At 45.8% G+C, this 57671-nt stretch carries 39 protein-coding genes (1 of these 39 running past the window's edge); 17 read left to right on the top strand and 22 right to left on the bottom strand.

The genetic code is table 11. The features are described 5' to 3' along the window. The 4 genes from fahA to cpdA all read right to left on the bottom strand — a co-directional run. Positions 1 to 1216 carry the 5' portion of a fumarylacetoacetase gene (gene fahA, locus Q1B11_RS14020; protein WP_299733751.1) on the bottom strand. 113 nt of this gene lie to the left of the window's left edge, so only the first 1216 of its 1329 coding nucleotides appear in the window; it begins with the start codon at positions 1214 to 1216; the stop codon falls past the left edge of the window. Positions 1217 to 1236: 20 nt separating this feature from the next. Next, entirely contained in the window at positions 1237 to 2562 is a 1326-nt protein-coding gene (gene hmgA / locus Q1B11_RS14015; protein ID WP_299733749.1) for a homogentisate 1,2-dioxygenase, read from the bottom strand. Between the two features lie 300 nt (positions 2563 to 2862). Continuing rightward, a complete protein-coding gene (locus Q1B11_RS14010) occupies positions 2863 to 3093 on the bottom strand; it encodes a hypothetical protein (protein WP_299733747.1) in 231 nt (76 codons plus the stop codon). A gap of 195 nt (positions 3094 to 3288) precedes the next feature. After that, positions 3289 to 4077 (bottom strand): 3',5'-cyclic-AMP phosphodiesterase, encoded by a 789-nt coding sequence (cpdA, locus tag Q1B11_RS14005; protein WP_299733745.1) that lies wholly within the window; start codon positions 4075 to 4077, stop codon positions 3289 to 3291. 367 nt (positions 4078 to 4444) lie between these two features. Here cpdA and ribF point away from each other — a divergent pair, with 367 nt between their 5' ends. From ribF to ispH, 5 genes are all read left to right on the top strand, one after another. Next, a complete protein-coding gene (gene ribF, locus Q1B11_RS14000) occupies positions 4445 to 5377 on the top strand; it encodes a bifunctional riboflavin kinase/FAD synthetase (RefSeq protein WP_299733743.1) in 933 nt (310 codons plus the stop codon). A 24-nt stretch (positions 5378 to 5401) separates the two neighbouring features. Beyond that, on the top strand, positions 5402 to 8224 hold the full coding sequence (ileS, locus tag Q1B11_RS13995; protein WP_299733741.1) for an isoleucine--tRNA ligase: 2823 nt from the start codon (positions 5402 to 5404) through the stop codon (positions 8222 to 8224). A gap of 229 nt (positions 8225 to 8453) precedes the next feature. Beyond that, complete coding sequence (lspA, locus tag Q1B11_RS13990) at positions 8454 to 8957, top strand: signal peptidase II (RefSeq protein ID WP_299733739.1); 504 nt, start codon at positions 8454 to 8456, stop codon at positions 8955 to 8957. Between the two features lie 14 nt (positions 8958 to 8971). Then, positions 8972 to 9409 (top strand): peptidylprolyl isomerase, encoded by a 438-nt coding sequence (locus Q1B11_RS13985; RefSeq protein ID WP_366139472.1) that lies wholly within the window; start codon positions 8972 to 8974, stop codon positions 9407 to 9409. Positions 9410 to 9440: 31 nt separating this feature from the next. Next, on the top strand, positions 9441 to 10391 hold the full coding sequence (gene ispH / locus Q1B11_RS13980; protein ID WP_067514428.1) for a 4-hydroxy-3-methylbut-2-enyl diphosphate reductase: 951 nt from the start codon (positions 9441 to 9443) through the stop codon (positions 10389 to 10391). Between the two features lie 78 nt (positions 10392 to 10469). Here the strand turns inward: ispH and Q1B11_RS13975 are convergent, their stop codons facing one another. The 8 genes from Q1B11_RS13975 to Q1B11_RS13940 form a co-directional block, all read right to left on the bottom strand. After that, positions 10470 to 12230: an AarF/UbiB family protein gene (locus Q1B11_RS13975; RefSeq protein ID WP_299733734.1), complete on the bottom strand. Its 1761-nt coding sequence runs from the start codon at positions 12228 to 12230 to the stop codon at positions 10470 to 10472. A 214-nt stretch (positions 12231 to 12444) separates the two neighbouring features. After that, positions 12445 to 13728: a PQQ-binding-like beta-propeller repeat protein gene (locus tag Q1B11_RS13970; protein ID WP_299733732.1), complete on the bottom strand. Its 1284-nt coding sequence runs from the start codon at positions 13726 to 13728 to the stop codon at positions 12445 to 12447. A gap of 258 nt (positions 13729 to 13986) precedes the next feature. Next, complete coding sequence (locus tag Q1B11_RS13965) at positions 13987 to 14484, bottom strand: type IV pilin protein (RefSeq protein WP_299733730.1); 498 nt, start codon at positions 14482 to 14484, stop codon at positions 13987 to 13989. A 52-nt stretch (positions 14485 to 14536) separates the two neighbouring features. Continuing rightward, positions 14537 to 19372, bottom strand: a complete 4836-nt coding sequence (locus Q1B11_RS13960; protein ID WP_299733728.1) for a PilC/PilY family type IV pilus protein — start codon at positions 19370 to 19372, stop codon at positions 14537 to 14539. A gap of 12 nt (positions 19373 to 19384) precedes the next feature. Beyond that, positions 19385 to 19864: a PilX N-terminal domain-containing pilus assembly protein gene (locus Q1B11_RS13955; protein WP_299733727.1), complete on the bottom strand. Its 480-nt coding sequence runs from the start codon at positions 19862 to 19864 to the stop codon at positions 19385 to 19387. Positions 19865 to 19869: 5 nt separating this feature from the next. Continuing rightward, positions 19870 to 20955, bottom strand: coding sequence for a PilW family protein (locus Q1B11_RS13950; protein WP_299733725.1), 1086 nt, complete (start codon positions 20953 to 20955; stop codon positions 19870 to 19872). A 14-nt stretch (positions 20956 to 20969) separates the two neighbouring features. Next, a complete protein-coding gene (pilV, locus tag Q1B11_RS13945) occupies positions 20970 to 21410 on the bottom strand; it encodes a type IV pilus modification protein PilV (protein WP_299733723.1) in 441 nt (146 codons plus the stop codon). Beyond that, the gene (locus Q1B11_RS13940; protein ID WP_299733721.1) at positions 21398 to 21880 is read right to left on the bottom strand and encodes a GspH/FimT family pseudopilin; all 483 of its coding nucleotides are present in this window, start codon (positions 21878 to 21880) and stop codon (positions 21398 to 21400) included. The genes pilV (Q1B11_RS13945) and Q1B11_RS13940 overlap by 13 nt, the downstream gene beginning before the upstream one ends. Before the next feature lie 351 nt (positions 21881 to 22231). On the opposite strand from Q1B11_RS13940, the gene Q1B11_RS13935 reads away from it, so the two are divergent. From Q1B11_RS13935 to Q1B11_RS13900, 8 genes are all read left to right on the top strand, one after another. Then, positions 22232 to 22768: a GspH/FimT family pseudopilin gene (locus Q1B11_RS13935; protein WP_299733719.1), complete on the top strand. Its 537-nt coding sequence runs from the start codon at positions 22232 to 22234 to the stop codon at positions 22766 to 22768. Next, positions 22759 to 23271: a type IV pilus modification protein PilV gene (gene pilV / locus Q1B11_RS13930; protein WP_299733717.1), complete on the top strand. Its 513-nt coding sequence runs from the start codon at positions 22759 to 22761 to the stop codon at positions 23269 to 23271. The genes Q1B11_RS13935 and pilV (Q1B11_RS13930) overlap by 10 nt, the downstream gene beginning before the upstream one ends. Beyond that, positions 23268 to 24338 carry a PilW family protein gene (locus tag Q1B11_RS13925; RefSeq protein WP_299733715.1) on the top strand — a complete coding sequence of 357 codons (1071 nt, stop codon included), beginning with the start codon at positions 23268 to 23270 and terminating at the stop codon, positions 24336 to 24338. Before pilV (Q1B11_RS13930) ends, Q1B11_RS13925 begins: the two co-directional genes overlap by 4 nt. Beyond that, positions 24335 to 24895, top strand: coding sequence for a PilX N-terminal domain-containing pilus assembly protein (locus Q1B11_RS13920; protein WP_299733713.1), 561 nt, complete (start codon positions 24335 to 24337; stop codon positions 24893 to 24895). Before Q1B11_RS13925 ends, Q1B11_RS13920 begins: the two co-directional genes overlap by 4 nt. A 31-nt stretch (positions 24896 to 24926) precedes the next feature. Next, positions 24927 to 29735 (top strand): PilC/PilY family type IV pilus protein, encoded by a 4809-nt coding sequence (locus tag Q1B11_RS13915; protein WP_299733711.1) that lies wholly within the window; start codon positions 24927 to 24929, stop codon positions 29733 to 29735. After that, positions 29735 to 30142 (top strand): type IV pilin protein, encoded by a 408-nt coding sequence (locus tag Q1B11_RS13910; protein ID WP_299733709.1) that lies wholly within the window; start codon positions 29735 to 29737, stop codon positions 30140 to 30142. Before Q1B11_RS13915 ends, Q1B11_RS13910 begins: the two co-directional genes overlap by 1 nt. A 117-nt stretch (positions 30143 to 30259) precedes the next feature. Next, positions 30260 to 32347 (top strand): EAL domain-containing protein, encoded by a 2088-nt coding sequence (locus Q1B11_RS13905; protein WP_299733707.1) that lies wholly within the window; start codon positions 30260 to 30262, stop codon positions 32345 to 32347. Positions 32348 to 32512: 165 nt separating this feature from the next. After that, entirely contained in the window at positions 32513 to 34135 is a 1623-nt protein-coding gene (locus Q1B11_RS13900; protein ID WP_299733705.1) for an NAD+ synthase, read from the top strand. 18 nt (positions 34136 to 34153) lie between these two features. Here the strand turns inward: Q1B11_RS13900 and coaE are convergent, their stop codons facing one another. After that, a complete protein-coding gene (gene coaE, locus Q1B11_RS13895) occupies positions 34154 to 34765 on the bottom strand; it encodes a dephospho-CoA kinase (protein ID WP_299733703.1) in 612 nt (203 codons plus the stop codon). Further along, on the bottom strand, positions 34762 to 35643 hold the full coding sequence (locus Q1B11_RS13890; RefSeq protein WP_299733701.1) for an A24 family peptidase: 882 nt from the start codon (positions 35641 to 35643) through the stop codon (positions 34762 to 34764). Before Q1B11_RS13890 ends, coaE begins: the two co-directional genes overlap by 4 nt. A gap of 466 nt (positions 35644 to 36109) precedes the next feature. Here Q1B11_RS13890 and ushA point away from each other — a divergent pair, with 466 nt between their 5' ends. Further along, positions 36110 to 37777, top strand: a complete 1668-nt coding sequence (gene ushA, locus Q1B11_RS13885; RefSeq protein ID WP_366139471.1) for a bifunctional UDP-sugar hydrolase/5'-nucleotidase UshA — start codon at positions 36110 to 36112, stop codon at positions 37775 to 37777. Between the two features lie 56 nt (positions 37778 to 37833). Here the strand turns inward: ushA and Q1B11_RS13880 are convergent, their stop codons facing one another. The 4 genes from Q1B11_RS13880 to cysZ all read right to left on the bottom strand — a co-directional run bounded on the left by Q1B11_RS13880 (position 37834) and on the right by cysZ (position 39712). After that, positions 37834 to 38046, bottom strand: coding sequence for a hypothetical protein (locus Q1B11_RS13880; RefSeq protein ID WP_299733699.1), 213 nt, complete (start codon positions 38044 to 38046; stop codon positions 37834 to 37836). Further along, positions 38043 to 38507 carry a type III secretion system chaperone gene (locus Q1B11_RS13875; RefSeq protein WP_299733697.1) on the bottom strand — a complete coding sequence of 155 codons (465 nt, stop codon included), beginning with the start codon at positions 38505 to 38507 and terminating at the stop codon, positions 38043 to 38045. The genes Q1B11_RS13880 and Q1B11_RS13875 overlap by 4 nt, the downstream gene beginning before the upstream one ends. Positions 38508 to 38595: 88 nt before the next feature. After that, complete coding sequence (locus tag Q1B11_RS13870) at positions 38596 to 38937, bottom strand: histidine triad nucleotide-binding protein (RefSeq protein WP_299733695.1); 342 nt, start codon at positions 38935 to 38937, stop codon at positions 38596 to 38598. A gap of 28 nt (positions 38938 to 38965) precedes the next feature. Next, on the bottom strand, positions 38966 to 39712 hold the full coding sequence (cysZ, locus tag Q1B11_RS13865) for a sulfate transporter CysZ (protein ID WP_299733693.1): 747 nt from the start codon (positions 39710 to 39712) through the stop codon (positions 38966 to 38968). A 151-nt stretch (positions 39713 to 39863) separates the two neighbouring features. On the opposite strand from cysZ, the gene trxB reads away from it, so the two are divergent. Continuing rightward, positions 39864 to 40820: a thioredoxin-disulfide reductase gene (trxB, locus tag Q1B11_RS13860; RefSeq protein ID WP_299733691.1), complete on the top strand. Its 957-nt coding sequence runs from the start codon at positions 39864 to 39866 to the stop codon at positions 40818 to 40820. Between the two features lie 51 nt (positions 40821 to 40871). Here the strand turns inward: trxB and Q1B11_RS13855 are convergent, their stop codons facing one another. Together Q1B11_RS13855 and Q1B11_RS13850 are read right to left on the bottom strand one after the other, a co-directional pair. Beyond that, positions 40872 to 43673: a hypothetical protein gene (locus Q1B11_RS13855; protein WP_299733689.1), complete on the bottom strand. Its 2802-nt coding sequence runs from the start codon at positions 43671 to 43673 to the stop codon at positions 40872 to 40874. Between the two features lie 153 nt (positions 43674 to 43826). Continuing rightward, positions 43827 to 44330, bottom strand: a complete 504-nt coding sequence (locus Q1B11_RS13850) for a DUF1043 family protein (protein ID WP_299733687.1) — start codon at positions 44328 to 44330, stop codon at positions 43827 to 43829. 288 nt (positions 44331 to 44618) lie between these two features. On the opposite strand from Q1B11_RS13850, the gene zapE reads away from it, so the two are divergent. Further along, positions 44619 to 45713 (top strand): cell division protein ZapE, encoded by a 1095-nt coding sequence (gene zapE, locus Q1B11_RS13845; protein WP_299733685.1) that lies wholly within the window; start codon positions 44619 to 44621, stop codon positions 45711 to 45713. Between the two features lie 57 nt (positions 45714 to 45770). Beyond that, positions 45771 to 46556, top strand: coding sequence for an SDR family oxidoreductase (locus Q1B11_RS13840; protein ID WP_299733684.1), 786 nt, complete (start codon positions 45771 to 45773; stop codon positions 46554 to 46556). 431 nt (positions 46557 to 46987) lie between these two features. On the opposite strand, the gene Q1B11_RS13835 is transcribed toward Q1B11_RS13840, so the two are convergent. Then, the gene (locus tag Q1B11_RS13835; protein ID WP_299733683.1) at positions 46988 to 55585 is read right to left on the bottom strand and encodes a hemagglutinin repeat-containing protein; all 8598 of its coding nucleotides are present in this window, start codon (positions 55583 to 55585) and stop codon (positions 46988 to 46990) included. Positions 55586 to 55680: 95 nt separating this feature from the next. Next, the gene (locus Q1B11_RS13830; RefSeq protein WP_299733682.1) at positions 55681 to 57378 is read right to left on the bottom strand and encodes a ShlB/FhaC/HecB family hemolysin secretion/activation protein; all 1698 of its coding nucleotides are present in this window, start codon (positions 57376 to 57378) and stop codon (positions 55681 to 55683) included. Between the last annotated feature and the right edge of the window lie 293 nt (positions 57379 to 57671).

Raw genomic sequence — 57671 nt, 5'->3', positions numbered from 1 at the left:
AGGTTCTCTGCTCGGAGTTGGGAAGCGTAATGGGGTGTTTACCGGCTTTGGACAATTCCAATAATGATCCGGCTTCTTCTGATTTCGGGCCTGATTGTGTGCCACTCCCAAAAAGGTCTCCGGGTTTGAGGTTGCAGCCATTGATGGTGTGGTGCGCCACCATTTGTGATACCGTCCAGTAGGAATGTTTGAAGTTGGATTGGGAAAGTTGTGCGGGTGACTTGCTTCCAGCTTTCATCTGTTGAGTTTGAAGATGGACAGAAAGTTGAATATCAATGGCGCCGTGACTCTGATTTGCATTTGACTGAAGATAAGGCAGAGGTTGAGGGTCGTCTGAGGGGCGGTTGAACTCGGCAAAAAAAGGAATCAATGCTTCCAGAGTAACAATCCATGGAGAAACGGTTGAGGCAAAACTTTTGGATAAAAACGGACCTAAAGGCTGATACTCCCAGGCTTGAATATCTCGAGCAGACCAATCGTTGAAAAGGCAGAGTCCGAACACATGTTGGTTGGCTTGATCAATAGGAATCGGTTCTCCCTGTATATTGCCAGAGCCCATAAATATGCCTAATTCAAGTTCGTAATCCAGTCGTTTGCATGGGCCAAGTGTTGGCGTCTCTGCATCCGGTGCTTTGGTTTGTCCTATTGGGCGATGAAAGTCATGCCCGGAAACAGAAATAGAAGACGATCGCCCATGATAGCCAATGGGCACCCACTTATAGTTGGGTAGTAATGGGTTATCTGGTCGAAACAACGACCCAACACTGGTCGCATGATGGATAGAAGAATAAAAGTCGGTGTAATCACCAATGGTGCATGGCAGGTCATATTCAACATCGGCCATGGGGATAAGGCATTGGGCTAATGCTGCTTTTTGAGCTGAACCTGAACGCAAGCTAAGTGACATAATATTGCGCAGTGCTGACCAGTATTGAAACCCAAGACTCATAAAACGATTCAGGGAATCATCGCAGCAGGTATACAATGCAGAGTTGACTTCAAAAGACGTCTCACCAAAAGCATTGGAGTGAAGTGCGGCTTGCAGATCAAGCACTTGATCCCCAATAGCGACGCCTGCCCTGAAATTATCCTGTTTTTCTTTGTGCCTGAAGATAGCAAAGGGAAGGTTTTGAATGGGGAAGTCATGCCCTTTTCGGTTGGCGGACTCTACCCAGCTGGTGAGGTTAGGGTTGTGGGTTTCATTTAAAGTCAGCATTAATTTGGCTCCTTTAATGGTTAAGCGTCTTTGAATTGTTTTTTCAGACCCTGCCAGCAATGAATGTAGTCGTTTTGTCGTGTGTTGCTTTCAAAGGCAAATCTGGTTGGCGAGTAAATAAAACGAGATTCAAACATAAACGCCAATGTATCTTTATAGCGTTCTGGTTTCAGGTTGGCTTTGCTGGCTTTCTCATAAACAGAGGCCTCTGGTCCGTGAGGGCTCATGCAGTTATGCAGGCTGAATCCGCCAGGCACAAAACCTTCTTCTTTGGCATCGTAGGTACCGTGAATAAGCCCCATAAATTCACTCATGATATTCCTGTGGAAGTAAGGTGGGCGGAAGGTGTTTTCCGCGACCACCCAACGTGGAGGAAAAATCACAAAATCAATATTGGCGACACCTGTTGTTTCACTTCGAGAGGTTAATACGGTGAAGATGGAAGGATCCGGGTGATCAAAGCTGACAGAGTTGATGGCGTTAAAGGTAGAGAGATCGTATTTGTACGGAGCAGAGTTTCCTACCCACGCGACAACATCCAGCGGGGAGTGATTCAAAGCACAGCTGAACAGGTTGCCATTGAACTTAGTAATTAGTTCAAACTCGTCATCAATATCTTCAAAATGTGCAACGGGGTATTGAAAGTCACGATCATTGGCAAAGCCGTTGGCGCCAACAGGACCTCGTTCTGGTAATTCGAAAGGCGAGCCATAGTTTTCACAGATATATCCCCGCGCTTTTCCTGCGGGTAGCTGTATCTGAAATTTAATGCCTCTTGGAATAATGAGAATTTCGCCGGGATGAATATGAAGCAGGCCAAGTTCAGTTCTGGCCAGTAATGCGCCTTCTTGTGGAACAATTAAAATTTCTCCGTCGGCATTACAAAAAAAACGGTTTTCCATGCTGATGCTGGCGGTATAAATATGAATGGCAGAACCTGTTTGTGTGTGAACACTGCCATTGGCGGCGATGGTGGTCAGGCTGTTGATAAAGTCTAAAGGTTTGTCGGAAAAAGACAGTGAATTCCAGCGCAACAGATCCGGTGGGGTAATTATTTCTGTAATGGGTGCAGAGCGAATCTTTTCAGCGACCAACGCCTTATAGTTGCTTTGAACCACAGAAGGACGAATCCGGTACATCCAGGTTCTGCGATTTTGATGTCGTGGCGCTGTGAAAGCGGTGGTTGAAAATTGTTCGGCATACAAACCCATTGGCGCTTTTTGAGGATTGAACTGACCTCTGGGTAATGCACCGTTTAACGCTTCAGTCTCATGTTCATTGCCAAAACCGTTTTGATAGTTCAGCTGATAGTTCAACTGATAGCTCAACTGACTGTTATCTGACATTGAATCTTACCGAATTCATTTACGTATTTATTTTGTAACGGGTATAGAGAAGGATGTCCAATAATGGTGGCGTGGTTCGTAAGTACCCGGCCATATGGAATCGAATATTTCTGGCTTGTTGATCAGGTTCTCTGCAAGGCGCAACGGCGGGAGCATAGCGAGCTATGTGACCAGAGTTGCAACGCAGTCAGAGGGCCTGATCAATGAGTCAGAAAATATGATTTCATATGGTTGGGTACTTAAGGCAGATACAAAAACACCACACTTCAATAGCGTGGTGTTTTGTTGTTTTTCGAAAAGCTATTCAATATCGTCGAATGGTTCGTCGGGGTTTATCCAGTCTTGAACATCGTCCGATATATTGCGCTTGAGTTTACTTTTTTCGAAGTAATCATTGATGCCCTGACGGATCGTGGACTTTTTTACACCTTTATTGCGGTGCTGTGCGGCTTTGGCTTTGCGGTATTCGTGATGACTGCTCCAGAGTTGGTCATCCCATTCATCGTGATGAACGGTTCTTATGCGGGTCATAACTACATCCTTATGTTAATTCACCTGAACTTTGATTGAGGTAAGGTATTACCTATTTTCAGTCGGAAATACGTGTTCCTCTCTAATCAATATTCTAGACAATTTATAAGAGAAGGTATGGGCAGGAAGTAGAAGAGGTGATGTATTTATCTTGTTGTTTTTGATGGATATTTTATTTATTTTTTATGCGGATGATTAGTAACCTTTTGATCTTAGGTCGATTTCCATTGGTTGGTCACAAATACGAATTACCTGAGTTTCAATGGTACCATCGGGCATTAAATCAATAACACGAAAGCCAGGCTGTTGAGTATCTGCTTGAAAATGATTGGATTCTGGAGCGAATTGTACACAGGTAGAAGGTGTTGCCATGACCGGAATACCACAGAAGGTATAATCTATCGCCTGATGGATGTGACCATGAATAATCCCCTTGATATTCTTATGGTTATTTAACACTGCAGCAAACTCATCAGGGTTCTTCAGCATAATGTTATCCATCCACTGGCTCTTTATGGGCGCTGGGTGGTGGTGGAGTGCAATTAACGTGGGTTTGTCTGGATTTTGTGCCAGCTCCTGACTCAATAATGCCAGTTCAGACTCTTCAAGGTGACCGTAAACTTGATTGGGTACCTGAGAGTTCAATAAAAGAATTTGCCAGTTGCCCAGCTCGACTTTCTTTTTCATGGCAGTCGGGTTGATGGCATTCATCAACGCTTCTTTATCATGGTTACCGCATAACCAGTAATTGGGGATGGCCAAATCAGAAAGGGCATCTTTTATATAGTGATAGGACTCTGCGCTGTCATCCTGAGTCAGGTCGCCAGTCACTAAAACGCATTGAGCCTGATTAAAATCGCTCTTGACCACCTTTAATACAGCTTCAAAGGTGGCTGCAGTATCCACTCCCATTAATGCAGAATGTGGACTGGCAAAAAGATGCGTATCTGTAATCTGGAGTACTTGGATTTTTTTGGTACTCATCCTGAACCTTGAGCGGTATTTGTATTTGTACTTTCTGACGTATGTTACATAACAGTTTAATCAGTATGAAACATAATAACTGGCAAACGCTAAAATGAGAATGCAGAGCGCACTGTAAAGGTTCATTTTTTGAAACCCTCCGCATAATTATACCAATGACACCTTCTAAATATGGTGGCGAGTAAGCTGTGTTGGGCCGCTGCGCAGGTCATGTTTAGAGGGTGAAATTGGTATAGCTGTACTCAGTGACCACAAGGTGCAGCTAAGGTATACTTCTCCGCTTATTCATACTGCAGCCTTTATATGCATAAAGTCTGCGATGAAGCCAAGACTAAACACAGGACGTCAAGGGAGTCTGAGCCTCTCAATGCAGTTGATCCGCGGGTTGTACAATATCAGGCCAGAACATCAGCAGTGCGTTGCCACCATCGGTAATTTTGATGGCGTACACGCAGGGCACCGCACGATTCTCGAAGCCCTGAAACAACAGGCCTTTGAGTTGAATGCCAAAGTCTGTGTCATTACGTTTGAGCCACAGCCCAGAGAGTATTTTATGGGTGACAGTGCGCCGCCGAGACTATCCAGTCTCCGGGAAAAGCTGGCGCTACTGGAAGATAACCAAGTGGACCAAGTGCTGTGCTTGCCATTCAATGACCGGCTGCGCAGCCTGGGTGCGGATGACTTCGTAGTCAACACACTGGTCAGCGGCCTGAACATACGGTATCTCATCGTTGGTGACGACTTTCATTATGGCTGTGACCGCAAAGGCGATTTTTCTCATTTGGAAATGATGGGGGATCGTCATGGCTTTGAAGTGTGTGACACGCAAACCGTATTAATGGAACAGAGCCGGGTGAGCAGCACTCGCATCCGGGAAGCCCTTACTCAGGGTGAATTGGCAGAGGCTGAAAACATGTTGGGCAGGCCATTCACCATGATGGGGCGTGTGGTGAAAGGGCAACAGCTAGGCAGAACTCTGGGCTTTCCTACGGCGAATATCCGAGCTTGTCGCCGACATTTGCCTTTGCAGGGGGTGTTTGCCGTGCGTACACTGGTGAATGGTCATCGTTATGATGCTGTCGCCAACCTTGGCGTCCGCCCCTCGGTTGATGGTAAAAAACCAGTGCTTGAAGTGCATGTGCTGGACTTTCAGGGAGATCTTTACGATCAGACCCTGAGGGTAGAGTTTATTGAGAAAGTCAGGGATGAACAAAAGTTTGAATCGCTTGAAGCCTTGCGGGCAGCGATTGCTGATGATATTGAAACCGCCCGCAAGCTGTTCTCTAAAGAACAGAGATGATCGCAGAGATTTCGGTAAGCACCTATGTCCGACTATAAGCATACTTTGAATTTGCCGCAGACAGATTTCCCCATGCGCGGCAATTTGTCCCAGCGTGAGCCAGAGATGCTCAAACGCTGGTATGACATGGATCTCTACGAAGAAATTCGCAAGATCAGTCAGGGCCGTGACAAATTTATTCTTCATGATGGCCCTCCTTACGCCAACGGTGATATTCACATCGGTCATGCGGTCAATAAGATCCTCAAGGACATCATCATCAAGTCCAAAACCCTCAGTGGTTTTGATGCCCCTTATGTGCCGGGCTGGGACTGTCATGGTCTGCCGATTGAACACAAAGTAGAAGGCATGCTGGGCAAAGCTGGCGACAAGGTGGATTTCAAAACATTCCGTAAGAAGTGTCGCGAATACGCTACCAAGCAGGTTGATGGTCAGCGTGAAGATTTCAAGCGCATGGGCATCTTTGGTGAGTGGGATAACCCATATCTGACCATGGACTTCCAGACCGAAGCGGACATCATTCGCTCTCTCGGTAAAATTGCCGCTAACGGCCACTTGGTAAAAGGTTATAAGCCGGTTTACTGGAGTGTGGTAGGTGGTTCTGCACTGGCAGAAGCGGAAGTTGAATATCAAGATAAAACGTCTACGCAAATTGACGTACGTTATGCAGCTATCGACGACGCTGATCTTCTGAGTGCATTTGACTTCGATGGCTCGCAAGGCGAGGGAGAAGTTGCCGTTGTTATCTGGACAACCACTCCATGGACACTGCCATCATCTCAGGCAGTCAGCATGGGGGGGGATCTGGATTACGCACTGGTTCAGTGCCAGTTCAATGGTCAGCCAGCTCGTTTGGTGCTTGCTGAAGCACTGGTTGAAAGTGCCATGCAGCGTTACGGCATTGAAGACTACGAAATCATTGGTCGGGCCAAGGGTTCAGCTTTTGAAAACAAAAAAGTATCTCACCCGTTTTACGATCGTGAATTGCCATTGATTCTGGGTAACCATGTCACCATTGATGCGGGTACCGGTAACGTACATACGGCACCTGACCACGGTGTGGATGACTTTAACGTAGGACGCCACTACGGCATCGGCACGCTGAATTACTTGGACGACAATGGTTATTACCGTCCAAACGTTGAGTTGTTTGCCGGTGAACACGTTTACAAAGTAGATCCAAAGGTTGTTGACGTTCTACTGGAAAAAGATCGCCTGCTGGCTCAGGAAAAACTGACTCACAGCTACCCGCACTGCTGGCGTACCAAAACCCCATTGATCTTCCGTGCGACACCACAGTGGTTTGTCAGCATGACCAAAGAGAAGTTGCTGGATACCGCAATGGGTTCTTTGAAGGCCGTTGAATTTACGCCGGACTGGGGTCGCAACCGCATGGAAGCCATGCTGGGGCAGAGTCCTGACTGGTGTGTTTCCCGTCAGCGTACCTGGGGTGTGCCGATTGCGCTGTTTATCCACAAAGAAACCGAAGAACTGCATCCGGACACTCAAAGCCTGATTGAAAAAGTGGCTCTGAAAGTTGAGCAGGAAGGCATGGATGCGTGGTTTGATCTGGAACCATCGGAAATCCTCTCTGCAGCAGATGCTGAGCAGTATGTAAAAGTCACTGACACGTTGGATGTTTGGTTTGATTCCGGTGTGACCCATTACTCCGTACTTCAACGTCGTGAAGGGCTGCAATTCCCGGCGGATTTGTACCTGGAAGGTTCTGACCAGCATCGCGGCTGGTTCCAGTCTTCTCTGAAAACCAGTATCGCCATGAACGGTGTGCCGCCTTATAAAGGTTTGCTGACCCACGGCTTTACGGTAGACGCCAATGGTCGCAAGATGTCCAAATCTCTGGGCAACGTCATTGCACCACAAAAAGTCTTCAAATCTCTGGGTGCTGATATTCTGCGTTTGTGGGTGTCAACTACAGATTACACCTCAGAGATGACCGTGTCCGATGACATTCTGAAACGCGCAGCAGACAGCTATCGTCGTATTCGTAATACTGCACGATTCCTGTTGTCTAACCTGACCGGCTTTAATCCTGAGACTGATCTGGTTAAATGGGATGACATGTTGTCTCTGGATAAGTGGGTGGTGGATCGCACGCTGCAATTGCAGAACGAAGTGGTTGAAGCCTATAACAGCTATAACTTCCTGACGGTATACCAGAAGGTTCATAACTTCTGTTCGCTGGATCTGGGTGGTTTCTATCTGGATATCATCAAAGACCGCCAGTACACCACGCAGGAAAACAGTCTCGCCCGTCGCAGCTGTCAGACGGCGATGTATCACATCATCGAAGCGTTTGCCCGCTGGATGGCACCGATCACCAGCTTTACCTCTGAAGAAATATGGGGCGCGATTCCGGGCGCCCGTGGCAAGTCAGTCTTTCTGGAAACCTGGTATGAAGGGCTGAATAGTCTGGAAGGTGATGAGCTGGGGCGTGATTACTGGAATTCCATTCTGGAAGTGAAAACCGCCGTTAACAAAGCGCTGGAAGATGCCCGTACTGCCGGCACAATTGGCGGCTCTCTGGAAGCGGAAGTGACCTTGTTTGCTAGCGAAGACTTAAGTGCCAAACTGGCAAAACTGGCTAATGAATTGCGCTTCGTTCTGATTACCTCCGCCGCTGAAGTGAAGCCACTGGCGGATGCTACGGATGCGACAGCTACAGAACTTGAAGGTTTGAAAGTGCTGGTGAAGAAGTCTGAACATCCGAAGTGTGACCGCTGCTGGCACCGTCGTGAAGATGTCGGGTCAGTTGAGGCGCATGCCGATTTATGCGGTCGGTGTGTTGATAACGTTGACGGTGAAGGCGAACAACGACAGTTTGCCTGACACGAGTTGAAATATGAAAATGCCCGGTAAGCACCGGGTATTTTTTTGTAAAGAAAAACGGTCTTGTCCTGATATTTATAGCGCCCGTATCATGTGAGCGTTGATGTTGGTAAAAATAAAGCCGGAGAAACCTTGAATGTTTTCGGTAAGTCGCACTACCAGTAAAACATTCGTACCACGTAGTATTTGCAAGCTGAAAATCATGGATTAATGACAACAGGAACCGGTAATGCAAAGTAAAATGTCTGGAAAGCTTAACTGGCTCTGGTTGAGTGTATTGATCTTCGGTATCGACCAATTGGTGAAATGGTGGGTGATCAGTGAGTTTTCCCTTTACGAACAGCTGCATGTGCTGCCATTTTTCTCATTAACTCTGGCCTATAATCCTGGCGCCGCGTTTAGCTTCCTTGGGGATGCCTCTGGCTGGCAGCGCTGGTTTCTTAGCGGTGTAGCAACGGTAGTGTCTATTTTGCTGGTGGGCTGGTTAAAACAACTTCGTTCAGATGAAAACTGGCAGGCTTGCGCATTAGCGTTAATACTGGGCGGTGCGGTTGGAAATCTGTTGGATCGGGTTTTGAATGGGCACGTCACAGACTTTCTGTTGTTTTATTACGAAAACTGGTATTTTCCAGCGTTCAATCTGGCCGATTCGGCCATTACCGTTGGCGCGGCCATGTTGATTCTGGATATGTTTCGGAGCCAGCCGCAAACGGTCAATAACAAAGAAAATTGATGCAGGAGCGAACTGTGGCAGCAGTCATAGAGAAAGGCAGTAAGGTAACACTGCACTTTTCCCTGAAGTTGGAAGATGGTGTGCTGGTGGACAGCACTCTTGAAGGCAAGCCTGCTTCGCTGGTGATTGGGGATGGTAACTTGCCTGAGGGGTTTGAGGAGTCTCTCATTGGTATGTCGGTTGGTGAAGATCGTGTCGCAACGATTCCTACTGAGAAAGCCTTTGGTATGCCGAATCCTAATAATGTTCAACGGATTCCCCGCGGCAGTTTTACTATCGAGACAGAATTAGAAGAAGGTCTGGTGGTGTTTTTTGCGGATGCCGCCAACAACGAATTGCCGGGAGTGGTTCGTAGTTTTGATGACGAGGTGGTGGAAGTGGACTTTAACCACCCACTGGCTGGACACAGTTTGTTGTTTGAGGTCCAGATTATTGACGTCCAGTCGTCATAAAGAATAGTTACTAAAGGTTGGTGATGAGGTCATGAAAATCAAACTGGCAAACCCACGAGGCTTTTGTGCGGGGGTAGACCGCGCCATTGAAATCGTTAACCGGGCGCTGGATGTATTTGGTCCACCAATCTATGTCCGCCACGAAGTCGTTCATAACAAGTTTGTGGTGGAAAACCTGAAAGAGCGCGGCGCTGTGTTTGTCGATGAGCTGGATCAGGTGCCGGATGATGTCATTGTCATCTTCAGTGCCCACGGTGTTTCCAAGGCTGTAGAGGAAGAGGCGGAACGCCGCAGCCTGAAAGTTTTTGATGCGTCCTGTCCATTGGTCAAGAAAGTGCATATGGAAGTGGTGCGCTACTCCAGAGATGGTATGGAGTGCGTGCTGATTGGCCACCACGGTCATCCGGAAGTGGAAGGTACCATGGGTCAGTATGATGGCCGTAACGGAGGTGAGATGTACCTTGTGGAAGATGAGGCAGACGTAAGCCGGTTGGAAGTGAAAGACCCTTCCAGATTGGCTTATGTCACTCAAACAACGCTATCTATGGATGATACGGCCAAGGTAATTACCGCGCTGCGTGAAAAGTTTCCTCAGATTGAAGGGCCGCGCAAAGATGACATCTGCTACGCCACTCAAAACCGTCAAGATGCGGTGAAAGTACTTGCGGATCAATGTGAGCTGGTGTTTGTGGTCGGCTCTGTCAACAGTTCCAACTCTAACCGTTTAAGAGAGCTGGCAGAACGAACCGGAGCTGAGGCCTACCTTGTAGATAATGCCGATGACATCAAGCCTGAGTGGTTAAATGGAAAAACGTCCATTGGCATTACTGCCGGTGCGTCTGCTCCGGATGTGCTGGTTCAGGGTGTAATCAAGCGTTTGAATGAACTCGGCGCGGATATGCCAGAAGAGCTTGATGGTAAAGCAGAGAATATCGTATTTACCATGCCAAAAGAGCTGCGTCTTAAAGTGGTTGGTGATTAATTTTTCTAGCGTTCAAAAAAGGGCATGAATAACATGCCCTTTTTTACATACTCTTTTTTACATAAACCCTGTGTTGATTTAACCGTAGACTCTTTGGAGTGTTGGCCTGGCTGATGTGCTCAATGGTCCGGTGGACGTATTGGCATCAGATTTATGTTGTGCCGGGGGGCTGTGATTCTGTTGTAACGTTTTAAGTAAAGAGAAAAAAGCATTCTTTAGAGCATCTTCATTCAATGATCTGTATTGAGAGTCAATTAATGTCTGGGCTCTGAAGAGGCCGGTAATTTCCTTGGGTATTTTAATGCCGCATGGATAAGCCAAGTCAAAGATATCAGTAACACTTTTTTCTATAGATGCATAGCGTCCACCGTCTTTCATGTGAGCTTTGATAACTTCTTTTAGCTTTGCCCAGTTTGCTTTGTTGGTATAATTACCCATGCTCTTAAGGTTTTCGATGACAACATTTGCAAACCGATCTTCCAAGCTAGAATTTTTTTCCGCTTCACGAAGCTTTTCCAAAGCTCCAAGTATTGTGTAGGTGGCTTTAACCGTTTCTCTGGAGACTCTTTGAGCGTTACCCAGGTCAATAAAGTAAATACACAGCTTTCCATTTTCGACAGCAACCATGACATTGCCATCATGCATATCAGCATTAAAGAAGCCTGTCTGTGAGTAACAGTATGCCCATTGCTGAAATACAGTCTGTTTTAAAAGATATCGGAATGCTTTTAATTGTTCATCTGTAAATATGTCTGAATTGACATTCAATAGTTTGGCTGCAATGTTACGAAGGTGACCTTGATCGTTTTCACTTAAGGTGACGCCATGGATTTTATCCATCGATAATGTGTGGTGAGTTGTGTACTGCCCAGAAACTTTTGGAACTTTAAATTCAACAGGAATATTGACCAAGTGTTGACCTGTTTCTGGATGGTGGATTTCTATGCCATTGGTGGGTACTGGATTGGGCAAGCCTTTGGCGCAATCAGAGAGTTCATTATTGGTTATGTGATAGAGGTGGTTCGATTTGATAGCACTGAAAGCCTGTGCTTGTTTTTGAGTTCTCTGAGCTTCATTTACCAAGTTTAATTCTTCTTTGATACTATCAAAGAATTCAAAAAAAGCATTTTTAGTGCCTTCTTTAACAATATCGGGTTTAAAGAAAGAGAGTAAACTCATCACAAATCGCAGTACCTTCAGGTCTGAATGTACACGTATTTCGCTGGAGGGGCTTACAAATTTAACGACCTGCTTCCCTCCATTTTTTAATATAATCTCGTTGGCTTCCCCTATTGAACCAGTGCCGAGGTTAACCCGTTTATCCAGTTTAGCTGTGTCATAAGGAATATTTGCTTCTTTAAGGCAATGTTCAAGTTCCTTAAGTGACATAGGCTCGTTGCTGGTGGTGACATGGGATAAAGCATCCATAAATTTCTGGCAATCATTACCAAAAATACTTCGGGCTATTTCTTGTGAGCTGCACGCAAACTGTATGGCTTTTACAATAATGCCGCCCTGGGAATCAGCGGCTGCTTTTTTGATGCTATCAATACTCGCATTATTCCACCAGATACTGATAAAAATACCCATAATCTTTATTTCTCGAATAAAGGTATAAAACCCATTTTTAATCGCATTCCCAAGCCATTCAATGGACGATAATGTGCGGGGTTGTCTACCCTTAATTAGTTTGTTGGCAGGTACTTCAGTAGGATCAAAGTTCGGTTCTAAATGTTTTGCAATCGGTTTTAATTTAACCGTTGCAGAGTCCTTGGTTTCAGGTTGATTATTTGGTGCCTGTATATGTGTAGTCGTGCTTTTTGGAGCATGAGATATCATATTGTGCATTTAACCTTTTGAAAAGCTGGGTTTGATTATCAAATCAATAGATAAGAGTTAAACAAACAATAAGACTTAGAATTTCAGAGATGGTTCAATTGGGGGGGCAGTGCAGAGTATATATAATGATGGGTAAATAAGTTTGTCATTGCTATGTAACGGCTTCATCCACAGTATTATTCCGATAGGATGAAGCGCTATCTATTTGATGTTATTAATTAATAATGCTCAGTTGTCCTGTACGAATACGCTGTGGATGATCGCCTACCGGAAAGCTTGCTACTTCACGAGCTTCATCAAATGAAATAACAGACACTCGATCTTGCTGGCTTACAGAAACATAGCAATACTTTCCATCATGACTTTCTGTTGCCCAGTATGGCTTCGCACCTAATGGTTCTTCTGAAAGTTGGATAGTTTCATATTCGAAAGTTTCCCGGTCAACAATGGCGGCGTATCCAGACATGGTGCCCGCAACGCAGAGTTTGTCTCCTTGTTGATTTAAAGCAAGGCCATGGTGCGCAGAATTCAACTGATATTGTAGAGTGCTTAACTCCTGAATGGATTGTGGAACCGGGAGCTCAATACGACGAGTTACTTTTTGCTGCTCGACATCGTACTCAAAAAAGCCATGATAAAAAGATACCTGCAGATAAACAAATTTTCCATCGGGAGCAACGGCCATAGGGCGGACTGCGCTGTCGACCCAGGGGAAGCCAAACTCTTCCAATTTTTCTCCCATATCTACCCGTTGCAGAACCTCATAGGTTTCAGCATCGACCACTTGAAACCAGCGATCTCCTTTCAGCCAGTCCAGCCAACTGCTGATAAAAGGAACATAAACCTTGCCAATGCTAGCGTGATAAATGAGCTTGCCATCTTTTGAATAGGTGTTTTCGTGAGGCTGGTCTCCAGAAGAGAATTCACCGATGATCTCGCCGGTTGCTGTGTCAATGGCTTGTACTTTTCTGGCGGTTGAGGCGGATACCAGAAAAGTTTTTCCGTCAGGAGAAATGGCTGAATGGTCTGAACGATAGCCTTCAACCTGTGTTCTCCATGTGATCTTTCCGGTATTCACATCAAGTGCAATCACATCAGCAAAGCTCGGGCGGGAAATAAACAAGTGCTTTCCATCGTTGGAAGGAAACATGTCGTCTACCAGCTGGAAATGACCTTCACCAATGACTTCTTTGATCAGCGTAGTCATCACCGTTCGTTTGAAACCATCATAAATATCTTCAAGACGATCTGCTTTGTCCGGGACGGCATCGAGAGTCTTGATACGCTTATGAGTATGAGGGTCATAAATATCAACGGTACCATCCCAATTATTACCAACCACAATGACGTCTCTAAGGGGTGTCTCCATCGTGGTCTCAAGACTGGCAACTGGCTGGGTAAGAGCTATTGATAATGGATCATTCAAAGTCTCTGATGCAAAGGCGCTTTGAAATGATATTGCCGTGATAAAACTGAGAAAAGGTACTGAAAACTTCACCTGATCTGATCCTTTTTCTTGTTATGGTGGGTGAGAGTCTATATTTTTTGGTTCTATAGTTCCATTTAGTTATTTATACGCTTCCGTGACTGTTTATATGTAAAAATCCTTATGGATATGAATAGGAGCTATCACAAAATAACTTCCACAATTAGCCAGAACCGTTATCCGTAAAAGCATTGCTGCATGTGCTTTTACGGTAAACGGGAAGCGCTTCTCTGAGCAGTGCATTTATTCAGAGACAGTTCCATAGGGGATTTAGCCTGCGTCTTCTTCCTCTGGAGGCGGAGGGAATTGGCACAGATCCATATCCCCGACCTTCGTTGTTTCGCAGGTTTCATTGCCGTCAGCATCCAGCACGCTGTTCCACCTTCCTGTAGAGTCGGTCACAAGTGTTGGTGCATTGCCACTGCCATCCCAAATGAGTGTGTCGGATACCGCAATAGCGCTGACCGAAAAGTTAGTTGCAGTGGCATTGGTCACTCGCAAATTAAAGTTTGGGTTGCCGGATTCGGGGCTCTGGGTGAAATAAACCTGCGGCACCCCATTAGCGTTTGCAGCACCGATGTAGGTGCCATTTTGGGCTCTGTATCGCTCCATAGCGGCACTCAAGCCTGTCAGGCTGATTCTTGCATCATTGAGTGCAGCATTCAGGACGTAGCTCTGATAGCTGGGTAATGCAATCATCGTCAGAATACCGAGAATGACTACTGCGATCATCATCTCAATCAAACTGAATCCATTCATCTTTTTCATAATACCAACTCAATAAGCAAGGGCTTTCAAGCGCTGAAAGCCCGGGACATATTTAACGAACCTGACGCCAGTAGGTGGTCTGTTTATCAGCACCGATTTCCAGCGGATCGCATTCAGCACCGACACAGACCAGGGCATCTTTACTGCCTTCCGGGAAGAGTATGCTGGTGTTGGGTGGCAACCCACTGTTGGCAAGATTGCTGTATCGGTCGCTGGTCGTCAGACTTCCATCGTCGTTTTCATCTTTTACTGGCGTGCCGGTTTGTAAATCAACTGCATAAGCTCGGGCTTTACCAGCTACAGCATTGCACGTGTTCAACAGTTTGCTTGATGGGAGGTAAGTATTAAAGTACATGGTTTCTTCGAACGTTACGGTTTCAGTCATTACTTTTTCGCCAGCTTCCAATGTGATAAACCAGCCTTTCTTGCTATCTGCTGTGGTTGCACCAAAGGTATCCTCAGGACTAACCGCAAGGGTATTAGTGATATCAAGTAGCTGAGTGTTCCCATGTTTTAATAGGGTGTGATTAGGCACTCTCTTCTGAGCGGCATTGTCTGCTGTTACCTTTGGATTTTCAAATGATGGTGTTGCCAGAGAGTAAGCGCGATCAATGATGTGTTCATTAACCCTTCCCAAAGGATCGGGTCGGTTTCCGGAGCCAATAGCCAGCGCCAAGTGAGTCGCTCCGTTTAAACGGAACAGAGAGGCATCAGGCTCAACGTAAAAACGACGTGAGTTTTGCTTCTGTATAATAGCTCCATCCATTTGTGTATTGGTGTTAGGCCCAAGATAGGCAAAAACGCCTTCGTCTTTTGCCCAGTGACCATCACCATCGCTGTCAGAAGGCCAGACAAGTTGATTCATGGCGCTGTTATTTGAAACGACACATTCAGACGTATCAGACGATGTGCAGTTATTGATAAAGAGCCTCCAGATTTGTCCACCCACATCGGCAAACAAAAGCTGATCAGCCAGACCATCTCCTTCCAGATCAATCACTCTAACGCCACCAGGAATACTGTAATTCATCTTGGTGAGCTCGAGTTTGGCCGTGCTGTCGTTACTGGCAGACCAGATCAGCGCACCAGTTTTTGCATCGACAATGTAAATGGCATTGCCAATAGCGTCGGTTTGATAAAGTGAAAGTTTGTCCTGTTCCGGATCATAACCACCGCTGAAAATCAGTACGTCTCTGGTGGTACTGCCGGTTTTGATTTTGGTTTTGACAGGCTTTGACCAGGTTTGCCCAAGGCGTTCAAAGCCTGTGTCACCGCCGGCTATTTTCCAGAGTAGTTTTGGTGAATTTGGCGTGGTGACATCCAGCGCATAATAGCTTTTCCCCCCGCGACGCATTCCTACGTAGGCGTATACAAATTCTCCTGCATTAGGTTTATCCGGATCCAGGAATGTTTTGCTGGTGTCATCATTCAGGGTATCGTACCCCCCATAAATAACACCGTTATTGTTGATATCATTAACCCATAGAGTCGGAGACCCATCAATACCGTAAGGTCGCCCATTGCCAAGGGTTCGGTCCGTAGTTTCATTTTGCTTTAACTTGGGCAAATTCTTCAGTAACTCTGCAGGCATAAACGCGAATTCTTCCTTGCCGGAGATGGAGTTGACTCCGTGAAAAAAACCATCATTTGTACCAAAGAAAATCATCAATTCTTGAATTTCAACCCTCTTGACTTTGTCAGAGTCAGCCTCTTTGACAGACGTATATTCGGGGCAAGGGTACACGTCCACTTTGCACCGGTAGGTAGCCAATGCTGGGGTTGAGTGAAGTGGATCGCCAAGCCAAATAGCCGGATCTCTTATCCATTCCAGGGTTTGGTCGCGTGTGGTTGTGTCTGATAGAGGTAGATCAAGCAGTGTTGTTGTAATGGACGCGTTATTTTTGTGAAGCTTGTGGGTATTCTGATCCAGAAGTACTGCTTGACCGCCGGGGTTTGAACCCATGAATGTAAACAGGTTTCGGTCGTTAGCTGCGGGAATTTGGCTTCCTGCACCACCTTTGTCGACGGATCGCCCATCACTCACATCGCTCCAGAAGCTATAGGCATTTTTATTGAAAAAACCGGTTGCCTTATCGACGGCGAGCTTGGGCTCTTTGTCATAGATATCCAGCGTTAATCCGTTTTTTTCGTCTTCAATCAACTGATATTTTTTCAGATTTCCCTGCCAACGATCGGACTTCGATGGTTTAAATACAGAATAATAGACTTGTGATAAATGTCGTGAATTATTGAACTGATTGGCCGTTACGCCCGGGCTGACAAAGCTGGATTCATCTTGAATAATGCTCCCTTTGATATTACTGAATGCTTTGGCTAGCGCTGCTGCATTCGTTGCAACATAAGAATTTCCACCACCATTTTGGGCTAGTTCTTTCATAAATGTTTCAACATCGTCATTGTTTTGTTTGCCAAAGGCGATGGTATGAGTGATGACATTTTGAATATTGCCCATAGCGGGAAAGAGGTCAGTTTCATTTAGCCAGCTAGCCAGAGTTCTGGAGCAACGTTCACCATCTCGTGGGGTGTCATGATAGCAACTGTCATTGCCCGTCAGATCGGCGATGTTGTTAATTGCCGACCATGAATTGTTATTAGCTTCACCATCGGTCAGTATAACGGCATAGTTACGCTGGCACACATTGGTTATCGGGCTGGGGTTAGCGCCTGAGCCTTCCTTAAAATATTTTGCGGCTTCATAATAGGTAGGCGTGAGAGGCGTTCCACCACTTGGGTACATTTTATTAACTAGAGATATCAGGTGGTCTTTTACTTTGTAGGTTCGGTCGGCGTTTAAACCACCAGAGGCAACTTTTACTACCAGTCTTGGAGCCCTACCGGGGTTCTTGTCAAAACTGACTATGCTCCGGTATCCATAACTTGCAGATAATAAAAGTGTGAGATTATTACCGGCGCTCCAATTGTCTCTATCAACTATTTCCTGAATCACTGAACTGATATCAGGCGATATGTAAACTTCATCTTTATACCATCTGGACAAAGGCCAGTTTGTTACCGAGTGAGTTTTTTGCCGCTCGGAAATGTTGCCGCTCTCAGGGACAATGGCTGGCGAGGTGTCTACATCATGAGCATGAATGCGCATGTTGCTTGATTCGTCTCTGCTGTTGTAAGCGGCGATCTCTATTCTTGCCTCAAGAATCTTTGCGCCCTTTTTGATTGGCAACGAAGGAAAATGCAAACCAGATTGATAACCGTAGCCTATGCGCAAACTATGGTCAGATTGCCAAAGGTCCTGATTGTGATTTTCATAAGCGTCATTGGCAAAATTTTGGATGCGGGTATCAAACTGTTCATTTTTACAGCCGTTCTCTCCTCCGGTGTACTCTACCAGTAAGCGTGGCTTGAATGTAGAATCACCATCAAAACTAAATGCTTCACGAAGCCCTGAAGCTCCACTGGGCTGGTTAATGTAAAAGGTGGCTGCATCATTTCCGCACCAGCTGCTACTGTCTGTTACCTGCTGAAGAAGGCTGGTGATATCTGCCTGGTATTTTTCAGGTGTTACGTCGCCGCCTGCGGTCCATTGTTCTGGTGTCCAGCTGACTGGGCCCAGTTTATTTCTGTCGGAAAGGTTGTAACCGTCAGTGGTAAAGGGGGCGTTATTGCTATTGCCGGGTTGGCCTGCCCATATGTTTAGCGAAGTATGAGAATTACTATTGGTTTTTGCGGTAAACTCCAATGATGCGGATGTAATAGTTGCCCCTCTTGGCACCCCAAGACCTTGAAAGCGAAGCCCGGTCAGGTAATTTTGTTTCTGGCCAGAATCACGGTACTTTATGGTCAGTAGAGGCGCTTTGCTGCTATTTTGCCCATTCTGTTGGATTTTATAGGCGGGGAGGCTTTGGTTATTTCTGGCGTTTTCAACGTTAAAAAACAATACTAAGTTGTTAAGAAATTCACTTGGAGCAAAGTTCAGCCTTGAATCATTTAGAAGTGATTGAATAACTGGTGAAATGTCGGGTGTCGTATAAATGTGATTCTGGGTCCAGTTAGATGTTCGCCAATCGACGTATGCACTGGTTTTTCTCCGGTCGTGGTAGCGGGCATTATTCTCACAGCTGCCTTGCTCATCACATCGGGTGAATGATTTTGGCCGCTTTTTTACTTCGGCAAAAATCTCCATATCTACCGTATTCGTTTTAGGTTCTGCAGCGATAAAGCGAACAAATGCTTCTTCGATCACGGCACTGGAGGGCAAGTTGAGATTTCTGAAGTAAAGAGCATTTCTATCCTGTCGATCGACATCGCCAAATCGTATGCTATGACCGCTCTGATTCAGGTAATACTGGTCAGTGCTACCTTCAGCATTATCTATGCCCTGTATAACCGGGACAGTGATTTCTTTTAGGTCAGATGATCTTAGGGCGGCCAAGGATTCGCCGCCAAGAGGCAGTTCTTCAGACGTCAGCACAACATGGCCGGTGGATGTTTCATATCCATCATCCGAGCTGGTCAGAATCTCAGGTGTGCCATCAATGATAACCGTTGATCCCAAGGCCTTCTCAATATCCGTGACCGGAAATGTCAATTTACTGCTTTCACCGCTGCGAGCCCATAATTTCATTAGGCCAACATTTAGCCCGGAAGAATCTTTGATTAGCGTTTCAAAGGCTGTTTGCAGTTCAGCCATACGTGAAGGGTTTTTGCTGTATCGATTGCCTTCTGCGTCATATGTCATGGAACCTGAGTTATCTAAAATGAAGAGAACGTTCGGCTGTACGCCACTGTCAAGATTCGGGTTGTGCAGATAAATGTCGGTGTCGTCTGCCCAAGTGAATGAAGCGGCAGATAAATAAAAGGCGCTGGTCAGTGTTACCAGGCTTTGTTTAAAGCGTTTGGATAAATACATAAAACAACCCTGTTACTGATCCAGTGTTCTTATTTGATAACCCTGCTCAAGCTCGGTGACTATTTGATAGCCTGATATTTCCGATGTGCTGGTGGTTTCGTATAGATAAACTTGCGGCAGACCTTTACCGACACCCAGACTATTTCCTGAGTCAGAAACCTTTTCCTGTAGCGTCGTGTTAGTTGTTGCCTGAGTGGTGAGGCCGGTAGTCGCATCGTCGTATTCATAGACTTGTTCTGGTAAGGTGCCGGCAGTTGCTCTGTCGAGGGCAAAGCTGCTGTTTTCTAACAATCGTTGAGTGCTATCAAGGGCGCTGTCAGCCGCTTGAAAGGCAGTGTTCTGCAACTGATAAGTGAGTGACGTTCGTTGTCCCATGGTAGAGAGCCGGGTGCTGCCAATAGCGACCATGGTGATCAGTAACAGAATGATCAGTGATACGAACAGTATGGCGCCTCTCTGTTGGCCATGCTGGTGTCCCCCTTGAACAGCCATCACTATTACCCCTGATTTCTAAGTTGAATCGTTGTTGTAAACACTCTTCTCAACCGACGGTCATTGCTGACCAGTGTCTTATTATTGTTCAGGTTGAGAATATCGAAGCGCTGTTGCTGATTGCCTTCAATGACATTATTGCTGGCTGCGATGACCAAACTGATGCGGATATGTGTCGTCATTCCCGGGTTGCAATTACCGTTATCAAAGGTGTTCTGGTCGCAACCCGTGGTGTAACGAATTTTACTGCCATCCTGAATGCCATAGAGAACCTGAAGATTTTCTACGCCTTCAACCATCTCTTCATCATCACGAAACAGGGCAAAGATAGGTTGACCGTCACTGCCGACCCTTCCTGTTTGCCTTATGTCGTATATAAGGCCTGTGGTAGAACCGATGTTGTAAAGCTCGGGGCAGCGCTGTTCATCCGCTGCACATTCCGGAGGGATAACATAATCCTTTAATGAGATAGGCGAATTGCCCTGGCCAATAGCGATCAGGAACTCGCTGGTAAAGGTTTCTGTTGGATCAGCCTTACATTCATGGGCATTGGTGCTGGGTTTGAAAACGGCTAACTGCCTACCATCTGAAATCATGAGTACATCATCGGACGAGTAGCAAAGCTTTTTGTTAAGAGTAATCAGGCCTGTCTGGTCGGCAGCTGTCACACGAACCGGGCCAAGTGAGGAATTCTGGTCAAGAATGTTATCGGAGAAAAACATTTCTTCTGCTCTTAGAATGGCCAGCGTATCACTGGATTCAAGCCGGATAAGAGCGTTGTTATCTGTGGGGTCGCCGGTGCCTTCAACACCAATGACTGACTGGTTATCAAAGTTGATCAGAGAACCTGTGGTTACCTCAGTATTGGCAGAGGTATCGCTGCCACGGTAGCCAGCCATGCGGACATCACGTTTGATCATCTCCATTGCAATACGAGCACTGTCTTGTATTTGCACCAGGGCGCTATCGGATGCGCTGGAGCGGGTGTTGTCCAAAAACATGCGCATAACACCCAGCATCAGTAGAGAGCTGAGCACAAGGGCGATCATCAGCTCGATCAGACTGATGCCGGATTGGTGATGTTCTGGCATAAATTTACTCATGATCACAATTCAAAAGTCATGTCATAAGACTGGTTCATTTGACCAGCACCGTACTGACTCTCACTCCACGACAACTGCAGTGTTATTTCATTAATGTCTTGCTGGATCATTGCCTGACCACTGATATTTTGCAGTTCATTTTGCCATTCAATAATATCTTCTCTTGCCAGCTCCTCTGTACCGCAGCCGGTGGCAAGGCAATTGGGCGAGGCTTGAGCCTGATTCAGGTTAGTGACATAAAAGTTCATTTGTTCTGGGTTTCGTCGCATTCTTTCGGCCAGATCGTAAGCAAGTATGGTGGCCTGGCTTCTTGAGAGAGAGCTGCCAGACGTTTGCAAACTGAGCAGTTGCAAGCCTGCCATGCCAAGAAGGCTGATACTTAAAATAAGCAGGGCAACCAGCACCTCAATCATGGTGAAGCCGCTGGATTTTATGGTGCGCATATTGGTGCCCCCCCTGTTCTGGCCTGACCCGCGCCGTTCAACCAAATGCCGCGAGCAGAGGCAGTGCCTCTGGTGTCGCAAAGGCTGAGTTGTATAGATGAGTCCAGTGTGCCCTGATTGGTGAAATTGATTTGGGTGCGACCCTGAAGCGTGTTGTCACCTTCAAGAGCATCGAACACCTGAAGAATGTTTATTCCTTCTATAACAATGAAGCCGTCACTCCAGTTGCCATTAACGTCACAATCGATACCGTTTGCGGAGCTGCAAACAGTAATGGCACTGCTATTAGCCGAAGCCTGGCTGCGGGCAAATTGCAGTGCCGCTAGAATTCTGTTGGTTTGTGATGACAGCCGGCTGTCTTGAATGCTTGATTCAAAACTTGGGTAGGCAATAGCAGAAAGGATTCCCAGTATGGCGATGGTGACCATCAGCTCCAAAAGGGTGAAACCTTTTTGGTCGTGTTTTGTCATTGTTATCTTATGGATTAGTAAATAAGTCTTTAATTTTTGTGAAATAGATCACACGTGGTCGGAGTCATCCATTAACAGAAGATAAACGGCAGTTGTTTTAGATGAGTTGCATTTTTGTGATGAATGTCATGTTTTTCAGTGAGGTATGTGTAGCTGTCACATTTTCAGGGAAAATCACTTGACCGTCGGTCGAATGAATCAAGCTTCTAGACTTGCGCCACAAACACTTTATTAGTAGCTACTTATAGTTACAGGTAGTGATCAACCAGGGATTCGGTTATGAAGTACGGTACAGGTTTGAGCACTTTATGGGGACGTCTCCTAAAGATTCTTAGCTTTTTAAGACCCGCCATGTATAGACGGCGTGCCTATATCTGTCGACAACGTGGTGTCTCCCTCGTCGAGCTGCTTATCGCTTTGGCTATGGCCGCAATTCTTGTTTCTGTTGCGGTTCCTTCTATGAAGCTCTTTATCGTTAAAACCCGAATTGCCACTACCACCGATGAAGTCTATGGGAGTTTGATGCTGGCCAGATCGGAAGCGATTAAACGACAGAGAACGGTTTCACTTTGCAGCACATTGGATAATGCGACCTGTGATGAAACCAATGGCGGTTGGCACCACGGATGGCTCATTTTTACCGATGAGAGTGATGATGGCGTGTTCAACGGGAGGGATCAGTTGATTCGTCGTGTGTCGGATGTATCGAACTTGATCTCCATAACATGGAATCGGGGATACAACCTTCGATTCAATAGTCGAGGACAGACGACACAGGCGGGTACTTTTCAGGTCTGTGACCGGGAAAATGACGGGCTTGATGCAAAGGCCATCGTTATCAGTATGACTGGACGATTACGCACGGAGAATCAAGGATCATGCAGTTAGGAAGGCAGTGTACACGACAATTTTCTCTTTATCAGAGGGGAGTCGGACTGATTGAAGTACTGATCAGCTTATTGATTATTGCGATAGGCGTACTGGGTATGGTTGCTGTTCACAGCAGCAGCATGCAATTTAATCAATCCTCCTATATTCAGTCTCAGGCAACGTTCCTTGCAACCGATATGCTGGATCGTATTCAGGCGAATGCTGACGTTGCGAAAAGCAGTGATGACTATCGAGTTGAGCTAGATGGGTTAACGTATAACCAGTGTGTCGCCAGCAATTACCCTGTGAGTTGTGAGTCTTCAAGTTGTAGTCCTGAACAGCTGGCTTTATACGATGTTAAGCAGTGGAAATTTCAACTGATATGCCAGATCCCCGGCACAAAGGGAGCTATTAGTTATAGCGACAGTGGTAGCCACAGGATTTATACCATCCAACTGAGTTTTCCTAATATGGGTAACCGGGTTCCCCTGAGCGATATTGTGTTAAGGGGGATATTATGAAATTCATGAAAGTTAAGTCTGTTCAAGCGCAGGGTTTTTCCTTAGTTGAACTCATGATTGCTTTATTGCTTGGGCTTATTCTGTTCTCGGGTGTGGGCCACCTGATTCTGGGTTCCAGTCGATCATGGGCTCTTCAAGATGAGTTATCACGTATTCAGGAAAGCGCCCGGCTGACCCTTGATCTGGTCGGTCAGGCTATCAGTACGGCGGCTTATACAGGCTGCCCGTCTCAAGCCAGTTTGGCGAATATGTTGAGTTCTAGTGCTGATAACAGACAGTGGATGGCGCATTTTGATAAGGGAGTTCTCGGCCTCTCGGCCGGCACTTCAGTTACACAACAGTTGGACAGTAACGCTATTTCTGAAGCCATCATTATTCATCGTCTGGATAGTGACTCTGCTCAGGTCGTCAATGGGCATGATACAAGTAATGTGAGATTGTCACTGAATAGTTCTCATTCATACGATGAAGGTGATTTGTTGGCTCTTATCTCTCCGGATTGTGGCCAGATTTCAATATTTCGAGCGGGTGGTTCTACCGGTGGCAGCGCTATAACACACCCCGCATCAAACAGCGGTAACTTGAATAACTGCGTCAGCCAAATGTATGGTGACTTCACCTGTGAGGATACTTTAATCGAATCCAGCAATACCAGTCATGAGGGATCTGTTCTGCTGCCTTTAGAAACCTATGCCTTTTATTTAAGAAATAGTAACGGGATACCAACACTGTACCGAAAAAAGGCGGGTGAGTATGAGAGTGGTAACAGCATTAATGCTGAGGCATTGGTTGAAGGTGTGGAAGGCCTATTGATTCGTTATGGTCTGGATAGTGATAACAACGGTGTTGCTGATCAATACCTCTCTGCCGCAGAAATAACGCCTTACAGCTCGGATTGGCTAAACGTGATCAGTGTGAAGCTGGAAATTCTGGTAAGGAGTTTTACTGAGGTTGCACCATCACCGCAGGCCTATTTTTTTGCCGGACAATCAGTGTTGCCCAGTGACAACTATGTGCGTCGGAGTTTTATGCGAACCATCAAGTTGCGTAACCGGGGGCTGAAATGAAAAGCATGGAGACACCGGTAAAAGGCAGCGTATTGTTAGTGAGTTTGATCATGCTTTTAGTGATTACCGTGACGGGTTTGACGGCAGTGAAGATGGCCACTCTTGAAGAAAAAATGAGTGGTAATTATCAGGATCAGCAAATGGCGTTCTTTGCTGCTGAAGCGGCTTTGAAAGAGGCCGAAAAATATATTGCTGAAAGCTCTTTATCGTTAACCGGATTTAATCAGGCTTGTGAAAATGGTTTTTGTTTTTCGGGTGTTGAAATAAATGACGTTGGTGGCTGTGTTCCAGGAAACTCTGAGCCTTGGGAAGGGGATGCCATTTGGAGTAATAGCAGCAATCACCGGGAAACGATTGTGACGGTTAGTGGTATTTCTGCCAGCGCCAAATATATTATCGAGTTTCGCTGTTACATTGCTAAAGAGTCAGAAGGGCCGTTGCCTGACCCTTCAGATCTTGGAGACTGGGCGATGTACTATCGCATTACTGCGTTGGCAACTGGTGGCAGTAGTGCCTCACGGGTAATGCTTCAATCGTCGTATAAAAAGAGCAGTTAGAAAAACAGGTTAAACCTAAGGGGTTGTGATCATGGATAGATTAGCCTCACAACATATTTACGGATTGGTTGCCGGATTGATCTTGCTGATGGCATTGCAGGTGAATGCTGCGCCGGAATCAAGCCATTATGCTGCCAAACCCCCTTTGCTGAGTAATACCTCTGCACCGCTGGTGATGCTGGCGATGTCTGTGGATCATGAGTTATTTAAAAAAGCCTACAGCGATTACACCGATTTGGATGCAGACGGTGAACTTGATACCAGCTATGAAGACGGCTTTGATTATCTTGGTTATTTCGATAGCAGCTGGTGTTATCAATTTACTTCCAACCGGTTTCAACCCATTGCTATGGCAACCGGTGAAAATGGACATTTCTGCACGACTTCAACTGCGCCCTGGAGTGGGAATTTTCTAAATTGGGCCAGCATGTCTCGTATGGATATTCTGAGAAAAGTGTTGTTTGGTGGCAAGCGTTCCACTGATACAACCACATTGACCGTTCTGGAGAGAGCTTATCTGCCGAGAGATGTTCATGCATTTGGCAAGGTATATGACAGCAGTCGCTCAGGAGTCAGTACTTTGAATTACACGCCTTACAATGAGTCGTCAGTGAGTCTTTGTAATGTGGCTGAGTATGAAAATGGCACACCAACACTTCGCGTAGCTCGTGGTTCTTGGCCTCGTTGGAGCTCAACGGCAGCAATGCAGTGTCAGTGGGGCAGAACGGATAGCCCGCCTTACAGCAATTATTTAACGTCGCATAATGTATACATAGAAGCCTGTGTTGATGGTAAAGATGCGGCTACCTCTTCTCGTTGTAAAACGTATCCTAACGGCAACAGTAAGCCCGTTGGATTGCTTCAGCAGTATGGTGAGTCTGGAGCCATCTGGTTTGGTTTATTAACAGGCAGTTATGATAAAAATATTTCCGGAGGAGTTCTCAGGAAAAATATTGGAAAGCTGGCCGGTAATGAGAACAGCAATCTCGATGAAGTTAACCTGAATACAGGGCAGTTTAAGTCTATTCAGGGCATTATTCATAACATCAATCAATTCAGAATAACCCGATACAGCTATTCCCAAAATGTCTATACAGATTGTAATACCTATGGGATTTCTGTAAGCAGTTTCAAACTCAGTAGAGGGACAAGTTCGACTCGACGATGTACTAACTGGGGGAATCCTCTTTCCGAAATCTATCTGGAAACGCTACGGTACTTTGCAGGGCAGCGCTTACCAACCAGCAGTTTTGATACCAGTCAGGATAACCGGTTTGTGCCTGGTATTACTCGTGCGAGTTGGAGTAATCCAATGAATCGTGAGAATGCCTGTGCTAACTGTTCGATTATTCTGTTATCTACTGGTTTGAATTCATTTGATGCAGACCAGCTTTCTTCCAGTGTTGATCTTCCTGGTTTGAACGGCACCGCTTCCGTCAATGACGCAACTGATGCTGTGGGAGAAATGGAATTTGATGGCGCCTTTGCAGGTAATTATCTGGTGGGCGGAACGGGAAGTACACGGCACTGCCGCAGTAAGTATTTGAGCGGTTTGTCTCAGGCTATAGGTATTTGCCCAGAAGTACCTCAGCTGGAAGGTGGTTATCACTTGGCTGGGTTAGCCTGGTATGCCAATACCTCCGATCTGCGCCCCAGCCTTGCAGGAAAGCAGTCAGTTCGAACGTATGCGATTGAGCTGGCGGAATCCATTCCAAACTTCACACTGGATGTCGATGGCAAGGCATTTAATTTTCAGCCTGTTTGTCAGGCTAGTTCTAATTTTGGTGCTTATTCATCAAACTTTCAGGGTGGGGGTTCTGACTGCACGTTAATTGATGTAGTGGTGGATTCACTGGTCAAAGACAGTGAGGGTAACGTTGTTCAAGGACGACTGACGTTTGTCTGGGAAGATTCATATTGGGGTAATGACTATGACTTTGATGCGGCTTCTGAAATTCAATTCTGCGTGGGAACCCACTGTGACGGAATTTCTTCAGGCCCATTAAATGGTACGAATTTAACGGATAATCAAGTGAGAATGTTTGTTCAGGTAAAAGGCATTTATGCGGGCTTGAATATGCGTTTTTCTTACACCGTTACCGGTGCTAATTCAGTGGATGATGGTCTCCAGACTAACAGTTTTGTCTATAAATCCCTGAATAATCAGTATTACGACGGCGATAGCAATACCCGAGTGTTTAGCGTATCTGCAGATGCGGCGAGCACTTTGCCTAAGCCGATGTTTCTTGCCGCTAAATATGGCGGGTTTGTTGATCTGGATGGTGACAAGACGCCGGGGCACGATGGCAATGGCGATGGTTTACCAGATACAGATAATAATCGTGAATGGGATACTCGCAATAACCTGACTGGGGCTCGTGGCTCAGATGGCGTGCCCGATAATTATTTCTTCTCCAGGAATCCAACGTTATTGGCCAGCCAGCTTGGTCAGGTGCTTGAAGATATTTCAAGTCGAGTGTCGTCTGCTACCAACGCTGCTCTTTTTGCTAATAGTTCAACGGGGACTGGTGCTATCTATCAGGCACTGTTTCAACCAAATCTGGAAGTAAATGGTAAATCGATTACCTGGGGCGGCATTCTCCATTCGTTGTTTATTGATAACAAAGGCCACATACGGGAAGACGGTAACCGTAATGCAAGGTTGGATGATTACTCTGAAGACAAAATAATTGAGTTATATTTTGACCCCAACTCCAGCCAGACAATGGTACAGAGATACAGCACCACAAACTCCGGCGTTACCCGTATAGTTGATGGTTCTCTACAACCACTGTCTTCTTTGAAGACGATCTGGGATGCCCGGGATCAGTTGTCTCAGCTGTCAAATGTAACGGATCAGCGAAACTACCACCTGCCTGCTTCCGGTGGACGACATATGTTCACTTGGTTGGATACCAATAATAATTCGCAAGTGGATGATGGTGAGCAGCGACCATTTGTTCCTTCGTCGTTTACTGGAAATGCTGGCTTTTTAGGGGTTTCTTCTTCGGAAGTGACTCCTTTAGTGAATTACATTAGAGGGCAGGAATCCGACAATACCCGGTCAAGGACGATTGACTACGATGGCGATGGTTTGGATGAAGTCTGGCGACTGGGCGACATTGTTCACTCAACGCCCCGTGTTGTTGCCGCACCGGACAGCCGATACGATGCCTGGTTTAAGGACAGCAGCTATAAAGCATTTCGTAATCATTATCTGAACCGACGTCATGTGCTTTATGTGGGCGCCAATGATGGTTTGATCCATGCGTTTAATAGCGGATTCTGGGATGAGAGCGAATTTAGTTATGTGCTGACAACAGAAAATAATGAAGTCAGTCATCCTCTGGGCTCTGAGATCTGGAGCTATGCGCCAATGAATTTGTTGCCACACCTTCGCTGGTTACCAGAAGAAGATTATCCCCATGTCTACTACATGGATTCTGAACCTCTTGTTTTTGATGCCAATATTTTTGCAGAAGATGCTGATCATCCGGGAGGTTGGGGCACCGTTCTGGTGGTGGGGATGCGATTTGGGGGCGGTAGCATTGATATCACCGTTAATGATGAGAATAGAACCATGCGCTCCGCCTGGGTGGTGCTGGATGTTACTAATCCGGAGCAACCACCGGAGTTACTGGCAGAGATCACCCATCCCGATATGGGCTTCACCACGGCCAGACCGGCGTTGATAAAGCGGCGGGTAGCTGGCGTTGATGCCAGTGGTGAGGCTGATTGGAGCCAGCCTGTTCAGAATGACTGGTATCTGGTGATGGGCTCCGGACCTTCTGGCAGAACTCAGGCAGAGCTTCGATCGGCGCTGGATCATGGAACTGCCGATCAAAACTTGCATCTTTTTATCTATGATTTGAGCAATAAATCGTTTGTTTCTGGTTTTGACCCTCTTCTTACATCATCTCCGGCCTCTTATGCCGGGGATATCATTACTGAAGATTGGAATAGAGACTTTCAAGATGACGTCGTTTATTTTGGCACGGTAGAAACCGGAGGTAGTCAGCTTGATGGTAAGTTGATGCGGTTGAAGCTCGCCACAGATATCGAAAATTCGACCTTGAATGTGTTATTGGATGCGGGTCAGCCCATTACAGCACAACCTTTAACCGTAACCGATAGTGACAGTTATTGGGTCTATTCTGGAACTGGGCGATTGCAAACCTACAACGATAATCGCGATGCATCAGCCAACTATTTTTACGGACTTCGTGAGCCTTTAAATGATTCCAAAGATCTAACCTATGGTTCGGTGAGCCAGAGCAACCTTGTGAATGTTGGTAATGTTGCCGTGTTTGGTAATGGCGATGTGCTTCTGAAATCCAATCTTAGCTACGATCCTTTTATTATTGATTCGCAAACCGTTGAAAGCTTTGATGACCTCAAAAATGAGGTGGTTGCCCGTGGAGGCTGGAAGTTGCCGTTGAGCGTTGATGGCGTTTCACCTTCAGGTCGTAGTGTGAACAGAGTGACCCGGCAATTCACGCAAATTCTGTTTACAGAATATCAGCCTTCTGACAATAGTTGTTCTATCGATGGCATTAGCTCGCTGTTTGCCGTGCATTATCAGACTGGCACGGCATCTCCTTCTGCGGTGTTGGGTTATGTGCCCATTGAAAGTCTGGAGTTGGAAGGAAGCCTGAAAAGCATTGGGCTTGGTATTGGTTATGCCTCTTCACCCGTTGTGCACAGAGGGGAAGCCGGAAAATTGTCAGCCATCACGCAAGGAGCAGGGGGCAGTATCAGTTCCACAGGTTTGGATTATACGTTCAGTTCTGAGGGGCGTCAGAGCTGGTGGCAGATATTCAAACTGCCCTGGGTAGAATAATGAAGCCGTCTCAATCAGGAAGTAATCGATCCCAGAAAGGGTATACGCTGGGTGAGCTTATGATTGTCCTGGTGATTATCGGTATTCTTTCATCCATTGTTTACCCATCCTACAGTCAGTATATGTTCGAGACCCGTCGAAGTGACGCATGGGTTGCTCTGACCAACGCAGCAGCAGCTCAGGAGCGTTGGTATTCTGTTAACTTCCGTTTTACTGATGCGGTTGTCAATCTGGGTGGTGGCTCTTCACCTGAAGGGTTTTATGCGATTTCCGTTGAGTCCAGCTCAACATCCTATCGGATAACGGCCACAGCGATTGACACAAAGGTGCAGGCCAGTGATACAGGGTGCACCGTGATCACGCTGGATCATTTGGGTATTCAGTCTCCAAATGACTGTTGGAAATAGCATCTTATCTAATCACAAAACTTACCTCGCAAAAGCAAAGATTCAATATTCAACCCAACCAGAATCCGCCGATATCCATCTGAGATAGTCCCTAAGGTCGATAAGGTTGCTCATTTTATGGAATCCGGAAGTACAGAGACATTACGTGTCCTCATGGTTGGTGCTGCGCAGGAAGAAGCTGATGCTTGCTTGAATGCATTAAGAGAGTCGGGGTATGCCACTCGAGCAGATCTGGTCAATGACCCTAAAGAGCTAAGTTCGAAGATTTCTGTACTCCCTCCCTGGGATTTACTGATAACCATCAATAAGCCTGAGTCCATGGGCACTTCTCAGGTTTGCGACTTCTTGAGCCAGCAAAACATCGACCTTCCAGTCATTGTTATGCTCACTGCTGATGATGACACAGATCCACTTTCTTTCGTTAAGATGGGAGCCAGAGCCGTCATACCTATGGATGATGGGGATTATCTGACGACCATCACTGCCAGAGAGTTTGATGCGCTGAAGGCACGGCGGCATCATCGCCGTATGAGTGTTGCTTTGTATGAGTCAGAGAAGCAGAGGCGGATTCTTCTGGATGATCAGGTCGATCCAGTTATTTATATCAGTCACGGTAAAATCCAATACGCCAATGCCGCATTTTCAACATTGCTGGGTCTATCAAAAAATGAGCGGCTGGATGGTAGGGCGTTCAAAGAATTTATCAGTGAAAAAGACCAAAAGGATGTCGAAGAATTTTTATTTAATGTTGAAGACAGTGGTCAGGCTTTTGCAGCCGTTCAGTGCAGTTTATCAGGTAAAGACGGCACTGAGATATCAACTAGAACGGTGATTTCGGCTACGTCTTACCATGAGCAGTTTGCTCTGAGTTTGCAGATTCATGCAGACTCTGAGGAAGAAGGCATCAAAGATATTCCTGCTCAGGTGTTCCATCGCAGTGAAGAGACGGTGTTTGATAGCAAACATTTTGATCAATTCCAACAGCTTGTTGATGTGGCAGTTCAAAAAGCCGTATCAGGAAAGGGAAAGGATACGCTGTGTTGTATCTATATTGATACGCTCAAGGAAATCAATGCTGAACATGGTCGAGGTGTCTGTCAGAGGCTAGTTGCCGTTGTCGCAAAGGAAATTGGCGCATTTCTTGGTGATACTCGTCCCTTCACAAACTTGGGTGGCGGTAGTTTTGTAGCGCTTTTGAGGGAGGGGGAAGAAGAAAAAATACGCCGAAAAGTAACCGACCTGCTTGCGACAGTCACCACTAAAGATGTGGAGGTCGAAGGAAAATTGTTGCAAGTGAAGCTATCACTTGGTGCCGTTATTTTCGGTGAAACCAGTGATGATGCTAAAACTATGCTGTCCCAAAGCCGTCAGGCTGCGGTGATGGCCTATAAGCAAGGTGGCAATCAGCTTTGTTTTTATCAGAAAAGAAGAGATGTTAAGCCAGTCCACTCTGTAGAAAAACATCTGGCGGGTCTGGTCAGTCAAGCGCTGAAAAACAAAAAACTGAAATTGACATACCAGCCGTTGATTCCGCTATCGGGATCCTCGTTAGAGTACTATGAAGTATCGCTTAATATTATTGATGGTCAGGGACGCGAGCATAAGGGATCTGTCTTTCGGCCAAAACTGGAGAAAATCAGTCTTTGGAATAAAGTTGACCAATGGCAACTGATAGAAGCCAGTAAGGCTTTGAAGGCAAAAAGAAAAGAAGGCAATGATACTCGTTTGTTGGTTCAACTGGGTGGTTATGCTGTTACAGATGAAAAATTTCTTCCGTGGATGAACGTCGCTCTGAAGGCTGCAGGTATACCAACTTCTGCACTCGCAGTAGAGTTGAGTGAAACGAATATTGCTCGTTATACTGACCGAATTGGTGAGTTTTTCAAAGAACTGAAAACGATGGGGTGCCAAACGGTGGTCAGGGATTTTGGCTGTAGCGTTAACCCATTGGCTGCTATTGAGAACCTTGATGTTGATTTGGTCATGCTGGACACCTCTTTTACCCGTGATCTTGATGAAAGAGCCAGGCTTGATGAGTTGCGGAAGCTAATTACTGATCTTACCCAAACCGGAAAACAAGTCATCGTACCGGGTATTGAGTCTGCAGAAGATATGTCTCCTGTATGGCAGTTTGGTGCGAATTATATAGGGGGTAATTTTCTGCAACCACCATCAGAGAGAATGAACTTCAACTTTGACGGCTAAAAGTCGTCAAAATCGTTTCCATTATTATCCTCCCAGTCATTTCAATTTACAGATGCCCTCGGTTGCAAGACAATACCGCATTATTTTCATACTGCGATTTGCCGAAGTCTGAGTGACTTGCTCTGTTTTGCAGTTTCATAACAAAGGGGATAGGCAAGTATTTCCATGTCAGTAAAACTCAATATGGTCATGGCCCAGCTCAATCTGGTGGTTGGTGACATTGATGGAAACACCTCCAGGGTTATTGATGCTGCCGAGCAGGCTCGGGACCAGCTGGCCGCCGATGTCATCGTTTTCCCGGAGTTAACACTCTGTGGCTATCCACCAGAAGACCTTCTGCTTCGCCCCAGTCTTATTCTACGAATTGAACATGCCCTGAACCGTCTTAAAGCCGTTAAAGGTGTTGATCTGATTATTGGTGCGCCTTTAATGGGGGCTAATGGTCTGGAAAATCAGGCGCTGGTAATACGAGATGGTGAAATACTGGTTCGGTATGGCAAACAGCACCTTCCCAATTATCAAGTATTTGATGAGAAACGTTATTTTGTTAAAGCTCAGGAAACCGTTATTTATTCCTGTAAAGGCGTAAATGTGGCGTTGCTGATCTGTGAAGACCTCTGGTATCAAGGGCCAGTTCGGCGAGCGAAGGAAGCGGGTGCTGATCTGATCATCAGTTTAAATGCATCGCCCTTCCATATGAATAAGCAGTCACTGCGCCATCAGACGATTCGCGAACGTTGTACCGAGTTTGGCCTGCCTGTGCTGTATGCCAATATGGTGGGCGGACAGGATGAACTGGTGTTTGATGGCGGCTCATTTGTCATGAATAGCAGTGGGGAGCTTGCTTTTAGTGCACCTTATTTTGAAGAAGGTTTGCACTGTGTGAGCTTTGATAAAGAGGCTAATGCCTTTGACGAAGGCGACATTGAAGCGATTCCTGAACTGTGCTCACAGGTTTACGATGCTCTGGTAACCGGCGTTCGAGACTATGTGAATAAAAACGGCTTCAAGGGTATCGTGCTTGGTTTATCTGGCGGTATTGATTCAGCGCTGACGTTAGCTATTGCCACCGATGCTCTGGGCAAAGACCGGGTAGAAGCGGTGATGATGCCTTACCGCTATACCTCGGATATGAGTCTTGAAGATGCAGCAGAAGAAGCGAATATTCTTGGGGTGAACTACAAGGTTTTGCCCATTGAACCCATGTTTGATGCCTTTATGAGTACATTGGATTCAGAGTTTGCGGGCTACCCAAGGGATACCACAGAAGAAAACCTTCAGTCCCGTTGCCGCGGTGTGATGTTGATGGCCATTTCCAACAAAAAAGGTTATCTGGTTCTAACCACAGGAAATAAGAGTGAAATGGCCGTTGGCTATGCAACTCTGTATGGCGATATGGCCGGCGGTTTTGATGTATTGAAAGATGTGCCTAAAACTTTGGTGTTTAAGTTATCTGAATACCGGAATACCCGAGGCTATGTTATCCCCCAGCGAGTCATTGATCGCCCGCCCTCTGCAGAACTGGCTCCAGATCAGGTGGACGAAGACAGTCTGCCGCCTTACGATGCTCTGGATCGTATTCTGGAACTTTACATTGAGCAGGATTGCAGTGCAGAAACCATCATCAAAGAAGGTTTTGATCGAGATGAGGTTTATCGAGTGCTGAGGCTGGTGGACATTAACGAATACAAACGTCGACAGTCTGCTATTGGAACCCGCATAACTCCAAGAGGCTTTGGCCGGGACCGACGATACCCGATTACCAATGCATGGAAACCGGGGGTGTAAATACTACCACCTAAGCCTTTATACAAGACTTAGGTAAGTTTCATGCAGCTTTTCCAGGGACTGGTGAAGCTGTTCAAGCGTTCCGCTGTTCTCCACGACATCGTCAGCCCATTCAAGACGCTTTTCTCTGGGCATCTGGCTTGCGATGATTTTTCTTGTTTGATCTTCATCCATGTGATCGCGATTCATCGCTCGCTCTATTTGTGTCGCTTCTGGTAAATCCACCACAAGAATTCGATTCACTAACTCATGCTGATCGGTTTCCAGCATTAAGGGTGAAACCAGGATGGCATAGGGGGATTTGGCTTGTTGCAACTCAAGACGTATCTGATCACGAATCAGAGGATGCAGCAAAGCTTCAAGCCACAGTCGTTCATCTACGCTATCGAAAATAATGGTACGGAGCTGGCCACGATCCAAATTCCCATTCAGGATAATACCGGAGCCAAAACGTTTGGCGATTGCTTCCAGTGCTGGTTTGCCCGGCTCAACGACCACCCGTGCTGCCAGATCGGCGTCAACAATAGTGACACTTTTGCTGGCAAAGAAGTCGGTCACTGCCGTTTTGCCACTGCCAATACCACCAGTGACGCCAATGGTCATTTTAGTATTTTGTTCTTGTTTGCTCATGAGCTAAGCCCCGAAAAACTAAGGTAGGCTTGAATCAACTGGTCGCCCCAAATAAGCGCTATAAAACCAGCAATTGCCAGATATGGGCCGAAAGGAATCGGGTTAGAGCGTTCCTGTCGTTTAGTTACGATTAGCAGAACAGCAGCAATGGTTCCGACAAGAGATGAGAGAAGAATAATCAGAGGCAGTTTTGTCCACCCTAGCCAGGCGCCTAATGCCGCGAGAAGTTTAAAGTCGCCATAACCCATCCCTTCTTTACCGGTGACCAGCTTGAATAGCCAGTACACACTCCAGAGAGAGAGGTAACCGGCAACCGCACCCCAAAGCGCTTCATCAAGACCGACCACTAAGCCGTAGCTATTCACGACCAAGCCAGCCCATACCAATGGCAGTGTGATGTCATCCGGCAGTAATTGAGTGTCGTAATCGATCATGGTCAGAACCAGTAACGACCAGCCAAGCAGGCAGAAAGCCACTGTCTGCAGGGTTACGCCCCAGGTCAGGCCAATAGCGACCGTCATGATGGCGCTGATGATCTCAATGGCCGGATAACGAAACGATATGCCGGTTTTACAGGAAGCACATTTTCCCCGAAGAAAGAGGTAGCTTAATACGGGAATGTTTTCCCAGGCGCGAATCTTGTGCTGACAAGAAGGGCAGGTAGAAGCGGGGGTAACCAGATTATACGTTGGCATTGGCTCGTGCTCCCGTTCAGGGTGCAGGATTTCTTCACTTTGTTGCTGCCACTGGCGCTCCATCATGACGGGCAATCGATGAATCACCACGTTCAAAAAGCTACCAACAATCAATCCGGAGACAATCAGGAAAAAAACAAAGTAAGGCGTTGATGTCTCAAGAAGTTCAATAAGCAAAAGCATGTAAATGGTTCCCTGATGGCATTGGTCTGTCAGTCCACTTTTGCCAGTTTATTAGATCAATTGACGAATCATATAGTATGCAAACCGTTGTTTAAACCGGTCACTTTGTAGAGTTTGAATACGTGCTCAAGTTGGCTTGTAAATAAATTGCTGGTTGAGTGAAAAGTATTCATGGGAGATAGTTGACTTGCATCAAAAAGGAATGCGATTGGTGCTGTTAGGCTCTGTTGACATAAGGTTCCTTTCTCAGCTCAAGCCAGAATGTTTCTGACGAGGCGCAAGAGCGCAGGAATACTGACGTCTTTCAAGTTCTTGCAACAAGGGCAGAAGCATTCTGGCTTGAGCCCCCCGGGTGGTTCGTAAAGCCGCCTTCCAGCTTCGTTGAACGAGCTTGATGTAGTTCACTACATCTTCACTCATTCGCCTCGTGGAATGCGGCTTTACGAACCACTGAGTTTGGAACCTTATGTTAACAGAGCCTAAGGTTGCACAAATCATAGCTGTCGGGACAAAACACACGACACTGGTTTACGATGAACACAAATCACTCCGCACGGACACTTCAACAATGATGTTAAAACAGTTTAAGCCATCACACTTGGCCGTTGCAGCGCTTGCGAGCATGGTCAGTGCCTGCTCTTTAATGCCTGGTCAGACAGGTCCTGATCCTGATAAGACCTATCAGTTGACTGTGCTACACACCAATGACCACCATGGTCGTTTCTGGCATGACCGTAAAGAGCGTTACGGCATGGCCGCACGGATGACATTAATCGAAGACATTCGTGAAGAAGTGGAAGAAGAAGGTGGCCATGTGCTGCTACTGTCCGGCGGTGATATAAACACGGGTGTGCCTGAGTCAGATCTGCAGGATGCGATTCCTGATTTCAAAGGCATGAATATGCTGGGGTATGATGCCATGGCGGTAGGTAACCATGAATTCGATAACCCTAGAGAAATCCTGAAAATGCAGGAATCTCTGGCTGAGTTCCCATTCCTTTCCGCCAACATCATTGATGAATCAACTGGAAAAACACTGTTCAAACCCTACACAATGTTTGAAAAAGATGGCTTGCGTATTGCCGTTATGGGTTTGACCACGGATGACACGCCGAAGGCAACTAACCCTGAGAACACCGTTGGTTTGAAGTTTAGAAAACCGGTGAATGTCGCCCGGGAACTGGTACCTGAGCTGGAAGAAAAAGCAGATGTTATTATTGCTACGACCCACATGGGGCACTACGCCAACGCTGCCTATGGCGTGAACGCACCCGGTGACGTGACTCTGGCTCGCAGTGTTGATGGTATTGACCTTATTGTTGGCGGCCACTCTCAGGATCCACTGTTTGAGCCAGACCTGCAAAACGGTGCCTACATTGTGCAGGCTCATGAGTGGGGCAAGTATGTTGGGCGTGCAGATTTTGAGTACAGCAATGGTGAGCTCACACTGAAGGATTATGAACTGATTCCAGTAAACCACGGCAAAGGTGATGAAAAGATCGCGGCCGATGACAAAATGCTGGAAATGCTTCGCCCGTATCAGGAAAAAGGCCAGAAGCTGGTGGCCGCCAAAGTGGGTAATGTTGATCAGCGGTTGATGGGTGAGCGTGCGGAAGTTCGCTTCCAACCAACCAACCTGGGCACTTTGCTGACTCAGGCGTTTATGGCGAAAACCGGTGCTGACTTTGCGGTGAATAATGGTGGTGGTATTCGTGCCAGCATAGAGCCGGGTGAAATCACTTATAAAGATGTACTGACTGTTCTGCCTTTCGGCAATACCTTGACCACAGTGGATCTCACTGGTCAGCAAGTGATGGACTACCTGAACGTTGTGGCTTTAAAGCCAGCCGATAGCGGTGCTTTTGCTCACTTCTCTGGTGTGGAAATGGACATCACTAAAAAGGGTGTGAAAAACGTACGTATTGGCGGTGAGCCTCTGAACCTGACCAAGACTTACAAGATGGCAATCCTGAGCTTCTCTGCCGGTGGCGGTGATAACTACCCGAATGTAAGCAAGATGGATAGCTATGTAGATACAGGGTTTACGGATGCAGATGTACTGAGAGAGTACATTGAACAACACTCGCCACTGATGGTTGAGAAGTACACGCCAAAAGGTGTAACTCGGCTGTAAATAAGTAATCTTTGTTTTGCTGAGGGGTATTCCCCCTCAGTTTTATAGCGCGAGGTTTATTTTTGCGCAGGAGCCAGGTTAGCCCTGTTTTGAGGAGTGTGATTCATTGGAGATAAAACGGGACCTTTAAGTGGCGTTCTTAAACTGTTATCGCCGGGCTTCATATTTTTCACCAGAGCTTGAAATTTTTCAGACGATACCGATGGTTTGTCCTTAGCCGATTGCTGACTTGGATCTATCGCTGGACCAGGTGACGAACCTATCTTCATACTTGAATCCCCTGGAATGCCGAGCTATCTAATCCGCCTGTATCAGGCCTATCATTATTCACTTCATCCATTAACTGATCTGCCAGTTCAACATAATTAAACACTAAGTTTTCAAACTGTTGATTGTTCAGGTTTTCAATAGGTTGCCCCAGCATAAGGTGAATACCATCGGAGTCCGGGTCGATGCAAAACCAGGCGCCCTGAAGTTTGTCAGGTTGACTATTTAAAGTCAGCAGCTGGAGGGCTTTTGCTTTTTTTGTGGAGGCATCGGTGGGCATTGTAGAGATTAACCTGTGCAGCATAAGGAGGTCACTGCCTTCGGGAAGCTCTAGTACGATTTTTTCATCGTTAGTATTTGAGTCAACTAGCGTACAGCTATTATTGATAATTGGGAATTTCGTACCGGCTATGTCACCCAAATAGCCAACAAGGTGTTCGAAATGAGCCTGATGTGTTGTCATTGATAATGCCTATTGCCATTGATTCTAGTGGGTAATCGGCAAAAGGCTCGGAATTTTAACGTGGGTTGGGTATAGGTAAGGTTCGGGATCAGCCCGGCGGCCACTGCATTTGGCGTCCGCCCATTAAGTGCAGGTGAATGTGATAAACCGATTGACCACCTTGAGCATTGGTACTTATGGACAGTCGGAAGCCATCATCAGCAATGCCTTCTTCAGCCGCCAGATCTTTTGCAATCAGCATCATTTTGCCGAGCACCGCCTGATCTTCCACCGTTGTATCATTCATGGTGGCGATGTGTTTCTTGGGGATGACTAGGATATGTGTGGGCGACGCAGGGTTAATATCCCTGAAGGCCAGTACATCACCATCTTCAAACACTTTATTGGCCGGGATATCACCGGCAACAATCTTACAGAAAAGACAACTCATTAAGTTAGCATCCTTTGTCGTTTTACTATTAAACGTGCTCGTTGACTACTTCCCTTTCCCAGTAAAGGGTGGCGCCTACCACGGCTGCAGGAATGATCAGCAGGTTCAAAAGTGGTATCAGCATAGCGAGATTAACCATGGCGCCAAAGGGCCAGCATTTGGTTATCCTCGATTTTAATTCAGACATCATCGTGCTGAAAGGCACCCCGCGGTTATCCGCCGCATAATCGCAGTACTGAATGGCCATCATCCAGCCATTGAATAAAAACCATAGCACCATGCCCAGAATGGGAATAAAAGACAGCAGCAGTAGAATAAAGGCTCTCGGCAGAAAATAAAGGAGCTTTCTCAGTTCCCGGCCAATACTTCTGGGAACAATGATTAACCAGTCAGACAATTTGAGATCTGGCAGATCAGCCCCCTCCATTCGTTGTACTTTTTCAGCCAGTAATGCATTGAATGGTGCAGCGATCAGGTTGCCAATAATAGTAAAGGTAAAAAACATCACAGCCGCCAGAGCCAGAAAAAACAGCGGCCATAACAGATACTCGAGAAAAGCCAGCCAGTCGGGCATCCAGCCGGTGAGTTGTTGCATCCATCCAGAGAAGTAGCTGGAAGCGCCATACACAATGCCGCCGAAGACGAGAATATTGATCACTAAGGGGATCAGAACAAACCATCGCAGCTGTGGTAAAAAAATCATTGAAAGCCCTTGGGCAAAATAGCCAGGGCCGGAAAGCGTATTTTTATTGGTCATGTTTCTATCGGAACTCATTCAGATCTGAACGATCTTACACCAGAGACTGGGTTTTCTCCTGCTTAAATAGCCTCAGTCAATCAAACAATAACGATTGGCAATTGCCATAAGAGAAAGCCTCTCGCTATTATATGGCCATTTCTCGTTGCCCAAATGATGGAGTCCAATAATGAGCACAACCAGACACTCCCGCCTGCTGATCCTGGGTTCTGGCCCAGCGGGGTACACCGCAGCAGTCTATGCAGCAAGAGCAAACCTGAATCCGGTGATGATCACAGGGATGCAACAGGGTGGTCAGTTGACGACGACTACCGATGTGGATAACTGGCCTGGCGGCCCGGAAGGTCTTCAAGGGCCGGGTCTCATGGTGGATATGGAAGCCCACGCCAAGCGTTTTGGTACTGAAATTGTTTTTGATCATATTGAAGAAGTGGATTTCAGTAAAAAACCTTACACTCTCAAAGGCTCTAATACTTACACCTGCGATGCCTTGATCATTGCTACCGGTGCCAGCGCACAGTACCTGGGGCTGGAAAGTGAAGAAGCATTCAAGGGTAAAGGGGTTTCTGCCTGCGCCACCTGTGATGGGTTCTTCTATAAGAATCAGGATGTAGTGGTGGTGGGCGGTGGTAATACTGCCGTTGAGGAAGCGCTTTATCTTTCCAATATCGCGAAAACCGTCACAGTCATTCACCGCCGTCAGGAATTTCGTGCGGAAAAAATCCTTCAGGACAAAATGAGAGAACGTGAAGCCAACGGCAATATCCGTTTGGTGCTGGATTCTGTTCTGGATGAAGTATTGGGCGACGATATGGGGGTCACCGGCGTTCGGGTAAAAAACGTTCTGAACGGTGAAACCGAAGAGATCAGCGCTATGGGCTGTTTTATTGCCATTGGTCATACACCGAACACCGGTATCTTTGAAGGTCAGCTGGATATGAAAGATGGTTACATCAAAGTCCATAGCGGTCTGGAGGGTAACGCGACGTTGACGTCAAAAGAAGGAGTGTATGCGGCGGGGGATGTGATGGATCATGTTTATCGTCAGGCGATCACGTCTGCAGGCACGGGCTGTATGGCAGCTTTGGATGCTGAGAAGTATCTTGATGCTTTGGTTCAAGGTTGATATCGAGAGAGAAAACAGAAAAAGCAGGGCATAGGCTGCCCTGCGCGTTTATTAAATAGTTGTTGAACCTATTTTCTGGCGGCACTTGTCAATCAAGATCTTGCTTGCTTTCTTTGGATCGGATGATTTTTTAAAGGATCTGAAGTAATTAACCAGCTGTTCTTCTATCTTTTCAAGTAAATAGAGTTTCTCTGTTTTGTCTACCCGTTGCAATATGGGAATGAGAACTCCCTCCTCATTATTCTGATATGCACCGGAATAAGCGGCAATGCCAATGAGCCATATGATGAAATAATAGCTATCATACGCCTCAATATCTATGTTGGTTATGATTTGCTTCAGTAAAAACTTTACGTCATTTCTGGTTTCTTCACATAAAAGCGAGGCCTCTGCCGCTGTCGCATTTTTCAGGCAACTGTAGAGGCACCAGAGAACATCTCTATAGTTATTAACGGAGGTATCCTCTAAAAGCTTTTTATGCAGTTCTTCCAAAATGTACCTGACTGTACTTTTACCATTGAAATCGATATCAGCGGATAGGCACAGCTCCGAAATTTTTACACAATCAAAAGCATTATCTTTCAATTCTCGATCTTTTATGCAAGTTAATATTAATTTTTTAATATTAGGATTGTCTTTAGGGTTGGTTTTTTTGAATTGGTTGTATAGGTGTTTTAATAGCAGGCATTGATTATTTTCAATACTTTTCTTTATCAGGTTAATGGCTTTTTTATAAATATCTTCAATTGCTAGGTCGGTTCTATAGCTATAGTATTCCAGATACATGCTCAGTTTTTTTTCAGATAAATAGCAGAACGTAAGACTGTCTAGTTGATCTTCGATTGCTTTATAAAGCATGGGTGATTTATTATTACAACCTGTATTGAAATGAATTGTTGCAGTCTCAATGATAGGGCTTCTTTTTGAGCTGTCTGTTGAAGGTTCTATATCATTCAATATTACAATAAACGAAAGCGTTCGCGAATTTGTATTTTCACCTTTAATAAGGCCGGTTTCATCAAGAAATTCCGTCAATTGGCTGATGTTCTCATCCACACTGCTTTGGGTGAATTTACCGCTTTTCTGTAATCTTCTAATGAGGTTGAGGTTATATTGCTCTTTCGAAACATTACTTTCGTCAGCAGAAGTATCAATAAACTTTAAACCGCCCGAAATATGAGCCAGTTGATCGGGAGCCTTTTTAAGTGTATCGAATAAAATGGTTGCTTGCTCCAGATCTTGTTGAATGTCTGAATTAAAAGAAAACCGGCAGTCGATCATTTGGTTGCCATCCGGATTACCTGCTTTTAAAGCTTCTAACGGCAGTATGCAATCTTTGAATGTTATCCGACTAAAACGGTATTTCTGATAAAGCTTATCTGACACTGACAATCTGGTGTTATTAATCGTAATATTGCTGAGGGACATAGGGGGATTGGTATTGATGCTGCCTTCTTTTTGGCCAAGAGAATACGCTGTCGATTTTTTTTCCTTGAATGCAAGCATTTGGTCGTCAGTCGGTACGACGGAAATCCTGCCTATCAGGATCTGTCGGACGAGCTTGGCTGGGGAGGAGCTGCTCTCTCCTTGGCCTGTTTCGTCGGTTTTTTGATGGCCCGAGGTCAGATAGCCGTGATTTATGCTAAACCGTAGAGCTGATTTTTCGAGTTCCTGCAGCTGCCAAAAAGCTCTGTCTTCATGATTGATATTATCAAGGTCATTCGCAGAAAAAATACTAGGTGGTATTTTGCGGAACTTGTGTGACCAGTTAAACAGGACTCTCTGCGAATCCTCGTCGTCAATACATTCTAAATGAAACGTATTGTCAGCTTGGGTTACCTGAAAACGATAAGTAGTATCCTGGTTGATCACATAACCGGCTCCATTCTGGTTAGCTATCTTTCCGATGATCAGTGAAGACGGGACGCGTCTATTCAGGTTGGCAAGGTAGTAGATCATATCCAATGAATGAAAAGATTCTGAGAATGCTCTACTCGAAGAGCACGGATCATCAGATGCTACGGTGTTTCCAAGCCCCTTAACTCCCAGGGCAATCACCATATGGCTATCTTTTAGCATGGTTTTATTGCACTGTTTTATCCAGGTAATTAAGAAATCACTATGAACCTGGAAGTGTTTTCCACTTCCGTTACTTACTTCTTCGAAAGGATAACTTTTTGGCAAAAGCCGTTCCATTGCAGAATTAGAGTCAACATGAAAGCTCAGCGCACTTGGTTTTTTGAAGTGATAGTGTTGATCTAATTGGGCTGCTATCTGGCATCGGTGCTTCGCTGCAATATGTTCCAGGGCTTTGGCTATTTCGGAGGAGTTGCCGTCTTCAAATTGACAGTTGTGAGTATGCTGGTCTTGAAGTGCGCCTTCTTTGTCATATGCTTTATTGGCAGCCTCATTTAGTGACTTGCCGCAGAGATAGTCTTTAATTTTGCTTGCTTCAAAGAAGTAGTGATTATTCTCTCCTTTTGCGCGAGGCTTGGGAAGATAGACCTCATTCAACAATTTCTTCAGATCCGAGGCTGCATAATTAGGGAATAAAGAGCGGAAAGGATTGTCTTGCTCGTTTATGGTCAATAACGGTTCTTTAGCCGGGCTGGAGTCTTGATGTGTAAAGGGGGAAGTTCGTTTAAGTGAGATATATCGTGTTGTGCGCTTATCTAACAAGGTGTCTTTTGGAAACGTGAGGCCCTCATTTAGCTCAACACAACTCTTTTTACTAAAGATCTGAACCCCTCGAACGTTGATAATTCTATGATTGTTCCAGTATTTTTCTGTTAGTTCAGATTGCTTTTTTGAATCAGTAGGGGGAATCGGGCTCTTGTCTTGAATGGGTGACATTAAAAACTCCGTGTATTCATTTTCATTCTGTGTTGCTGGTTTGATGATCAGAATGACAAGAAGTTCATAGTTTGTTGGTGATACTAACCACGTTGTTAGCCAGACTGCCCAACCTACATAGCCATGGTAAGTTGGGTTGAATGCAGGTGATCTCTATTTTTCCAAATCAACCTCTATTTCTGACTCTGTCTTGATGCCATAGTCTTCGGACAATGCGCCTTGCTCTCCCGGGTTGTTTTTAGGCGCGTAATCTTTTGGTTGCTCCAGTGGTGGCGTACGCTCAGTGCGGCGCTTGTGAACCTTGCCAGAAATCAAAGCGTTGGACCCCAGCAGTGAATCATTGAGGCGATTTTTCACATCCTCATCTTTGCACAGGCTTTCTGCACCGGTAGCCAGATGTTCATGAACATCCCGGTATGTATCGGTCATTTTGTTGACCAGATGGGCAGAGGTCGTGAAGTGATCACCCACTTGTTGTTGATACTCTTTGAACTCCTGTTGCAACTCATCCAACTGGGTTTCGAGCTTGCCGTTGCGGGTTTTGGATCCGGAGAGTATATGGTACACAAACGCACCACAGAGAATGCCTGCCAGAAATGCCAGGCTGCCGATAAACCAAAGTACGTTCATGTTGTTCACGTTTTCCACGATGTCCACAGTGTCGCCTCACTCAGTGGGGCACGCGCCCTTGTCATTAATCAAACGCCATGTTTTTCACTATTGTATCGGTTAGCGTAGAGCAGTCCTAGTCATGTTAACCAATTCACACTTAATTACACAGGTTGGAAACGGTATCATCGGCATTAACAGAACCAACATTGTAAATGATACGCTTGCTCCGTTATAGCGTAGGCGGGTACATTGCTCCAGGTCAGTGGTAAGTCCGACGGGCTCCTCGCGACCTTCATAAGAAAATCGGTTTGAACTGAATAAGTCTGTACATCTATGACCCCCAAAACCAGTTATCAGCGAGACATCAGCCAAAGAGGCTTCAGCAAAGATCCTGCTCAGGCCGAAGCTGTTCAGCATTTGCAGAACCTCTATGAACAGTTGGTTGCCCCTGAGAAAAGCTCTCTCATGCAATCGCTGCAGCGTGTTTTCAGTAAAGCCAAAGAGCCTGTACGAGGGCTGTATTTCTGGGGAGGCGTGGGCCGAGGCAAAACCTGGCTGATGGATACGTTTTACAACTGTCTGCCCTTTGACGATAAACTCCGGATGCACTTTCATCACTTTATGCGCCGAGTGCATGCAGAGCTGAAAACACTGGAAGGTCAGAAAAATCCACTCACGATTGTGGCTGATCGATTGGCTTCAGAGGCCAGAGTCATTTGTTTTGATGAATTCTTTGTATCGGATATCACCGATGCCATGATTCTTGGTAGTTTGATGGAACAACTGTTTAGTCGAGGTGTCACTTTGGTGGCTACCTCTAACGTTGTGCCCGATCTTCTCTATAAAGATGGCCTGCAGCGAGCCCGATTTTTACCGGCCATTGCCTTGCTGCAAAAACATACCATTGTCGTCAATGTGGATGGCGGAACGGATTACCGACTTCGTCTTTTAGAAAAAGCACACACCTATCATTGGCCATTGAATCAAGAGACTCGTCAGAAATTAGAGAAGGTTTTTCAAGACCTGGCGCCGGATCCTGAACACATAGAACAGAGCACTGCGATAGAAATCGCCGGTCGAGCTATCCAGAGTGTAAAACTCTGTAAGGATGTGGCGTGGTTTACTTTTGCAGCGTTGTGCGATGGCCCACGCAGTCAGAATGATTACATTGAATTGGCCTGTCTCTACCACACCGTAATTTTGCAGGATGTGCTGCAATTTGATGCCAGCCGGAATGATCAGGCTCGTCGTTTTATCAATCTGATTGATGAGTTTTATGACCGTGGGGTAAAACTGATTGTTTCAAGTGAGGTGGAACTTGAGGCACTCTATACCAGTGGTACTCTGTCGTTTGAGTTCCAGCGAACATTGAGTCGATTGCAGGAGATGCAGTCGAAAGAATACCTTGCCCGACCTCATAAGCTGTAATTGCCGGGCTTCTTATTGATAGTAAAAAATGACAATCTTGTCAGAGGAGTCCGAGTTATGGATTTGGGTATAAACGGCAAAGTGTTTATGGTGGCAGGCGCTAGCTCCGGTCTTGGGTATGCAATTGCGCGCAAATTGGCTGAAGAGGGTGGCAAAGTCTCTATTGCCAGTCGCAGTCAGGAAAACATTGCTACAGCAGCGGCAACCATCAGCGAAGAAACGGCTGCCGAAATTCGTGGCTATGTGTTTGATGCCAGAGATGCCAACTCTATTAACCGCTGGGTAGAAGATACACAGAACGATTTTGGTCAAATTGATGGGCTGGTGATTAATGCCGGTGGCCCGTCGCCCGGTTTTTTTGAAGAGTTTGATGATCAGGCCTGGCAGTCTGCTTTTGAGTTAACGTTACTCAGTGCCGTACGTTTGATTCGTGGTGCCTTGCCGGCTCTTAAGGTTAATGGTGGAAGTATTCTGACTCTGACGTCTTCTGCGGTCAAAGAGCCTATTGATATCCTGGTGATGAGTAACGTTATGCGTTCAGGCGTCAATAGTCTGGTAAAAAGCCTTTCTGATGATCTCGCTGGTGACAATGTGCGCATCAACAACCTGATCCCCGGATTGATTAATACCGACCGAATCGATGCCCTGAATTTGTTTCTGGCGAAGCGTGCTGATAGCAGCCCTGAGAAGGTGCGACAGTCTGCTGAAGCGGCCATTCCAATGGGGCGTTATGGTGAGCCAGAGGAGTTTGCCAATGCCGCCGCATTCTTATTGTCCGATCAAGCCAGTTATATTACCGGTACGACGATGGTTGTTGACGGCGGTAAGATGAAGAGCGTGTAACGGCTATCAGCCCGACAAAGTAGCGTAGATACCATCTCTCACTATCAGCCTCAAGCACTTTGGGGCTGATATTCACTCTGATGTTTCACAACACCAAAGCAAATCTGTACAAGCTTCCGCATTGCTGTTCAGATCGCTTGCATTTTTATACAGTTTAGATGGTTTGGGGAAATTCTCAGATTAAGTGCTGAATGACGGTTATAAGTACCCAACCATATGAAATCATATTTTCTGACTCATTGATCAGCCCCTCTGACTGCATTGCAACTCTGGTCACATAGCTCGCTATGCTCCCGCCGTTGCGCCTTGCAGAGAACCTGATCAACAAGCCAGAAATATTCGATTCCATATGGCCGGGTACTTACGTTCATTCCAGAGCTGATCTTGTGAGCAGTCTGGATTTCACTCTTCAACAATTTACTGATTTGTAATCATTTCTTGTTATCCTGTGCTTCAGTCTCTGGCTTCGGTGCTTTTGGCAAAGGATACCACTTTATTCTGTCTGCGCTTGCGCTACCTGTGACAAAGTCAACCAGCTCAGCCCCGGTGGTGTAATGAGTAACCTGACCAGCATCAATACCACCTTTCTGAACAAACTCCCTTTGTTTTTCAAATGGGTTAGCGACCTTCTGTCGATCAAAATACAGACCTACATCAGTGAATGAGTCGGCGTTTTTAGTGGTATCTATTTTGTATAATGTCTTGCTGAGCAAACCACTCAATAAAACAGGGTCTTTTGCAAAGCTCAAATCCGCCGCAGTTGATACGAATTGGCTATGCTTTTTAGCAAGAATGCCTTTACTTTCTGAATCACCACTTGGTGCTACTGCACGATCTTGCTCCAACACCCCCGTGACATGTTCAATGATGGTGATAGATCCATCTTTATTCCATGGCTGAAAGCCAGTTTTGGCTATTAATTCAGGTGAACGCTCATCCATTCGGAATACGACACCCGGTAATGGAGCTCGCTCTCTACTCCTCCAGGCATCCAGTTCCTGATTTGCTTGATCAATCAGTTCCCTGACGGCTTTTTCACGTTTCTTGTTATGTTTTCCAGGCTGCTCCAGATAGTCAGTTGCTACATTGATAAGGTTGGTCAAACTAGAGGATCTTGAATCAGCGCCATCATAGTTTGAGAGCACTTTATCTATCGCAGAAATACGTTTTCGTTCTGAAAAGAGAAGATCAGTGTTCTTTTTGAACTGTTCCAGACTTATTACCCGGCGTTCAACATTTACATTCGCCTGAATGGGTACCGCTAAATCACGCTCCCCACTATTATTATTGTTGTTACTATTTGCATTAGCTGATGGAAAGCTTTCATTGGCTGTAGTGTTTGCGGTGGCGCTATCCAACTGCTGGCTTTGCGCACTCTCTTCTGCCTTTGTTTCATCAATCGTTATTGACAGCGGTTTTTTTGCCAGATCAATAGTGGATTCTCCATTATTGCTATTGGCATTGATCGGTTTCGATACCGAATCATTGTGAATTCCCTCTGGGTTACGTACAGGCTCACCTTCAATCTGAGGCTGTTCAGTAACGTCTGTTGCAGTAACTGCAGTAGATACATCTACATCTGCGTATTGCGATTCATCTGCACTTTCAACAGACTGATTTACAACAACCACATCGGCGTAGGGCGATTCACTTTCATTGCTGCCAACAACGTCACTGTTATTATCACTGTTCGTTGCTGGTACATTAGCATTCCCTCCAAGTAGAAGCGAATCAATATCACTAAGACTGTTTCTACGCTGTAGACCGTTACCTGCATCTGGTGCTGTTTTGTTCACTCCATCTAACAGTAATGCATCAACCAAGCGCTCCTGGCGTCCTTTTTGACTATCCGCATCACCAACAACTACCTGAGTCAGTCCATTTTTATCTTTCTCTCTCAGGAAAACTTCACCTTTAAACCCTGGCGCAAGCACCAACTCTTCTTCGTTCGGAAATTCTGAGTTACCCTGCGCGATTTCATCATAAAGCGATTCTTTCGTTGATGGGTCCAGCTCGGTATTGTGCTCTGCATCGTTAATGGTTTCATAGATCGAATCCGTATCTGCCACCTGATTTTGATCAACAGGCACTTCTTCAGGTAAAGCCTGATTTTTGATGCTATCAGGCAGGTCACCGATCTTTTCATAAACAGCGTCGACATCTGACTCAATAAGTGGTTTGTCGCTTGGCAGGCCCGGTAATTGACTATCTTTCAGATCACCCCCAGTCTCGGCAATGGTCTCATAGACAGGCTCATTCTTTTCTTTTGAACCTTTGCCAAACCCAAGGAGTGAAAAGAACTTATCTTTAAGCGTTGGTTTCTCTACCTTTATTTCATTAGGCGTTACCGGAACTGCCGGCAACGGTCTATTTGCCAAATCACTAGTAGGCTCACCATTATTGTTATTGTTTGCATTGGCGTTTCCAGGCACTGAAGCCTCGCTGACATTGCCCGCAGCATTTTGGTTATTGTTATCACTACCCTTGCTTTGGTCATTATCAGCTTTAGCTAATACACTGTCGTAGAGCGGATTGATGTTTTCTTGACCACTGACGTCCGGTGTCGCAGGTAATGCCCGACCTTCATTTGGATTTGCTTTGGGTACACCGCCATAGATCGGATTAATGTTTTCCTGACCACTGACGTCCGGTGTCGCAGGTAATGCCCGACCTTCATTTGGGTTTACTTTGGGTACACCGCCATAGATCGGATTAATATTTTCCTGACCACTGATGTCCGGTGTCGCAGGTAATGCCCGACCTTCATTTGGATTTACTTTGGGTACTCCGCCATAGATCGGATTAATATTTTCCTGACCACTAACATCTGGAGTTGCAGGCAATACCCGACCCTCGTTCGGGTTTACATTTGATGGGCTATCTATAGAACGGGTTTGAGAACTGCTGTCGCTATTTCTATGCCCCTTAAATTGGCTTTTAACCTTGCCAATAAGCTCTTTTGTATCATCAACAGAGATGGTTGCGGATACAATGTTACCTGCAATCTTACGGTCTTCTGTCACCTCAACGGTATTTGCAATGTCAGTATTAATATTGCCTATCTGACTGCCTGAAACCTGAAGCGACTCATTACCGCCAATGTTGATCGTTGTTTTTTGTGTAGCGCTGTATTTTACCCGGTCATCTTTCTCATAATTCACACTGACCGTTGGTGCCCCTTTATGACTCCAGCCAACACTGCCTCCTCCCTGATTACCATCTTTATCCCTACTGTCTTTCAGCTCTTGCGCAATAACATCACCACTGACGTTTAATTGCCCGGAATCAGCAACCACCTGTGCGCCAGTCAGTTCTAAATCACCTCCGATAGTGCCTTTAATAGTGCCAGCCGAAATGCCACTTTGTGTTTTGGTAATGGCCGAGTTATCCCAGCTTTTCCCTCCCCCGGCACTGACTGTAACGGTGGGCGCTACCAGCGTATTACTGTTAATACTCGCACCGACAGAAGCACCCCAGTTAGCATTGGTCGTCTCGGAGTGACTGGTATCTTGAACGGTCGTAATCTCTACATCACCGACAAAGTTCAGGTCTAGAGAGTCAGCTTTAACATTGCCACCTTCAAGCTTAAAATCATTGCCTGAATCAATGGTGACATTAGCTCCTGTAATGGACGACTGTGTATAAGTCGTTGCGGATGCCTCCGTATTAGAGATGCTGCCATCGTAACCTACACTGATACCTGCACCAGTCCCTGTCACGCCAGTTGATGCGTCCAGAGACAGTTTTAATGCGTGGTTATGAGTGGTTGAATCGCTTTCCGATGTCGCTTTTGCAGCACGAATACTGACATCGTTTTTTGCCTTCAACTGCACACTATCGCTACCGTCAAGCTCAACCCCTGCCAGAGCAATATCTCCGCCAGTTGCCGTAAACGAGATATTGCCAGCTGAAAAAGTATTCGTGTTTTCAGAAGTTTGTTTTGAAGAACGTTCAGTGACAGTTGTTTCAATAGCAGCAGAAACACTGCCGCCAGCAATATCGCCAAAAATCAAGTTAGTTACATCGCCCGCTGCCTGTGCTGCTGTCAGCCCCGCATCGACTTCCATGCCTTCTTTCAGAGCTTTATCCGCCAGCACTTTACTGTGATTTACAGCATCAACTACTGCACTATGGCCTTCTGCCTTAAAACCAACAAAGGTGCTGGATTCAATAACCTCTTCTTCGTGAGTATCCACATACTTGGTGGTTTCAATATCGCTGGCACGAACCGCTAGCTGACTATCCGATTCACCCTTGATGTTGGTACCGCCAAGGTCCACCGTATTTTCAGCGTTGATATTCAGTGTGTCTGCAAAGTTAAAGGAACCATTTTTATAGGTAGTTCCTTTGGCATCACGCTGATAAGTGTCAATAGAGACACCTGCTTTTGCAGAAGCCAGTTCATCTGAAATGGCCTTACCTTTATTGAGCGCTTTACCGGTTTTGTCTGCAAAATCAGTAGACGACGATGTATTTGCGGAATACTTTCCTGTTCCTGTGTTTGCTGATACGCCCGCCTTTTCTCCCCCAATACCGACACTGGCTCCTGTAGATATGCCCAGGCTGTAGGACTCTTCATGGGTTTCGTAAGTCGATTCAGCAGCAGCAAACTTGACATCTTTACCCGCCAGATTCCCTCCCTGGGTGTTGTATTGACCGCCTTCAAGAAGCACTTGGTCCTTAGCCGTTATATCCAGTGAGCCACCGAGACTAACGTTAACACCGTGGCCGCTGGTGCTTTTTTCTGACTTCTCTTTATCCGTTATACCAAACGTTGCATTTTTGACATTCAGACCAACACTGTAGGACTCGGACTCCTGTACCTGAGAAGAATCTGCAGCCACCAACTCAACGTTTTCACCCGTCAAGCGAGCATCTCCACCAGCGGTAATATTTCCGCCTTCAATGCTGATATCCTCATCCGCATTCACTGTCAGATTGCCTTTGATATTCAGGCTGGAACCAACACCGGTTGTCTTATGATCTGAGGCACTTGAACCGGAAACACCGATATCGCCAGTATTGGTATTAATTCCAGCACTGTAACTGGACGACATTGTTTTATGTTCAAAATCAATGGCTTTGGAAATAACATTTTTGCCATGAATAGCAGCGCCACCCTCAGAAGACACCTCCGCTCCCTTGAGGACGACATCTCCCTGCTCAGCACTAACCGTTAACCCACCAGAACCAGCACTAACACCTGAAGCTAACAGCGCATTCTTCGTTTCAGACGTTTCTTCTCTTGAGTAATAAAATGCACTTTTTTCTACATCGAGTGTGCTTTTCCGGGTTTCCAGTGTGAGGGATTCAAGGTTTACATCACCTTCCGCAGATAACAGCTCAACAGAATTCCCTGATAACTGACCACCGATGTTATCAACTCCCTTCTGTCCATGAACGTTTAAACTGCCAGTCGCGGTGATTGAACCCACATTTGCTTTATCCTGATAGTTATCTCCTTCCTCAACAGCATCAAAACCAAACTCCCTGACCACTTCAGAGCGATTAATGACACTGCCATCTTTCGACGTCAGTTGGATATTGCCACCTTTAATCGTTCCTGCATCATTGATCAGATCATTTTCTGTAGCGATATCCAGTTCGCCCTTCACATCGACATTGCCACCATCATTAACGAACTCACTAACATTAAAAGTTGCGGTGTCGGCAATAATGCCTTTACTGCTGTAGTCATTGGCAAGATAAACCTTTGGAGTCAGAACCTGCCTGCCGCCAATATTGACATATTCATACCAGATAACGTCGTGTGTTAACGTCGCTCTCTGTTCATTCGTTAATGGCTGTCCTGGCGTCAGAGAATTTTCATTCAGAAAATTCACACCATTAGTAATCAGGCCGGTCAACTCTTGCTCAGTGGTTTGAGGCGATGAAAGAAAAGCGCGACCCGTTTGATGAATCAGCTGATCTTGTATCAGCTTTTCCTGAAACAATGGGTCACCAATAACAATGGTATCACTGGCAAGATTATGAGAGTCTTTCAGCTGATCAAAATACACCTGATCATACTCAACCTGATGTGGGTTGTTGTAGCTAAGCTCCGGGCGGGTTACATAAAGATCCAGTGATTCAGGTGCTGCAGGTGCAAAGAAGCTGTTTTTTCCGATGGGCAAGGAGCCAAACCCCGGAATATTAGTAGTATCTGTCGAGTTATTCTTATCTACATTTTGAGAAGCTTCTGATGCGTTGATTTGATTGGTTTTCTGAATTTTTCCCAATAGCTCTTTTGTTGCTTTTTGTTTTGCCTCTTCACGCCCTTCTGAACCGTCCTGCTCACCAACATTGATAAACTGACCAACGCCATCAACATTGACACTCTTTCCTTGTATGACACCGCCGATGGTTTCAATTACCCGGGTTTTGCTCAGAACCTCGGGGCTCACATTAAATTCACCTGCAGACGCTTCATGTATGTAACCCAGTGTGCAACCCGTACCGACGCAGCCATATCGGGTTCTTCCGCTTTGACGGTAGATATACTCCTTACGCTCTAAAGAGGCGTTAAGAAAAATGCTGCCTTGCTTATCAGCCCCTAGGATATTCACTTCATTAGTAGCTGATAACGTCCCCCCTGTATTGTCACCATCATTAGTTCTGATTGTAATATTGCCATGGGATAAAAGAGCAGGCCTGTTGCTGTCTGGTAAAGAGGTAAACCGCTCTTTATAAGTGACTAACCGATTCCAATCAACGTAAAACGATTGACCGCCAGCACTATAAGCACCAGACACATAGTAGCCATCTTTGCAGTTCGTTTTTTCACTCTCACAGCGTTTGGTATTATCTTGAACACCACCGTATTTACCGCTGTTTCCAACATATTGATAATCGCTATTTTTTATCTCTTGTTTGTTGTTGCTGACGCCAGGAGAATCAATACTGTTGTTGAAAACATCCAACTGCACAAAAATGTCACTGCCTGCACTGACAACACCATTATTTTGGAAGACTGTTTTTCCAGCACTTCCAAAGTCGGGTTCCTTATGGCACTGACCATTTTCATCAAGCTCACAATCCAAACCAATGGATAGACTCCGACCGGCGTTTAGATAGGCACCATTCCCCTGAGTAATCGTTGATGTGTCTGTTGAGGTAGAATCCAATATCAACTCAATATCATTCTTCGCATGAACACTACCAAGATTGCTAATATCACCTCGAGACATCGCCGAAATACTGCCCTCAGACGAGAAAAGCCCGGCTTTTTCAGCATTTGTAATGTTGGAAGCTTCAACATTTAATCGGCTGGCGGCATTCACAAAGCCACTATTGTAAAAAGCACCGGAAGATCGCAAAAATGCCTGATCTCTGGAAACCACACTCCCGGAGTAACTATTACTGATGCTCGACCCGCGAAGGTTCAGGATTCGGTATGCATACATCTTCCCGGAGTTGTTTATCTTTCCGCCACTTTTAGCGGTAACGTCCCCACGGTCAGATTGGATACTCCCTGCATTTATCAGACTTTGTTTGATATCAAAATCAGCGTTTCCTTCGCTAGCAGCCAGGGCGGCAGGCTTCGTGTTTTCCAGCTCACCAACGGTTACCGACAGATTACCAGTCGCTAATACAGACCCATGGTTCGTCAACTTACTGGACGGTGTTGAAATGGAAATACTCTTTCTGGAAACCAGTTCGACATCCACATCTTTATTACTACCAATCCGAATATCATCCGAAGAGACAATGGATATATTCCCTTCTGCATCCAGCTCATTCAGGTCATCACTACCATTATTACTTTGCAGCTCAATACCACCCTTACCGGCATTCAGATTAATATCACCTTTCTTTGTCGCAAAGACGCCGGATGAAGTAATATTGCCATCAGTTGTAATATCAATGTCACCAGCCGCAGCAAGGATAGAGCCCCGGTTAATCAAAGCACCAGAAGAAATGTCAGCACCATTGCCGCTATTTACACTTCCGCTGACCTCTGTTTTTCCCTTGTTGTTAATAAATGTCTCATTACCACTTGTTACTTCTGAGACAATATCAACATCCCTGTCTGCATTCAGGTTGACATTGCCACTGGCATAGAATGCTTTCGCATCAATCTCAATATCACTGGCGTTGAGGATATTGATATCCCCTGCCTTGGCGCTGACGGCTTCTCCTGATAAAACCACTTTGCCATCGCTGCTTATCTGTATATCAGATAACTCTGCACCTATGGCACCCCGGCTATTTACCCCAACACCTGCGCCAGTACTGACCAGATATATTTTGTCAGCATACATCCCGCCCAGAGATGCGACGTCAATTCCTGTTCGAATAGCTGACCGTTCTTTATCCGATAGTTGAACAGGCGTCGTCGTTAGTTTCTGGTAATCGACTTCATTATTATTGCCGCTGATCACATTCAACTGCTTAGCCCATAAAGAACCTTTGACAGAAACACTGCCTGCAATCAGATCCAGCCGTGCCTGTTCAGAAGCATTCAGACCATCCTCACCCACTAAAATATCACCGGAAGAAACTCTGAGCCTTTGAAGAGCACCATCACCACCAAAGCTGGGCTTGCCTGTAGTAAGAACACCTCTTGTTGTATTGATAAACCCACAGCCATTACAGGTAATACCATTTGGGTTGGCGATAACTACCTGAGCGGAATTTCCAACAACCTCCGTCGCCCCTTCCAGCAAACTTCTGTCCGTGCTGGTTACTTCATTTAGGATAACCTGTGCAGAGCGACCGCCTATCAGGTTGAAATTTCCCGCAATACCTTCTCCAGTGCTTATAGAAAGCACTTTGCCTGTATTGTTGTTATTGAGAACCGCACCGATACGTTCGACGTCAAATTGCGTGTATTCATTTCTTGAAACACCACCTGCACTTGGCTTGTTGATTTCTACCACAGGTCTATTGGAGTCGGTATTGCTTACAGTAGGCCCACGCCCCTGAGAATCGTCAGGAATAATCTGTGCAAACGAGAATACTGGCTGCAGCGCAACATTTAGTAGAATAATACTGGTGGCAGTATATTTATTACTCTGTCCTTTTTTCATAGCTATTCTTTATATTTGAATTAATATTATTTAATAACGTTGCAAGCCAAGGTATTGGTAACAGCGCAAGTGATGTTGCAAGTGAAGTGGAGGCTCTACAATCGGTACGAAAGGCTTATACTGGCGTGTAAACTGCCGCCCTCATAGTCATCGGGTGTCGTTAATGGTGTAGAAACAAACAGGTCGCTATACAGATTTCCCAGTGAAGCCCTGATTCCGACAAAAAAACCGGCCAGTTGATCACTAGTATTTTCACTGGCGGATTCACCAAACAACTTTCCGTAATCAACGCCGGTATATAACGTAGAGCTCACTGAGCTAAAATATGAAGAGAGTTCATTTCTGAAATAGAAACCTTCCTCTGCAAGAAGGGAATAATCATTGCCGTAACCACGTACCGTGTAGCGCCCTCCAATGGAAAACATCTCGGAGCTGTATAACTCTGAATCGGTATGCTGTGCCCGAAATGCGGAATACAGATTCAACTGACGATCAGCCACAGTAAAAGGTAGCCCCAAACCAATATCCAGAATATTCAAACCATAGGAGAATGTAGGTCCAGATCGAGCGCTGATATCCTGCTGGGCGCCAAACCAGGGGACACCTCTTCGATGAGATAACTCGGCATCCAGAGTGGCCGCATCGATATAACGTCGATACTTCACACTTCCTTCTGCATAGGCGGTATAACGGCGATTTATTTCAATCTCTGTGTCGTTTATATAGGATCGGCTCCACAACCTCTGGAATTTAAAACTTGCTGACCATTTACTAAGCTGGTCTCGATGGAACAGGTGGTCAACTTTAACCGTGAGGCGCTTACTTTCCCCCGTTGATGTAAAAGTGTTTGGCTCGTTCCCGAGGGTTGTACTGGTCTCGTCAATGCTGCCTAACAATTGAACACGGTTATATCCAAAAGGCAGTTCATAACTGAAGTTGACTCCCGATTTATCAGCATCATCCTCTCTAAGCCTTCCTCTGGTGAAACCAAAAGCAGCCTGGTCTGCAACACCCAAAGGATTGAAAAGAGTGAGGTTTGCCCGCCCCTCCCATTTCCCAAGACTTTGGGGACCTGAGTCATCAGCGGAAAGGCTCAATCCATACTGATTATTTTTCTGGATAATGACCAGAACATCACTAAAACCCAACCCTTCATCAGAGGGCAAAAACTGCATCGTAGCACTGAGGTTGCCCACTCGATTTATCTGTTCAAGCCCCTGCTCAATGTCTCTCAAGTTGAGAAGGTCGCCTCTGGACATGGGAAATACAAAAGGAATAAGGCGCTGATATTTATCATCCGTCGTTCGGATATCACCGACATGGCCAGGCACAACATTGATGATAAAGTGTCCGGAGTTCAAATCCTGTTCAGGAATAAAGAAACGGGTCGTACTGTATCCCAGCTCTAGAGCAGATAGCGTCAACTTGTGTACTAACTCGGTAACACCATTTATGCCCAAACACTGGTTACTATAAGGCTCAGTGACTTTTTTAAGAAAGAGAAGCCTATTGGGCAACTCAATTTTTTCGTCATTCGCAGATTGAATTTGAAGGTCGATTTTTTGGACATCAAAACATTGCTCATCCTGTTTTGAAGGTAATAATTCCTCATGAGGTACCAGTATGACAGGCTTATCATCAAGACGCGCTCGTCTTTCTTCATTCTGCTGGCGTTCTTCATTCAAACGACTTAAATCGTTTATATTATTTCGCCGGTTAATTTCGGTTGCATTTCCATGCAATGAATAAATGACCAAGAGCCCTATGGCCATCAACTTACTTACATCTTTCATTATAAATTACCAAAAAGCCTTATTACTAAAAGGCTTATTTACTTCTTTTACTTTTTATATAAACGACAGAATTGTTAGATTTTGAAAAATAACACCTGATCAAAAAACAATCAAACACTTTAGTGCAAACAAAAAGTATTGGCACACCTGTGTCAAAATCAAAGCAATAAGTATTCACCCTTATCGCAAACCAGGGTTTATAAATTCATATTAAGGCCTGAATTCAAGTCATTAGTGCATAACCCATGACTTTTCTTGCATCCATTCCTGTTAACTCTTTGAATGCCTCGTAT

The organism is uncultured Endozoicomonas sp., from assembly GCF_947495845.1.
Classification (GTDB): domain Bacteria; phylum Pseudomonadota; class Gammaproteobacteria; order Pseudomonadales; family Endozoicomonadaceae; genus Endozoicomonas.
Note: the sequence above shows the minus strand (reverse complement) of the source record. Positions and strands in the feature narration are given on the sequence as shown.

Excerpts from the sequence above, each read along its gene's own strand:
- ushA (WP_366139471.1), top strand. The coding sequence starts at position 36,110 with ATGTTAACAGAGCCTAAGGTTGCACAAATCATAGCTGTCGGGACAAAA.
- Q1B11_RS13915 (WP_299733711.1), top strand. The coding sequence starts at position 24,927 with ATGGATAGATTAGCCTCACAACATATTTACGGATTGGTTGCCGGATTG.
- Q1B11_RS14010 (WP_299733747.1), bottom strand. The coding sequence starts at position 3,093 with ATGACCCGCATAAGAACCGTTCATCACGATGAATGGGATGACCAACTC.
- Q1B11_RS13955 (WP_299733727.1), bottom strand. The coding sequence starts at position 19,864 with ATGGCTGTTCAAGGGGGACACCAGCATGGCCAACAGAGAGGCGCCATA.
- Q1B11_RS13870 (WP_299733695.1), bottom strand. The coding sequence starts at position 38,937 with ATGAGTTGTCTTTTCTGTAAGATTGTTGCCGGTGATATCCCGGCCAAT.
- Q1B11_RS13940 (WP_299733721.1), bottom strand. The coding sequence starts at position 21,880 with ATGACAAAACACGACCAAAAAGGTTTCACCCTTTTGGAGCTGATGGTC.
- Q1B11_RS13855 (WP_299733689.1), bottom strand. The coding sequence starts at position 43,673 with ATGTCACCCATTCAAGACAAGAGCCCGATTCCCCCTACTGATTCAAAA.
- ispH (WP_067514428.1), top strand. The coding sequence starts at position 9,441 with ATGAAAATCAAACTGGCAAACCCACGAGGCTTTTGTGCGGGGGTAGAC.
- Q1B11_RS13830 (WP_299733682.1), bottom strand. The coding sequence starts at position 57,378 with ATGAAAGATGTAAGTAAGTTGATGGCCATAGGGCTCTTGGTCATTTAT.
- Q1B11_RS13960 (WP_299733728.1), bottom strand. The coding sequence starts at position 19,372 with ATGTATTTATCCAAACGCTTTAAACAAAGCCTGGTAACACTGACCAGC.
- Q1B11_RS13925 (WP_299733715.1), top strand. The coding sequence starts at position 23,268 with ATGAAATTCATGAAAGTTAAGTCTGTTCAAGCGCAGGGTTTTTCCTTA.
- pilV (WP_299733717.1), top strand. The coding sequence starts at position 22,759 with ATGCAGTTAGGAAGGCAGTGTACACGACAATTTTCTCTTTATCAGAGG.
- cysZ (WP_299733693.1), bottom strand. The coding sequence starts at position 39,712 with ATGAGTTCCGATAGAAACATGACCAATAAAAATACGCTTTCCGGCCCT.
- ileS (WP_299733741.1), top strand. The coding sequence starts at position 5,402 with ATGTCCGACTATAAGCATACTTTGAATTTGCCGCAGACAGATTTCCCC.
- Q1B11_RS13965 (WP_299733730.1), bottom strand. The coding sequence starts at position 14,484 with ATGAAAAAGATGAATGGATTCAGTTTGATTGAGATGATGATCGCAGTA.
- Q1B11_RS13905 (WP_299733707.1), top strand. The coding sequence starts at position 30,260 with ATGGAATCCGGAAGTACAGAGACATTACGTGTCCTCATGGTTGGTGCT.
- zapE (WP_299733685.1), top strand. The coding sequence starts at position 44,619 with ATGACCCCCAAAACCAGTTATCAGCGAGACATCAGCCAAAGAGGCTTC.
- Q1B11_RS13835 (WP_299733683.1), bottom strand. The coding sequence starts at position 55,585 with ATGAAAAAAGGACAGAGTAATAAATATACTGCCACCAGTATTATTCTA.
- Q1B11_RS13920 (WP_299733713.1), top strand. The coding sequence starts at position 24,335 with ATGAAAAGCATGGAGACACCGGTAAAAGGCAGCGTATTGTTAGTGAGT.
- Q1B11_RS13840 (WP_299733684.1), top strand. The coding sequence starts at position 45,771 with ATGGATTTGGGTATAAACGGCAAAGTGTTTATGGTGGCAGGCGCTAGC.
- Q1B11_RS13975 (WP_299733734.1), bottom strand. The coding sequence starts at position 12,230 with ATGATATCTCATGCTCCAAAAAGCACGACTACACATATACAGGCACCA.
- cpdA (WP_299733745.1), bottom strand. The coding sequence starts at position 4,077 with ATGAGTACCAAAAAAATCCAAGTACTCCAGATTACAGATACGCATCTT.
- Q1B11_RS13950 (WP_299733725.1), bottom strand. The coding sequence starts at position 20,955 with ATGCCAGAACATCACCAATCCGGCATCAGTCTGATCGAGCTGATGATC.
- Q1B11_RS13900 (WP_299733705.1), top strand. The coding sequence starts at position 32,513 with ATGTCAGTAAAACTCAATATGGTCATGGCCCAGCTCAATCTGGTGGTT.
- Q1B11_RS13910 (WP_299733709.1), top strand. The coding sequence starts at position 29,735 with ATGAAGCCGTCTCAATCAGGAAGTAATCGATCCCAGAAAGGGTATACG.
- lspA (WP_299733739.1), top strand. The coding sequence starts at position 8,454 with ATGCAAAGTAAAATGTCTGGAAAGCTTAACTGGCTCTGGTTGAGTGTA.
- coaE (WP_299733703.1), bottom strand. The coding sequence starts at position 34,765 with ATGAGCAAACAAGAACAAAATACTAAAATGACCATTGGCGTCACTGGT.
- Q1B11_RS13880 (WP_299733699.1), bottom strand. The coding sequence starts at position 38,046 with ATGAAGATAGGTTCGTCACCTGGTCCAGCGATAGATCCAAGTCAGCAA.
- trxB (WP_299733691.1), top strand. The coding sequence starts at position 39,864 with ATGAGCACAACCAGACACTCCCGCCTGCTGATCCTGGGTTCTGGCCCA.
- pilV (WP_299733723.1), bottom strand. The coding sequence starts at position 21,410 with ATGCGCACCATAAAATCCAGCGGCTTCACCATGATTGAGGTGCTGGTT.
- hmgA (WP_299733749.1), bottom strand. The coding sequence starts at position 2,562 with ATGTCAGATAACAGTCAGTTGAGCTATCAGTTGAACTATCAGCTGAAC.
- Q1B11_RS13890 (WP_299733701.1), bottom strand. The coding sequence starts at position 35,643 with ATGCTTTTGCTTATTGAACTTCTTGAGACATCAACGCCTTACTTTGTT.
- ribF (WP_299733743.1), top strand. The coding sequence starts at position 4,445 with ATGCAGTTGATCCGCGGGTTGTACAATATCAGGCCAGAACATCAGCAG.
- Q1B11_RS13875 (WP_299733697.1), bottom strand. The coding sequence starts at position 38,507 with ATGACAACACATCAGGCTCATTTCGAACACCTTGTTGGCTATTTGGGT.
- Q1B11_RS13935 (WP_299733719.1), top strand. The coding sequence starts at position 22,232 with ATGTATAGACGGCGTGCCTATATCTGTCGACAACGTGGTGTCTCCCTC.